Annotated in this window: 49 protein-coding genes; 16 read left to right on the top strand and 33 right to left on the bottom strand. The window is 67.5% G+C overall.

Annotation, left to right across the window (positions count from 1 at the left end):
• Positions 1–486, bottom strand: a 486-nt coding sequence (locus OXF11_11200; protein ID MCY4487664.1) for a UbiD family decarboxylase, incomplete at its 3' end; no start/stop codon positions are given.
• 179 nt (positions 487–665) lie between these two features.
• Here OXF11_11200 and OXF11_11195 point away from each other — a divergent pair.
• Positions 666–947 carry a hypothetical protein gene (locus tag OXF11_11195; protein ID MCY4487663.1) on the top strand — a complete coding sequence of 94 codons (282 nt, stop codon included), beginning with the start codon at positions 666–668 and terminating at the stop codon, positions 945–947.
• 21 nt (positions 948–968) lie between these two features.
• Positions 969–1,241 carry an OsmC family protein gene (locus OXF11_11190; protein MCY4487662.1) on the top strand — a complete coding sequence of 91 codons (273 nt, stop codon included), beginning with the start codon at positions 969–971 and terminating at the stop codon, positions 1,239–1,241.
• An 89-nt stretch (positions 1,242–1,330) separates the two neighbouring features.
• Here OXF11_11190 and OXF11_11185 read toward each other — a convergent pair whose 3' ends face one another.
• The 9 genes from OXF11_11185 to OXF11_11145 form a co-directional block, all read right to left on the bottom strand.
• Complete coding sequence (locus OXF11_11185) at positions 1,331–2,152, bottom strand: polysaccharide deacetylase family protein (GenBank protein MCY4487661.1); 822 nt, start codon at positions 2,150–2,152, stop codon at positions 1,331–1,333.
• Positions 2,149–2,868, bottom strand: coding sequence for a DUF72 domain-containing protein (locus OXF11_11180; GenBank protein ID MCY4487660.1), 720 nt, complete (start codon positions 2,866–2,868; stop codon positions 2,149–2,151). Before OXF11_11180 ends, OXF11_11185 begins: the two co-directional genes overlap by 4 nt.
• Entirely contained in the window at positions 2,865–4,037 is a 1,173-nt protein-coding gene (locus OXF11_11175) for a threonine synthase (GenBank protein MCY4487659.1), read from the bottom strand. The genes OXF11_11180 and OXF11_11175 overlap by 4 nt, the downstream gene beginning before the upstream one ends.
• Positions 4,038–4,053: 16 nt before the next feature.
• Entirely contained in the window at positions 4,054–5,151 is a 1,098-nt protein-coding gene (locus tag OXF11_11170) for a 4-oxalomesaconate tautomerase (GenBank protein MCY4487658.1), read from the bottom strand.
• 2 nt (positions 5,152–5,153) lie between these two features.
• Entirely contained in the window at positions 5,154–5,504 is a 351-nt protein-coding gene (locus OXF11_11165; GenBank protein MCY4487657.1) for a lipocalin-like domain-containing protein, read from the bottom strand.
• 113 nt (positions 5,505–5,617) lie between these two features.
• Positions 5,618–8,746, bottom strand: a complete 3,129-nt coding sequence (locus OXF11_11160) for an efflux RND transporter permease subunit (GenBank protein MCY4487656.1) — start codon at positions 8,744–8,746, stop codon at positions 5,618–5,620.
• Positions 8,747–8,753: 7 nt separating this feature from the next.
• A complete protein-coding gene (locus tag OXF11_11155; protein ID MCY4487655.1) occupies positions 8,754–10,109 on the bottom strand; it encodes an efflux RND transporter periplasmic adaptor subunit in 1,356 nt (451 codons plus the stop codon).
• Positions 10,110–10,117: 8 nt separating this feature from the next.
• Positions 10,118–12,106: a tripartite tricarboxylate transporter permease gene (locus OXF11_11150; GenBank protein ID MCY4487654.1), complete on the bottom strand. Its 1,989-nt coding sequence runs from the start codon at positions 12,104–12,106 to the stop codon at positions 10,118–10,120.
• 185 nt (positions 12,107–12,291) lie between these two features.
• The gene (locus OXF11_11145; protein ID MCY4487653.1) at positions 12,292–13,374 is read right to left on the bottom strand and encodes a tricarboxylate transporter; all 1,083 of its coding nucleotides are present in this window, start codon (positions 13,372–13,374) and stop codon (positions 12,292–12,294) included.
• A 188-nt stretch (positions 13,375–13,562) separates the two neighbouring features.
• Here OXF11_11145 and OXF11_11140 point away from each other — a divergent pair, with 188 nt between their 5' ends.
• The 3 genes from OXF11_11140 to OXF11_11130 all read left to right on the top strand — a co-directional run bounded on the left by OXF11_11140 (position 13,563) and on the right by OXF11_11130 (position 16,902).
• Entirely contained in the window at positions 13,563–14,624 is a 1,062-nt protein-coding gene (locus OXF11_11140; protein MCY4487652.1) for an ornithine cyclodeaminase family protein, read from the top strand.
• Between the two features lie 117 nt (positions 14,625–14,741).
• Positions 14,742–15,623 carry a DMT family transporter gene (locus OXF11_11135; protein MCY4487651.1) on the top strand — a complete coding sequence of 294 codons (882 nt, stop codon included), beginning with the start codon at positions 14,742–14,744 and terminating at the stop codon, positions 15,621–15,623.
• A 10-nt stretch (positions 15,624–15,633) separates the two neighbouring features.
• Positions 15,634–16,902 carry an MFS transporter gene (locus OXF11_11130; protein MCY4487650.1) on the top strand — a complete coding sequence of 423 codons (1,269 nt, stop codon included), beginning with the start codon at positions 15,634–15,636 and terminating at the stop codon, positions 16,900–16,902.
• Between the two features lie 4 nt (positions 16,903–16,906).
• Here the strand turns inward: OXF11_11130 and OXF11_11125 are convergent, their stop codons facing one another.
• From OXF11_11125 to OXF11_11105, 5 genes are all read right to left on the bottom strand, one after another.
• On the bottom strand, positions 16,907–17,668 hold the full coding sequence (locus OXF11_11125) for a 3'-5' exonuclease (protein ID MCY4487649.1): 762 nt from the start codon (positions 17,666–17,668) through the stop codon (positions 16,907–16,909).
• A 46-nt stretch (positions 17,669–17,714) separates the two neighbouring features.
• Positions 17,715–18,761: a hypothetical protein gene (locus OXF11_11120; protein ID MCY4487648.1), complete on the bottom strand. Its 1,047-nt coding sequence runs from the start codon at positions 18,759–18,761 to the stop codon at positions 17,715–17,717.
• A gap of 64 nt (positions 18,762–18,825) precedes the next feature.
• The gene (locus OXF11_11115) at positions 18,826–19,293 is read right to left on the bottom strand and encodes a (2Fe-2S)-binding protein (protein ID MCY4487647.1); all 468 of its coding nucleotides are present in this window, start codon (positions 19,291–19,293) and stop codon (positions 18,826–18,828) included.
• A gap of 20 nt (positions 19,294–19,313) precedes the next feature.
• Positions 19,314–21,647: a xanthine dehydrogenase family protein molybdopterin-binding subunit gene (locus OXF11_11110; GenBank protein MCY4487646.1), complete on the bottom strand. Its 2,334-nt coding sequence runs from the start codon at positions 21,645–21,647 to the stop codon at positions 19,314–19,316.
• Positions 21,644–22,486 (bottom strand): xanthine dehydrogenase family protein subunit M, encoded by an 843-nt coding sequence (locus OXF11_11105; GenBank protein MCY4487645.1) that lies wholly within the window; start codon positions 22,484–22,486, stop codon positions 21,644–21,646. Before OXF11_11105 ends, OXF11_11110 begins: the two co-directional genes overlap by 4 nt.
• Positions 22,487–22,651: 165 nt before the next feature.
• Between OXF11_11105 and OXF11_11100 the strand changes: the two genes are divergently transcribed.
• Together OXF11_11100 and OXF11_11095 are read left to right on the top strand one after the other, a co-directional pair.
• Positions 22,652–22,915, top strand: coding sequence for an antitoxin (locus OXF11_11100; protein ID MCY4487644.1), 264 nt, complete (start codon positions 22,652–22,654; stop codon positions 22,913–22,915).
• 2 nt (positions 22,916–22,917) lie between these two features.
• Positions 22,918–23,229 (top strand): type II toxin-antitoxin system RelE/ParE family toxin, encoded by a 312-nt coding sequence (locus OXF11_11095; GenBank protein ID MCY4487643.1) that lies wholly within the window; start codon positions 22,918–22,920, stop codon positions 23,227–23,229.
• 50 nt (positions 23,230–23,279) lie between these two features.
• Here OXF11_11095 and OXF11_11090 read toward each other — a convergent pair whose 3' ends face one another.
• From OXF11_11090 to OXF11_11055, 8 genes are all read right to left on the bottom strand, one after another.
• On the bottom strand, positions 23,280–24,443 hold the full coding sequence (locus OXF11_11090) for an MFS transporter (GenBank protein ID MCY4487642.1): 1,164 nt from the start codon (positions 24,441–24,443) through the stop codon (positions 23,280–23,282).
• A gap of 33 nt (positions 24,444–24,476) precedes the next feature.
• Positions 24,477–25,853 carry an MFS transporter gene (locus OXF11_11085; protein MCY4487641.1) on the bottom strand — a complete coding sequence of 459 codons (1,377 nt, stop codon included), beginning with the start codon at positions 25,851–25,853 and terminating at the stop codon, positions 24,477–24,479.
• Positions 25,854–25,872: 19 nt separating this feature from the next.
• Entirely contained in the window at positions 25,873–26,778 is a 906-nt protein-coding gene (locus tag OXF11_11080; protein MCY4487640.1) for an NYN domain-containing protein, read from the bottom strand.
• 30 nt (positions 26,779–26,808) lie between these two features.
• Positions 26,809–27,759, bottom strand: a complete 951-nt coding sequence (locus tag OXF11_11075; protein MCY4487639.1) for a D-2-hydroxyacid dehydrogenase family protein — start codon at positions 27,757–27,759, stop codon at positions 26,809–26,811.
• 133 nt (positions 27,760–27,892) lie between these two features.
• Positions 27,893–28,516 (bottom strand): cyclase family protein, encoded by a 624-nt coding sequence (locus OXF11_11070; GenBank protein MCY4487638.1) that lies wholly within the window; start codon positions 28,514–28,516, stop codon positions 27,893–27,895.
• A 19-nt stretch (positions 28,517–28,535) separates the two neighbouring features.
• Positions 28,536–29,390, bottom strand: a complete 855-nt coding sequence (locus OXF11_11065) for a hypothetical protein (protein ID MCY4487637.1) — start codon at positions 29,388–29,390, stop codon at positions 28,536–28,538.
• A 36-nt stretch (positions 29,391–29,426) separates the two neighbouring features.
• On the bottom strand, positions 29,427–30,173 hold the full coding sequence (locus OXF11_11060; protein MCY4487636.1) for an iron-containing redox enzyme family protein: 747 nt from the start codon (positions 30,171–30,173) through the stop codon (positions 29,427–29,429).
• 23 nt (positions 30,174–30,196) lie between these two features.
• Positions 30,197–31,870, bottom strand: a complete 1,674-nt coding sequence (locus tag OXF11_11055; protein MCY4487635.1) for an amidohydrolase family protein — start codon at positions 31,868–31,870, stop codon at positions 30,197–30,199.
• Between the two features lie 178 nt (positions 31,871–32,048).
• On the opposite strand from OXF11_11055, the gene OXF11_11050 reads away from it, so the two are divergent.
• The 5 genes from OXF11_11050 to OXF11_11030 all read left to right on the top strand — a co-directional run bounded on the left by OXF11_11050 (position 32,049) and on the right by OXF11_11030 (position 36,272).
• Positions 32,049–33,707, top strand: coding sequence for an FAD-binding protein (locus OXF11_11050; protein ID MCY4487634.1), 1,659 nt, complete (start codon positions 32,049–32,051; stop codon positions 33,705–33,707).
• An 82-nt stretch (positions 33,708–33,789) separates the two neighbouring features.
• Complete coding sequence (locus OXF11_11045; GenBank protein MCY4487633.1) at positions 33,790–34,143, top strand: 2Fe-2S iron-sulfur cluster-binding protein; 354 nt, start codon at positions 33,790–33,792, stop codon at positions 34,141–34,143.
• Between the two features lie 41 nt (positions 34,144–34,184).
• Positions 34,185–35,579, top strand: a complete 1,395-nt coding sequence (gene sthA, locus OXF11_11040; protein MCY4487632.1) for a Si-specific NAD(P)(+) transhydrogenase — start codon at positions 34,185–34,187, stop codon at positions 35,577–35,579.
• A gap of 140 nt (positions 35,580–35,719) precedes the next feature.
• A complete protein-coding gene (locus OXF11_11035; protein MCY4487631.1) occupies positions 35,720–36,022 on the top strand; it encodes a BrnT family toxin in 303 nt (100 codons plus the stop codon).
• The gene (locus OXF11_11030; GenBank protein MCY4487630.1) at positions 36,006–36,272 is read left to right on the top strand and encodes a BrnA antitoxin family protein; all 267 of its coding nucleotides are present in this window, start codon (positions 36,006–36,008) and stop codon (positions 36,270–36,272) included. The genes OXF11_11035 and OXF11_11030 overlap by 17 nt, the downstream gene beginning before the upstream one ends.
• 219 nt (positions 36,273–36,491) lie before the next feature.
• Here the strand turns inward: OXF11_11030 and OXF11_11025 are convergent, their stop codons facing one another.
• Positions 36,492–37,412: an LLM class flavin-dependent oxidoreductase gene (locus tag OXF11_11025; GenBank protein ID MCY4487629.1), complete on the bottom strand. Its 921-nt coding sequence runs from the start codon at positions 37,410–37,412 to the stop codon at positions 36,492–36,494.
• A 198-nt stretch (positions 37,413–37,610) separates the two neighbouring features.
• Between OXF11_11025 and OXF11_11020 the strand changes: the two genes are divergently transcribed.
• Entirely contained in the window at positions 37,611–38,552 is a 942-nt protein-coding gene (locus OXF11_11020) for a calcium/sodium antiporter (GenBank protein MCY4487628.1), read from the top strand.
• 20 nt (positions 38,553–38,572) lie between these two features.
• On the opposite strand, the gene mnhG is transcribed toward OXF11_11020, so the two are convergent.
• The 9 genes from mnhG to OXF11_10975 form a co-directional block, all read right to left on the bottom strand.
• Positions 38,573–38,920: a monovalent cation/H(+) antiporter subunit G gene (gene mnhG / locus OXF11_11015; GenBank protein MCY4487627.1), complete on the bottom strand. Its 348-nt coding sequence runs from the start codon at positions 38,918–38,920 to the stop codon at positions 38,573–38,575.
• Entirely contained in the window at positions 38,910–39,179 is a 270-nt protein-coding gene (locus OXF11_11010; GenBank protein ID MCY4487626.1) for a cation:proton antiporter, read from the bottom strand. The genes mnhG and OXF11_11010 overlap by 11 nt, the downstream gene beginning before the upstream one ends.
• On the bottom strand, positions 39,176–39,649 hold the full coding sequence (locus OXF11_11005) for a Na+/H+ antiporter subunit E (protein ID MCY4487625.1): 474 nt from the start codon (positions 39,647–39,649) through the stop codon (positions 39,176–39,178). Before OXF11_11005 ends, OXF11_11010 begins: the two co-directional genes overlap by 4 nt.
• Complete coding sequence (locus OXF11_11000; GenBank protein ID MCY4487624.1) at positions 39,646–41,145, bottom strand: Na+/H+ antiporter subunit D; 1,500 nt, start codon at positions 41,143–41,145, stop codon at positions 39,646–39,648. The genes OXF11_11005 and OXF11_11000 overlap by 4 nt, the downstream gene beginning before the upstream one ends.
• On the bottom strand, positions 41,142–41,489 hold the full coding sequence (locus OXF11_10995) for a Na+/H+ antiporter subunit C (protein ID MCY4487623.1): 348 nt from the start codon (positions 41,487–41,489) through the stop codon (positions 41,142–41,144). The genes OXF11_11000 and OXF11_10995 overlap by 4 nt, the downstream gene beginning before the upstream one ends.
• On the bottom strand, positions 41,489–41,914 hold the full coding sequence (locus OXF11_10990) for a Na+/H+ antiporter subunit B (GenBank protein ID MCY4487622.1): 426 nt from the start codon (positions 41,912–41,914) through the stop codon (positions 41,489–41,491). Before OXF11_10990 ends, OXF11_10995 begins: the two co-directional genes overlap by 1 nt.
• Positions 41,911–44,205, bottom strand: a complete 2,295-nt coding sequence (locus OXF11_10985) for a putative monovalent cation/H+ antiporter subunit A (GenBank protein ID MCY4487621.1) — start codon at positions 44,203–44,205, stop codon at positions 41,911–41,913. Before OXF11_10985 ends, OXF11_10990 begins: the two co-directional genes overlap by 4 nt.
• 30 nt (positions 44,206–44,235) lie before the next feature.
• Entirely contained in the window at positions 44,236–44,991 is a 756-nt protein-coding gene (locus OXF11_10980; protein ID MCY4487620.1) for a CoA-transferase, read from the bottom strand.
• Between the two features lie 161 nt (positions 44,992–45,152).
• A complete protein-coding gene (locus OXF11_10975) occupies positions 45,153–46,064 on the bottom strand; it encodes a CoA transferase subunit A (protein ID MCY4487619.1) in 912 nt (303 codons plus the stop codon).
• 309 nt (positions 46,065–46,373) lie between these two features.
• On the opposite strand from OXF11_10975, the gene nrfD reads away from it, so the two are divergent.
• From nrfD to OXF11_10960, 3 genes are all read left to right on the top strand, one after another.
• The gene (gene nrfD / locus OXF11_10970) at positions 46,374–47,909 is read left to right on the top strand and encodes a polysulfide reductase NrfD (GenBank protein ID MCY4487618.1); all 1,536 of its coding nucleotides are present in this window, start codon (positions 46,374–46,376) and stop codon (positions 47,907–47,909) included.
• 67 nt (positions 47,910–47,976) lie between these two features.
• A complete protein-coding gene (locus tag OXF11_10965; protein MCY4487617.1) occupies positions 47,977–50,802 on the top strand; it encodes a molybdopterin-dependent oxidoreductase in 2,826 nt (941 codons plus the stop codon).
• A gap of 164 nt (positions 50,803–50,966) precedes the next feature.
• On the top strand, positions 50,967–51,761 hold a 795-nt coding region (locus tag OXF11_10960; GenBank protein MCY4487616.1), incomplete at its 3' end, for a tripartite tricarboxylate transporter permease.

Raw genomic sequence — 51,761 nt, 5'->3', positions numbered from 1 at the left:
CCGGTCCTTCCCCATGATCATCAGGCGGTTGTAGGCGCAGTTCCAGGTGCCGTCCTCCGGATCCTTCGCGAACGAGATAGCCGCGGTGATGTAGGGCCCGGCGTCCGCGCCATGGTGGACGATCTGCGGCAGCGCCAGCAGGTCGACGTCGGCACCCGTATGCACCACCTCCTTGACCGGCCCGCCGTCCACCACCACCGGCGCCAGCGGGCGCTCCATGGCATTGAGGAACGCCCGCTGGACCTCCCGCGGCTCGGTGTTCATGGCCAATGCCATACGCCGCCGGCTCGCATGGAGGTTGGTCACCACCGGAAGCGCGCTGCCCTTGACGTTCTCCAGCAGGAGCACCGGACGGCGCCGCCGTTCGCGTGCCAGCTTCGCCACAAGCGCGCTCACCTCGTAGCGCGGGTCCACGGGATCGGCGATTCTGACCAACTCGTCCTTCGATTCCACCAACTCCAGATAGCTTCCAAGGTCCTGCGGCATAGGTCACCTGTTACTCGGGAATTTCGGACGGCGCGCGTTCCGTCCCTCGCGCCACATTCAAGTCTAATCAAAATCCCGTCTGTTGTTTAGGAGACTCGGGCCCGGCCCCTTCCCCTGCTTGACACGCGCATGCTTTCGGGCGAAGAAACGGAGGCCGACACAACGGAAACGGAGGATACATGGCCATCGACGAAGAACGCGAACTCGACGATCCCGGCTGCTGCTCTATCGACTACAGCCACCACAAGGCCCTCTTCGAGCGCCGCCAGAAACTCTACCGGGAGGATCCGGCCAAGGCGGTCACGGTGCACGAGGCGCGCATCCGCCTGGTCAACGACCACCTGAAGGAAGCCAGGACATCGGAAGGTTACACCATCCTGTGCGACGAGCCGGAATCGCGCGGCGGCACCGGCAAGGGTGCGGCCCCGCTCCAGTACTTTATCGCGTCCATCGGGTTCTGAATGCTCAGCCAGGTGACGCAGTTGGCGTCATTCATGGACATCCGCATCGAGCGCGCCGAGATGTCGGTGCGCGGCGAGTTCGACCAGAAGGGCAAGTTCGGGCTGTCGGACGTGCCGTCGGCGTGCACCCGGCTCGTGTACCGTCTCGATCTGCAAAGCCCGGACAGCCAGGAGCGTATCGTCGAGTTCACCGAGGCGCTGGAACGTTCCTGCTACGCCACCAACACCCTGCGGCGCCCGGTGGAGGTGGTGCCGGAGCTGACCCTCAACGGCGTGGACATACCGCTGGGGTAGCCCCACGCCTCCTGGCTTCCCGTCCCCGATCGAGGTCGAGGACAAGCTTTCGCGGGAATGACCCTTCGCGGGCGTCGGCGATAGACTCCCTACCCCTGCTCCAACACCCAGCGCGCCACCTCGTCGTGGCGCGCGAACCAGACCCGGGAGAAACCCTTCATGTAGCGGAGGATCTCGGTCAGCACGGCGGCGATCATGGGCCGGCCGCCGAAGTGCGCGTGAACCGTGAGGTTGATCATCTCCGGGGCGTCGGACCGGTACAGGAAGTCGAAGGTGTCCTTGTAGACGTTGAGGAAGTCGCGCGGACTGCCCCGCAGCACCCGGTTGTCCGCGAAGTCGCTGTGAGGGATGGCCACGATGTCCCCCGAGCCGGTGGCCATGCGGTAGGGCACGTCGGTGTCGTTGTAATCGCCGTGCCAGACGCACCCGGCCTCCGCCAGAAACCCAGCGGTGTGCTCCGTGGGCGTCGCCCGCGGACTCAGCCAACCCACCGGCCGCACGCCCGCCACACCTTGGATGAGATCGAAGCAGCGCCCGATCACCGCCTGCTCCTCCTCCGCCGAAAGATCGGTGAGGAAGGTGTCCTGGGTGTACGAATGGCCCGCCAGTTCGTGCCCGTTGTCGTGCAACGCCTTGACCGCCTCCGGGAACATCTCCGCCGAGCGCCCGCTCACGCACACCGTGGCCGGCACATCGAACTCCCGGAAGATCTTCATGAAGCGCCAGACTCCGGTGCGCCCGCCGTATTCGGACCAGGAGACTCCGAGCCGGTCCACCACGCCGGGCTTGAGCGGCGAGGACATGGGCGAATAGGACGGCGCCTTGCCCACGGACCAGGTCTCGAACATCGGCGTCACCAGGACCGCCACTTTCGCGTCGTCAGGCCATTTCTCGATGGTTGTCAATGTCATGTTCCCCTTCCCTGTCGCTCTCCCATCATCTCGATGAACCGCCGCGCCAGCCGCGGACCCGTGGCCTCGTCCTCATGCTTGAAGAACACGTACGCCCGCGCCCATTCCTGCCCGCGCACCCGCTCCGCCCACGCGCCGATGGCCGCGTCGGTGTATTCCACGGCCCGCAGACGAAGATAGCCCCAACTCGCCGTGGACACGAACGGAGCCTCTTCCTTCAGTTCGCCGTCGGCCACGCACAGGGCCACGTCGCGCTCCCGCAGGGTCTCGAAGACCGTCTCGTCGAACCACGAGATGTGGCGGAACTCCATGGCCACCGGGCGCCCCTGGGGCAGCACGGCGAGGAAGGCCTGAAGGCGCGGCAGGTCCAGCCGCATGTTGGGCGGCAACTGGAACAGCACCGGCCCAAGCCTGGAGCCCAGGGTCTCCAGCCGCTGGAACAGGAACGCCACCGCGTCCGCGGCCTCCTTGAGGCGCGCGTGGTGGGTGATGGCGCGGGACGCCTTCACGGAAAAGGAGAAGTCCTCCGGCACCTGCTCGCACCAGCGCGCCAGCACCGGGTCCGCGGGCATGCGATAGAAGGTATGGTTGATCTCCACCGTGCCGAAACGCTCGGCGTAGAACGGCAGCATCTCCTTGTCCGGCAGTCGCGCCGGATAGAACTTGCCCTTCCACGGCTTGTAGGCGTAGCCGCTGGTGCCCACGAGGGTCTTCAAGAAGGCTCGCTCCAAAGGTGCGGGTACTTGAGCCCGGAGCCGGTGATCATCAGCACCACCCGCTCGTCCCGGCCCACCGTGCCCTGTTCCAGCAATCGGCGCAGGGCCGCCAGACAGGCGGCGCTTTCCGGCGCCACGAAGATGCCCTCGGTGGCGCCGATCTCGCGCACGTCCTCCAGGATTTCGGCGTCGGACACGCTCACGGCGCAACCGCCGCTCTCCCGCACGATGCGCAGGATCATGAAGTCGCCGATGGCCACGGGCACGCGCAGGCCCGCGGCCACGGTGGCCGGCTGGGTCACCGCCTCCGCCGCGTCCGCGCCGGCCTCGAACGCCTCGACGATGGGCGCGCACCCCTCGGCCTGGATCGAGACCATGCGCGGGCGCCGCGAGTCGATCCAGCCCAGCTCTTCCATTTCGTCGAAGGCCTTCCACATGCCGATGAGGCCGGTGCCGCCGCCCGTAGGGTACAGCAGCACGTCCGGCAGCGTCCAGTCCATCTGCTCTGCCAGCTCGTAGCCCATTGTCGTCTTGCCCTCGATCCGGTAGGGCTCCTTCAGGGTCGACACGTCGAACCAGCCCTCGCGCTCCTTCTTCTCCCCGATGATGCGCCCGCAGTCGTTGATGAAGCCGTCCACCAGGACCACGTCGGCGCCGTACTGCCGGCACTCCACGATGTTCACGGGCGGCGCGTCCCGCGGCATATAGATGTGCGCCGCCAAGCCCGCCTTGGCTGCGTACGCCGCCAGCGCCCCGGCGGCATTCCCCGCCGACGGCACCGCCAGGCGCTCCGCCCCCAGTTCCAGGGCCATGGACACCGCCGCGGTCATGCCGCGCGCCTTGAAGGATCCGGTGGGGTTCGAGGACTCGTCCTTGAGATGGAGCCGGCTCATGCCCAGCCGCTCACCGAGCCGGCGGGCATGGGCCAGCGGCGTCCACCCCTCCCCCAGCGTGGTGACCGCCGCGTCGTCCATGACCGGCAGCACCTCGCGGTAGCGCCACAGACTCGCCACCCGCTTCCGCAGGCTCTCGCGCGTCAGGGTCCCGCCCGCCCGCGCCAGGTCGTAACGCACCAGCAGCGGCTTGGCGCATTCGCGGCAGAGGTTGTGAAGCTGCCGGCGTTCATGCCGCGTTCCGCAACGCGAGCATTCGAGAAAGGTCACGTACATGAAGCACCCCGCCTGCCTACAGGCGCGGGCTCCACACCCGCCCGGGCACGTAGATCTGTCCCTGGAAGAGCTTGCGGGTGGTGCGCACCACGCCCGCCTTGGTCAGCGCGAAGTCGTCGCCGACGCCGCTCAGCTCGAACGCCACGGTGATGGACCCGCTGGGATGCTCGATCTCCACCATCTCGGAGAAGCCGCCCTTGGTCTCCGCGATGCCGTCGGCGACGGTGCCGGGCACCAGGGCGCAGCTCCCGACGCAGATGGCGCCGGACACCGCGTGGGCCGCGTGGCAGTCCGTGGGCACGAAGTAGCGCGACGTGAGCGTGCCGCCATGACGCGGCCGGGAGAGGATGCCGAACTTGGGAATGACCTTGCCGCGCACGTCGCCCAGCCCCATCTTCTCGCCGGCCACGACCCGGACGGCTTCCAGCTTCTCCAGCAACTCCCGGTTGGCGTCCAGCTCGGCCTTGCCCTCGTCGCCGCGGATGCCCATGCTCGCGGCCGTGGTCAGCACCATGGGCATGGCCACGTCCACGCAACTCACCTCCACGCCTTCGATGACTTCCCTGCGCTGCCCGGTTGGGAAGAGCGCCCCGGTCTTGGAGCCGATGACGTCCATGAAGTTCAGCAGGATGGGCGCCGCCGTGCCCGGGACCCCGTCGATGGCGGTGGCGCCGTCGTACTCGACGTACCCTTCGGGAGTCTCCACCACCGCCTCGATGAGCGAGTCCGTGTTCACGTTGCGGATGTTCACGACGGTCCGGGGATCGTCCGAGGGCACGATTCCGTGCTCGATGGCGAAGGGGCCGATGCCCGCCAGCATGTTGCCGCAGGTGGGGCTGTAGTCGACCAGCGCCTTGTCCACCGACACCTGTGCGAAGAGGTAGTCCACGTCCGCCCAGGAGTGGTCCGACGGCGACACGATGGCGACCTTGCTGGTGAGGGTCGTGGCGCCGCCCACGCCGTCGATCTGGCGCTGGTCGGGGGAGCCCATGGCCGCCAACAGCACCTCGTCGCGCGTGGCCTCGTCGGCCGGCAGGTCGCCGGCCAGGAAGTACGGCCCGCGCGAGGTGCCGCCGCGCATCATCGTACAGGGAATCGCGGTCTGTCTTGCCATGGTCAGGATATCCTTTCCCAGATGAGCGAGGCCCGGCTGCCCGGTCCGCCCATGACCGGGGGCGCCGCGGTCAATACCAGCCGCTCCCCCTCGAAAGACACCTCCCGCCGGGTAGTGGTGCCGTCGAGCCGGGGATCGTGGCCGAACTCGATGTGGTGCAGCACCACGTCGCCCTGGAGCTCGAACTCCCCGAAGTAGCTGAAATAGGTGCCGTCGGGCCGCCGGGTGGCGGTGGCCATGTGGCCGTCGGCGGTGTACTCCATGCGGCCCACCACGGGCGCGTCTTCACCCGATCCGGTGTTGCCGTCGGCGTCGGTGAAGCGGAACTCGTGCAGACGCCACGTTCCTGTCATGCGCTCTCGATATGTCATGACCTCAGGATATAGTGCGCAGTGCCGGGACTTCAACTCCAGGAAGTCCCGATCCATCATACCGGCGGCAACCGCTCCGCGGCCGGAACCGCGGGCTACGGCGCCGGTGTCACGGCCTCCGGCTCCACGGCGGCCTCGACCGCCACCGTGCCGCCGTAGTCGTCCACGATGCAATAAAGCGCGGGCACGAGAAACAACACCTGGAACGTGGACGCGCCAAGGCCGAAGGCGAGGCTGGTCACCAGCGGGATCAGCACCTGGGCCTGGAGGCTCGTCTCCATCAGCAAGGGCAGCACCCCCGCCACCGTGGTCAGCGAAGTCAGCAGCACGGCGCGGAAACGTTGCCGGGCGGCGCCGCGCGCGGCGGCCTCCGCGGACTCGCCACCGGCGCGGCGGATCTTGATGAAGGTCACCAGCACGATGGCGTTGTTGACCACCACGCCGGCAAGGGAGACGAAGCCCACGAGGCTGGGCATGGATAGATCGAGACCCAAGGCGAGGTGGCCGACGACCACCCCCACGAGACCCACGGGAATGGACGCCATGATCACCAAGGGCTCGACGTAGCCGCGGAACTGGAAGCTCAGAAGGAGGAAGATGGCCGCGAGCCCCACCATGAAGTTCCGCCCGAGCGACGAACCGGTCTCGGCCGACTCGCCCGCCTGCCCCTCCAGCTCAATGCGCACGCCCGGATAGCGCGCCAGCAGACCGGGTGCGAAACGCGCCTGGGTGTCGGCGATGATCTCCGCGGCGTTGGCCCGCTCCGGATCGATGTCGCCCTGGATGGTTACCGCCCGGCGGCCGTCCACGCGGTGGATGCGGCTGTAACCGCGCTCCGAGCGCAGCGACGCCACGGCATGCAACGGCACCTGCTCGCCGGCGGGCAGGGTGACGGTGAAGCGGGCGAGGTCCGCAAGACTGTCCCGGTCCCGTTGGTACAGCCGGACGTCGATTTCGTAGTCCTCGGTCCCGACCTGGAACTCGCCCGCGCGGCGCCCCTGGAACGCCGCGCGAAGCTGGCGCGCCACCTCGGCCGCCGTCACCCCCAAAGCCAGCGCGCCTTCGCGCAGGCGCACGCGCAGCTCCGGCTTGCCCAGACGCAGATCGTCGGTCAGGTCGAAAACGCCGCCGTACCCGCGCAGCCACTCCCGCAGCTCCGTGGCCGCCGCCTTCAACGAGGCCACGTCCTCCCCCACCAGGCGAATGTCGATGGCTCTTCCCCCCGGCCCCACTTGCGGTTCGCCAAAGGTCAACGCGATGACGTCCGGCGGCATGCCCACCCGCGCGCGCCACCGGTCCATGATCTCGTCCAGCGACGCGTAGCGGGCGTCGGGCCCCACCAGGTCCACGGTGACGGTGGCCAGATGTTCACCCGACTCGCCGGCCTCGCGGTTGCGACTGAACTGCACCCCCACGTTCCGCACCATCCTGTTGCCGCCCGGCCGCCCGCTCGCGTAGGCCTCGTCCACGGACCGGACGGCGGCCACCACCTGTTCCACCACGGCCTCGGTGCGAGCCAGCGGCGTCCCCTGGGAAAGCAGCAAGCGCACCTCGATGACATTGCCCTCGATGTCGGGAAAGAGCCTGAACTTCAGCACACCGCCGACCATGACGGACACGGACACGAGAAACAGGCCGGCGATGACGCCCACGGTGAGGTAGCGCCAGGACACCGCCGCGTCCACCAGACGCCCGACGAACCCTTCCGTGAAGCGCGCCAGGCCGGCGTCGAACAGGACCCGTATCCTGGGAGGCGGTGCATCCCCCGTGGCGCGCAACGTCCCCAGAAGGTGATGCGGCAGGATCAGGAATGCCTCCACCAGGCTGAAGGACAACGTGAGGATCAGCACCACCGGCAACACCCCCATCACGGCGCCGATGTTGCCGCGCAGGAACGCCAGGGCGCCGAACACGCCGATGGTCGTGAGGAACGACGCCAAAACCCCCGGGGCCACCTCCCGGGTACCTTCCACCGCCGCCTCCATGACGGAGCGTCCCGCGGCGCGGTGGCGCGCGATGTTCTCGGCGATGACGATGGCGTCGTCCATCATCAGGCCGACGGCGATGAGCAGGGCCACCATCGTGACCATGTCGAACGAGTAGCCGATGGCCGCCATCCCCGCGATGGTGCCCATGAACGCCACCGGGAGGCCCGCGGCCACCCAGAAGGAGTAGCGCAGCCCGAAGAACAGCCACATGACCAGGAACACCAGCACGAGGCCCTGGGCGCCGTTCCGCAACAGCATGGTGAGACGGTCGCGCACGATGGACGACACGTCGCGGGTGATCTCGAAGACCATGCCCGGCGGCGCCAGCGCCCTTTGCTCATCGAGATAGGCCCTGACCGCACCGATGACTTCCAGGGTGTCGTCGGCGCGCCCCTTTTCCACCATGAGAAAGGCCGCCCGCCGGCCGTTGAAGATGTTCTTTTCCTCGGCGCGCTCGAACCGGTCGGTGATGTTGGCGACATCTCCCAGCCGGATCACCGCGCCGCTTGCCGAGGCCACCACCACCAGTTCTTCGAACGTGCGCGGCATGCGCCGTTCGTCATCGAAACGGATGAGCACCGTCGAGTCCCGCGCCTGCACCGACCCCGCCGGCAGCATCACGCTCTGGCGTTCCACCGCATCGGCCAGATCGCGCACGCTGAGACCGAACTGGCGCATGGTGGACGCCGGCACCTCGATGCGGATCTGCCGCTGGGAGAAGCCCTGGAGTTGCACCCGCGCCACGCCCGGAATGGCCAGCAGGTCGTCCTTCATGCGTTCCGCGTAGGCCTTGAGTCCCTCCTGTTGCAACGGCCCGGTCACGGCGATGGACGCCACCAGGTCCACGCGGCCGAGTTGACGCACCACCGGCGCCTCGGCGTCCGCGGGAAAGTCCCGAATACCGTCCACCTCGCTCTTGACGTCCTCCAGGAAGCGTGCGAGATCGGCGCCTTCGCGCATGACCAGCTTGGCCACCGCCACCCCTTCCCGCGCCTCGCAACGGGTCTCCTCGCGCTCGTCCACGCTGTCCGCGGCGGTCTCCAGCTTGAGACAAATGCCCTGCTCCACGTCCGCGGCCGCGGCCCCGGGCCACGGCACCCGCACCTCGACGGTATCGGCCGGGACGTCCGGAAACGTCTCGCGCTTCACGGTTCCCGCGAAGACGAGACCCAAAAGGATGAACCCGAGCATGAGGAGGTTGGCCGCCGTGGGGTGGCCGGCGAAGAAACGGACCATGCGCGTGTCACCGCATCGGCGCGACGCCGGTGGCCTCGGCCACCAGGGCGGCCGCCACCTCCGGGTCCGGCTCCGGCCTCAGCAGCATGCCCTCGGCGGCGAAGGGCAAGTCGGAGACCACCACGAGCTCGCCGGGTTCGAGTCCCGAGCGCAGCACCACGAAATTGGCCTGGGTGAAGCCTGCCTCCACCGCGCGGAACTCCAGCCGGTTCTCCGGCCCCACCACGTGGACCTGACCGGCCCGCAGGGCCGTGCGCGGAATCACCACCGCGCCGGGCCGAGGCGGCCCTCGGAGCTCCACCTCGACGTACATGTTCTTGACCAGTGGCGGGCTTCGGCCCTGCTGGGCTCGCCGGTAGGGTTGGTCCACCGCGACGATGACGCCCACCGTACGGGTACGAGGATCCACGGTGTCGCTCATCCGCGAGAAACGCGCCGGCCACTCGATGGCGACATCGCCCGAGTGCAGGCGCACGATGGCCTGCAACTCCTCGCGCAGCCGCGGCATCGCCGTGCCCAATTCCAGTGCCGGCCCGACGCGCGATTGCAACAGCGCCAGCACCTCGCTCATGGGCACCTGGGCGATGACCTCGGCCACGTCGACGCTGTCGGCTTCCACAAGCACCTGACCCTTGGCGGCAAACTGGGCCAACTCCACGTTCACCGCGGCGATGCGGCAGGTGAACGGCGCCACCACGGTGGTGCGGTCCAGGTTGCGCCGGGCCGTCTCCAACTGGGACTTGAGCCGGTCCCGTTGCGCCTGCTGCGCCGCGCGTTCGGCGGGCAGCAGCCTGACGGCGTTGCGGAGATTCTGCACCGCCTGTTCGCCCGCCAGCACCGAACGCTCCTCGCGGTCGGCGTCGGACTGGGACACCGCGCCGCGGCGCAGCAGCTCCCGCGTACGCTCGAACTGCTTGCGGCCCAACGCCAGGTTCCGTTCCTCGATGGCAAGGGAACGTTTCGTGTTCACCGCGCGCACATCCAACAAGGCGAGCTGGGAGTCGGCGGCGCGTATGTTGGCTTCGATCTCGGCTACCGCGTGACGGTAGTCCGTGGGGTCGATGCGCAGAAGCTCGGTGCCGGCGGCCAGGGTAGCCCCCCGTTGCAGCTCCGGATGCCGGTACACCACCGTGCCGCTGACCTCGCTCACGGCATCCCACACCCTTCCGGGCTTGACGCTGCCGTGCCCCACGGCCCGCGGCACCACGCCCACGGAAACGGCCTCCACCACGCGCACGGCCGTGGTCCGTTCCTCGGGCTCGGTCCGCGTCGGCGCCTCCCGCGAACGGACCGCGTACACCACCGCCAGAACGCCGAGGCCGACGGGTATCCAGAAGAGCAGCTTCTTGAGGAATCTGACCATGGATCACCCTAGATAGGCCCCAGGGGCCAGGGCAGATCGGCGACGGCGTGCTGCAACCACCCCTCCGGGAGATCCAGCGTCATGAGCCACGACAGGAACATCAGCATCAGGTCCGCCATGACCGTCAGCACCACGATGCCGCCCCAACTTACCTTCGCTTCCCGGCGCAGGAACGCCACGAAGAACAGGTTCAGCGAAATGAAGAACCCGGTCACGGCCGTCACCCCCAAGAGCGCCAGCAGCCAGTTCAGGTAATACCAGATTCCCTTCTCGGGAGTGTCGTGTCCTTCGATGCCCGGCCGTTCCGCGTCTTCGTTGTACGGGGTGGGCGCGCCGGCGCTGCGCCAGATGCCGTAGAGCACCAACAGCCCAGCCACCAGCATGACCGCCGCCGCGCTGGCCGGGAACACCGCCCCAAGCAGGGTGTGCCGCAGGGAGTCGGCCAGCGCGACCGCGAAAACGACCACGACGAAGCCGGCGAACAGCAGTTGCGGCGTCATGTCCCTTGCGTGCCGCTGCGCCGTATCGGCGGCCGGCTCGCCGTCGGGCCGGTTGCGCGCGCCGAGCCAGATGGACACGACGATGATGGCGCCGATAATCAGCACGCCGGGACGCGTGGCCATGCCCCATTCGTGGAACTGGATCGCCTGGTAGAGGTAGGTCTCGATCTGGTCGGCGAGCACGAAGCCGATGAGCATGGCTGGCCGCGACCAGCCGAAGCGCTTCATGCCCACTCCCAGCAGGCCGATGGCCACCAGCGCCACGAAGTCCATGATGTCGCGGCTCGCCTGGAACGCGGCGAAGGAGATCACCATGAGCATGAAGGGCGCCAGCAAGTGATAGCGGATGGTGGTGAGGCGCGCGATGGCCGGAGACAGGAACAGGCACAGTCCCGCGCCCACCACGTTGGCCAGCGCGAGGCTCCAGACGATGGTGTAGGTGGTGGACAGCTCGGCCGTGAGCATCCGCGGGCTCGGCTCCAGCCCTATCAGCACAAGCCCGCCGATGAACACCGCCATGCTGCCGCTCCCGGGGATGCCGAACAGCAGCGTCGGGATGAGCCCGCCCCCTTCCTTGGCGTTGTTGGCGGATTCCGGCGCGAGCACGCCGCGGATGTCGCCGCTGCCGAACTGCGACTTGTCCTGGGCGGTCTGCACCACGTGACCGTAGGCGATCCAGTCCACCACCGAGCCGCCGAGCCCGGGAATGGCGCCGATGAGCGTGCCGATGCCGGCGCAGCGCAGGCACAACCAGCGGTTGCGGATCATGTCCCGCAGGCCGTCCAGCCAACCCTTCCCCAGCGCGTGCGCACGGGAGATGGCGCCGGCGCCGCGCAGCAGGTCCACCACCTCCGGCAGCGCGAAGATGCCGAGCCCCACCACCACCAGCGGGATACCGTCCGCCAGGTAGTCCACCCCGAACACGAGGCGCTCCTCGCCGGTGGCCGGAGCGCCGCCGATGGCGCCGACCACCAGTCCGAGGCCGCAGGAGGCCACGCCCTTCCAGATGGAGTTGCCGGACAGCACCCCCACCATGGAAATGCCCAGCACCGCCAGCATGAACAGCTCAGCGGTGGTGAAGAACAGGATCACGGGCCTGGCGATGAGGACGAAGAAGGTGAGGATGACCGCGCCGAACAGCCCGCCGAAGAGCGACGCCGAGAACGCCGCCCCAAGGGCGCGGGCCGCCTCGCCCTTGCGTGCCAGCGGGAACCCGTCCAGCACCGTGGCCTGCGACGCACTGGAGCCCGGGATGCCCATGAGCACGGATGTGAACGTATCCGAGGTGGGGATGACCGCCACCAGGCCCACGAGCATGGCGAGCGCCGACACCGGATCCATGCCGTGAAGGAAGGGGATCAGCAGCGACAGGCCGACGATGCCGCCGAGCCCGGGGAAGATGCCCACCACCAAACCCAGCAGCACGCCCACCACCAGGAAGGCCATGTGCTGGGCCTGCAGCAGGGTCGAAAAGGCTTCGATCAGCGCGTCGAGCATTCCGCCGGGCCTCCTACGCTTCGGCTCGCTGCACGGGGTCGGTCGGCAACGGGAACACCCCGCCTCCTTCCGAGCTCTAAACGAAAGAGGGCGGCCGTACAAGGCCGGCCGCCCTCGCCGTCAGGGTCGGAGACCCGTCCGAGTGCGATCGCGCCCCGCGGGGCGCGACCACTCAAGTCGAGCCGTCAGAACACCACGTTGTACTTGGTCGTCAGCCAGTTCCGCACCCATTTCCTGGCCTCCGCCGGTACCTGTGTCGCCGCCTTGAACTTCAGCGCGGCGGCCGCGCCCGTGACCTGGTCGTAGGTGCCGATCTTCTTGTCCTTGTTGGCGATGTACTCGGGGTCCGCCAGCATCTTGTTGAAGGCGTCCTCATACGCTTTCACGACGTCGCCCGGCGTCCCCTCGGGGACCACCACGAACTTCTGGGCCGGGAAACCGGCGGTGAAGAAAGCCTTCCACGCGTCGAACCAGATGCCGGACGGTTTCTTGCCGTGGACCTCCTCGTAGACCTCGGCGAAGTGCGGCAGGTCCGGGAAGTTGGGGTCGCGGATCAGGTTGCCCTTGTCGTCGAGGGTGCCCCAGGACATGACCGGCAGCGCGCTGCCCTCCTTCACCAGCGGGGTCACCTTGGAGAGGTAGGCCGCGGAGGTCTGGTAATCGATGGTGGTCTCGCCGGTCATGAACGCCTTGCGGCCGGCGGAACGGCCCTTCATGCCGAACACCGCCTTCACGTCGAGGCCGAGCATCTCGAACGCCAGCAGCGGGACGAGGTCCAGCGACGTGGCGCCTTGGGAGCCATACTTGAGCGATGGCTTCTTCGCCACCAGTTCGGCGGCCGTCTTGGCCCCGAGCTTCGGCGTGGTGTAGGCAACACCGCCCGTGGCATAGGCCAGCAACGGACGCCACTTGCCGTAGTCGTACTTCACGCGCTTGTCGCCGAGCAGGAACGGAAACTGGGTGGAGCCCGAAGTGCCCAACAGATCCAGCCCGTTGGGCTTGGCGCGCTTGGCGTACAGGTTGGCGCCCTTGGTGGAACCGCCGCCGGGAACGAACTTCAGGCGGACGTCGGCGCCGCTATGCTTGCGCAGGAACGGCTCCACGAAACGGGCCCAGCGTCCGGACCCGCCGCCCTCGCTGAAGGGAATCGTCCAGGTGACGATCTTGCCCTTGATGTCCGCCGCGGCGACGTCGGATGCCGGCCACGCGAACGTCAGCGAGATGGCCATCACCAACCCGTAGAAGAAATAACGACTGCCTTTGTACATATACGTGTCCTCCGATTCGGATAGCGGTGGCACCGCTCGAGAATGATGCGTTGCAGGTTAACGGAGCCCGTCGGTCGCCGCAACCCGCGGCGGATGACGGCATGCGCCGGATCGGCCCGGGTGGACACCCGCGGCGCAAAGCTGCTAGCAGAAAGGCAGCAGCATCGCCCAACCACTGGAGAACACCCATGCCCCTGATGATCGACAACCGCATCGCCGAGCAGGCGCTCAACATGAACGACGCCGTCGAGGCCATGGAAGACGCGCTCAGGCAGCTTGCCGAGGGCAACGCCGCCTTCCAGCCGCGCACCGACCTGTGGTCCCCCACCGCCACCGTGGGCGACTACTTCCGCTGGGGCTCGCTGCTGGGCGCCATCAAGGACCCGCCCATCCTGGCGTTCCGCTTCAAGCTCGACATCATGACCTGGCAGGAATACAACGGCGCCGTCACCGAGCACTGGTTCAACGTCGAGCCGGGCAAGTACTGCGGCATCATCCTGCTGGTGGACACGCGCACGGGCGAACTGCTGTGCATCATGAACGACGGCTATCTCCAGAGCTACCGGGTGGGCGCCACCGCCGGGGTCGGGGTCAAGCACCTGTCCCGCGCCGACTCCAGGGTCATGGGAGTGCTGGGCTCCGGCGCCATGGCGCGCACCTACGCCATGGCCGCGTGCGCCGTGCGCCCCATCGAGCACATCAAGGTCTTCAGCCCCACCCAGGCCAACCGCGAGGCCTACGCGAAGAAGATGTCCGAGGCGCTGGGAATCAGGGTCACCGCGGTCAACTCCGCGCGGGAGGCCATGAGCGGCGCGGACGTCGGCGCCACCTGCACGGACTCGCGCGTGCCGCTGTTCCAGGCGGACTGGCTGCAGACCGGCATGCACGTCGTGGACGTGCGTCCGGAGGAACTCGAGGACGAGACCTACGAGAAGGCGGACGTGGTGATCGGGACCTCCAACCAAGCGGTCTTCAACTATGCCCTGGGCACCCAGGAGGAACGCGACCGGCGCCCCATCGACAAGAACTACATGCGCCGCTACACCGACCGCAACCACACCACGCTGTCCGAGGTGCTGATGGGCGAGAAGCCGGGGCGGGAGAACGACGGACAGACCACGCTGCACCACAACTTCTCCGCCGGCATCCAGTTCGCCGCGGTGGGCTACCTGGTCTACCGCTACGCGAAGGATAACGGCCTCGGACACGAGCTGCCGCTGGAGTGGTTCCAGCAGGACATCCGGAACTAGTGACCTGTCACGTGCAATCGTGTTTCGTGCGGTCCGAGGGATGAGGATCCGCGGGACCTCGCGGTGCCGTTCCGGCGGCCCTGTCCCGCCGGGGGCGTGGCGTGGGCTCCCTCGTCCATGACGCAATTCCTGCCCCAAACCATCGGCCTCCTCACCGCGTGGACCTACGGCATCAGCATCGTCTCCGCGCGCCGGGGCCTGCAGTACTCCAACGCCACGACCGTCACGCTGCTCTCACTGATCTCGCAGACCGTGGTGCTGTGGACGCTTGTGGCACTGTTCACCGGGGTGCCGGCCGTAGGCGCCGCGTTCCTGTGGCCGGCGGTGATCGTGGGGTTTCTCATGCCCGTGGTGCGCTGGCTCACCTACACCGGCATCGCGCACATCGGCGCCGCCCGGGGCACGGCGCTGCGCTCGACCCACCCGCTCTTCAGCACCCTGCTGGCGCTGACCTTCCTGGGCGAGAACGCTACCCTGCCGGTCCTCGCCGGCATCGTGCTGGTCGTGGCGGGCATCACCCTCATCTCGTGGCGCGACGAAGAACGGCGGGCCGGCGCCCGCTGGTGGCACGGCGTCTATTCCCTGGGCGGCGCCTTCAGCGCCGCGGCCGTGCACAACATCGCGCGCTACTCGTTGCAGGGGGCCGGCTACCCGATCCTGTTCGCGGCCATCGTCGGGGCCGTGTCGCTGACGACGTTCGGCGGCTACCTGGCGTTGCCGGGAACACCCACCCGGCCGGTGTGGAACCGGGAGTCCCTGGGACCGTTCGTGATCGCGGCACTGCTGGAGAACCTGGGGTTCCTGCTGTTCGTCACCGCCCTCAGCGTCGGCCCGGTGGTGCTCGTCACGCCCATGGTGGCCACCCAGCCCATGTGGGTGCTGCTCTATGCCGTGGTCTTCCTGCGTAGCGTCGAGATGGTGACCCGGCGCACCGTGGGCGGCAGCCTCGCGGTGGTGGCCGGGACCCTGGCCATCACCCTGGGAGGCGCGCCGCGATGAGGGACGCCGCATGGGGCGACCACCCCGGCCACTGGAAGGTGCCCTGAAGGTGGCCTGGCTCGCACCGCGCCTGCTGCGCAACTTCGTGCTGCTCTACGGCAGCTCCCTCTTCTCCGGGCTCGCCTGGGGCATGGTGCTGCCCACCATCCCGGTGCTTTCCGGCTCCTTCGACATCTCCATGGGTGCCGCCGCCCAGACGGTCACCGCCTGGGCCACGGGCCGCTTCTGCGGCACGCCCGTGAGCGGCATCATGCTCGACCGCGTCGGCCCGCGCATGATGATGGTGGGCGGCGCCGCCGTCACCGGCGTGGCCGCCATCGCAGCGTTTCTGAGCCCCTCCTTCGCCGGACTGCTCCTGGCGCTGTTCGTCATCGGCGCCGCGGACGCGGTGTGGGCCATGGGGCGGGAGGTGACCGGCATCGACCTCACCGCCCAGAACCAGCGCGGCCGGGTCATGAGCGGTTTCCACGGCGTGCACCACAGCGGCGTGACCCTGGGACCGCTGGTGGGCGGTTTCCTCACCGTGTCCGCGGGTTTCCGTACCGTGTTCATCGCCTCCGCCGTCGTTTCCGCGCTCGCGACCCTTTGCGGCCTGGCGGTGGACAAGCCGGCGGTCCGGAGCGCGGCGCCGCGGGCCCCCGCGCGGGCCGTCTCCAGCAGCCTGAGCCTGCGCCACTGGCCCGGACGCCTGGTCCGCCTCTACCGCGAGGTGGAGCCGTCACTCCGTCCCACGTATTCCGTCCTGGTGGTGGCCACGGCCGCCAGCCTGATGTTCCGGCTGACCCTCCAGAGCATGCTGCCGCTCTACGCCGGCGCGTACCTGGGCTTCACTCCGGTGGAAGTGGGGGCGCTCTTCTCCATCTCCGGGCTGGTGGTCTTCTTCATGATCGTGCCCGCGGGCTTCGTGCTCGACAAGGTGGGGAGAAAATGGGCCACGGTGCCGAGCACCGTGATTCCCGCCGTGGTCTTCGTCGCCATTCCGCTGTGCAGCACCTTCCTGCAATTGGCTGTGCTGCTATCGATCCTCGGCATAGCCAACGGCCTCTCCCTGGGCTGCCTCGCCACCTCCACCTACGATGTGGCGCCGCAGCACGTGCGCGGCCGCCTCCAGGCCATGCGCCGCACCATCGCCGACCTGGCGGGCCTCGGCGCCCCCCTGGCCGGAGGCATGCTCGCCAACGCGTTCTATCCGGGCGTGCCCTTCCTCGCCCTGACCCCGATCCTGTGGGTGGCGACCGTGCTGCTGGCGTTCGTAGCGAAAGAGACGTTGGAGCGGTGACAACTCACGGTCCGGTCGGACCGTCGTCCTCGGAGGAGTCCGCCGCTTCGAGCTGCTCGCGGAAGCGTTCGGTGGCCGCCCAGGCTGCCTCGTACTGGCTTTCGTCGATGCGGCCGCGCATCCGCTCCACCCGGAGCAGCAGGAAGTACGTCTGGATGACGTCCTGGCGGCAGTACTCGTGGATCTCCGCCAGGCGGCCGGCCTCCCACATGTCCTGGACCATGGAGCCGTCGATGTTGCCCTTGCCGCGCAGGCCGATGAGCTTGCACAGGAGGTCGAAGCCGCCGCGGATGCGGTTGACGCCGTGGTTGCCGATGAACTCGTAGAGGTCGTAGTGGCCGTCCTCCGAGTAGCGGTAGCGGTGCCCGAAACGCTGGTTGAAGTAGCGCGGCGCCCGGCAGCCGTACTTGAGGGCGTGGAGCTCCAGGACGGGGAGGTCGAAGTTGCGGCCGTTGAACGACACCAGCGTGCCGTTGAAGCGTTCGACCCGCTCCCAGAAGTCCCGGACGATGGCCTCCTCGCCGTAGTCGTCGGCGCACAGGGTCTCGACGCTGGCGAGCACGCCGTCGTTGTTCACGATGCCGACCGCGATGGAGATGGGTACGTGGAAGGAGAGCGGAAGGAAATCGCTGCCGGTCTCCGCCACGCGCTCGGCGCGCAGGCGCTCGTAGGCGACCCGGTCGGAGACGTCATCGTTGGGAGCGTACACCGACTTGACCAGAGCCTTGTCGATGCGGGTCTCTATGTCGAAGACGGCGTAGGTCATCGCATTGCCTGACGGGATCCGTCGCCGGGACAGCGGCGCCTCGGCCCTACTCCGGCCGCACCAGCAGCACGCGGTCGGCCGGCAACTCCAGCGGCAGGCGCTCCCAGGACTCGCCCTCGTCCTCGGAGACGAGGATGTCGCCCTTGCCCTTCTGGCCGGCGTCGGCGGAACGACCGCGGGAGACGGCTCCGAGGCCGGCGTAGACGCGGACCGGATTCTCGGGATGCTGGGTCAGCGCCCATACCATCTGCAGCATGTGGTCGGGCAGCCCGCGGTCGACGCCCACCCGTTCCCAGCGTTCGGCGAGATCGCGGCTGCGAAACAGCGCGCCCTGCGCCTTCTCGGGACGGTCCCAGTAGCCCGGCGACTTGTCCGCGGTGGCCACCAGCACCACCGGAGGGTCTCCCGGCAGGAAGACGAAGTCATGGAAGTAGTCCCGGGTCATGCCGTATTCCGCGCGCTGCCAACCCGCGCCCGGATCGGCGCTGCGGAAGAAGCCCTGGGCGGTGGCCACGAACATGGGCCCCGTTGCCGCCTGCGTGGTGCTGATGTGGTGGATGTCGAGATAATCGATGCCGCCGCTGACGTCCTCGAAGGAGGCGCCGCGGTCGAAGGTGCGCACGATACCGCCGTGTTCCAGGCACACGTAGAGGGTGCGGGGATCGTCCGGCGCGACGAAGATGTGCCGGACATGCTCGCGGTGCGGCGGGCGCGGATAGGTCCACTTGGCGCGCACCTCGGACGGCATGTCCTGCAACGCGGACAGCTCCTCCCAGGTGTCGCCGCCGTCTTCGCTGCGGAACAGGTGGATGGGTTCGGTGCCGACGTAGACCACGTTCGGATCGGTGGGGTCGACGGTCACGGCGCGCACGTTGCCGGAGAAGACGGTGCGCCAGCGTTGCCCGCCGTCGTCGCTGCGGCACAGCCCCTCTCCCGCCACACTGGCGTAAACGGTCCCGGGCCGTTGCGCCGGGCCGTCAATGGCATCCACCGTGCCGGGAGGGAGCGCCACCTCCAACTCCTCCCAACCGCGACCCCGGTTGCGCCACACTTGAAGGCCTTCCTGCGTTCCCGCCAGTATGCGTTCGGTCATGGCCCTACCTCCGACTCGTATCCTGCTGGGCCAACCCGCGACCCCGCCACCGCCGCCCGAATCGTCATTGCGGTTTCGCGGTCAGGTCTTCGACGGCGGCCATCACTTCGACGTAGGTGCCGCAACGGCAGATGTTGCCGGACAGGTAGTCGCGCACTTCGGCTTCGTCGGGCTTGGGGTTCTCGCTGAGGAGGCCCTTGACGGCCATGATCATGCCCGGTGTGCAGAAGCCGCACTGGAAGGCCTGGCGGTCCAGGAACGCTTGCTGCACGGGATCGAGGTTGCCGTCCCGGCTGAGCCCCTCGATGGTGAGCACGTCGCGTCCCTCGGCGTTGCTGGCGAGCATCAGGCACGAACTGACGGGCTTTCCGTCCACCAGCACGGTACAGGAGCCGCACACGCCCACGCTGCAACCCTCGTGGGTTCCCTTGAGCCGCAGGTCGTCGCGCAACACGTCCAGCAGGGTCTGGTTGGACTTGACCGAAAGCTCGCGTTCGCGTCCGTTGACGGTGGCGGTGATGAGATGTCGCATGGCTCCCTCTCGCTCTCTCCCTACCCTTCTTCCCCGGATGCGCTGGCCTCGCGCTCGGCCAGCGCCGCCACGATGCGCTCCGGGCGGAGCGGCAACTCGGTGATGTTGACGCCGCCCAGCGCGTTGGCCACGGCGTTGCCGATAGCCGGGACCACCGCCGGAATCACCGCCTCGCCCGCTCCCTTGGCGCCGAAAGGGCCGTCCGGGTGCGGGTTCTCCACCAGGAGCGACTGGAAGCGCTCCGGATGGTCCTCCATGGAGGGCAGCATGTACTCCAGCAGGGTGCCGTTCACCGGCTGGCCCTGCTCGAACACCATCTCCTCGAAGAACGCCGCGCCCAGGGCCTCCAGCATGGAGCCCTCGTTCTGGAGCCAGCACTGGAGCGGGTTGATGGCCTTGCCCACGTCCACCGAGGTGGCGATGTCGAGTACCCGCACCTTGCCGGTCTCCACGTCCACCTCCACCTCCGCGGCGCACGCCGAGAAAAACCAGAAGGCCGCGGCCTTGCCTTTGCCGGTCTTGGGATCGAGACCGCCCTTGACCTGGAAGTTGCAGTTCCCGAAGATGCTGCCCACGGAATCGCCGTACTTGACCCGCAGCAGTTGCGGAATCGTGAGACTCCGGTCGGGCACGCCCCGGACGCTCACGCCGCCGGCGCCGAGCTCGAGATCGGCCTTGTCCACCTCCAGCGCCTCCGCGCCGGCCTCCAGAAGCTGCTCGCGCACATCCTCGGCCGCCCGCAGCGCGGCGTTGCCCATGTGGAAGGTGGTGCGGCTGGAGCTGGTGGACTTGTCGTAGGGCGTCACGTCGGTATCGGGCGCGGACACGGTGACCCGCTCCACCGGAAAGCCCAGGCGGTCGGCGACGATCTGCGCCAGGCAGGTGCGCACCCCCTGGCCGATCTCGGTGCTGCTGGTGAGCAGCATCACCGAGCCGTCGCCGTTCAAGCGCACGCTGGCCGCCGACGCCGTCGGCGTCGTGGTGCTCTTCATGATCACCGCGAGGCCCTTGCCGCGCCGCAGCGTGCCCTGGCCGGCCTCGTCGGCCTGTTCCTCTCGGCCGCGCCAGCCGATACCCGCCGCGGCCTGCCGGAGACAGTCGGAAACGCCCACCGACACCAGTGACTCGCCGGTGACGAAGATGTCGCCTTCCTGCAGCAGATTCTTGAGCCGCAGCTCCAGCGGGTCCATGCCCAGATGCCTGGCGATGCGGTCCATCTCCGACTCGTAGGCCCACGCCGTGTGCGGCACGCCGACGCCGCGGTAGGGCCCCGCCGGCGGCAGGTTCGTGTACACCGCGTAGGTGGTGAGCCGGCGGTTGGGCACCCGGTACGGTCCGCTGGCCACGTAGGAACCGGTCTTGGCGTTGGCCGGCCCTGACAGGGCGTAGGCGCCCAGATCGTAGAAGACCTCCACCTCCCGCGCCACCAGGCTGCCGTCGTGCTTGAAGCCGGTCTTCATGCGCACGAAACCGCCGTAGCGCCGTCCCGTGAGGAACACCTCCTCGCGGGTGAGCACCCACTGCACCGGCCGGCCCGCCTTGCGCGCCAGCAGCGCCGTCACCGGCTCCAGACGGGCGTGGGTCTTGCCGCCGTAGCCGCCGCCCACGAACGGCACGACGACGCGGACGCCGCTCTCGGGCAGGTCGAAGATGCGCGCCAACTGTTCCTGGAGCCCCACCGCGTTCTGGCACGGCGTGTGCACCACGAGCCGGTTGGGGGATTCCCACAGCGCCGTGGCCACGTGCGGCTCGATGTGCCCATGCTGCACCGGCGGCATGCTGTAGGTGTTCTCGAAGATCTCGTCGGCCTCGGCGAAGCCCGCGTCGACGTCGCCGTCCCCGGCCCGGAACACGCTGCACACGTTGCCGCCGGCGTTAAGGTTGAGCTGCTCCCGAAAGACCGCCGCCTGGGTCTCGAAGCGCTCCTCGTGGATGATGGGCGCGGCCGGCCCGGCCGCCGCCACCACGTCGAAGACCGCCGGCAGAGGCTCGTATTCCACCTCGATGAGCTCCACCGCCTCCTCCGCGATCTCGCGCTCCTCCGCCGCCACCGCCGCCACGATGTCGCCGACGCAGCGCACCCGGTCGATGGCCAGCACGGGCTGGTCCTCCACCACCGCGCCGTAGTAGGGGTTGAGACCATCGAGGTCGTCGCGGGTCACGACGGCGATGACGCCGGGCAAGGCCGCGGCACGGCTCACGTCGACGCTGACGAGTTTCGCGTGCGGGTGGGGGCTCCGCAGGGCCTTGGCATGGAGCATGCCCGGAAGCTCGATGTCGGCGGTGTACTGGGCGGACCCGGCGACCTTGGCGTTACCGTCCACCCGCGGGACGTCGGTCCCGACGGCGCTCACGGGCACGCCTCCTGCCACGCCGCGGCCAGGGCGCGGCGCCCCAGCACCCGCACCAAGTGGCGCTTGTACGCCGCCGACCCGCGCAGATCGGGGATCGGGTCGATCTCCTCCGCGGCACGTTCGGCCATCCGTTGCAGCACCCCTTCGGTGGGATCCGTCTCGCGCAGAAGCAGCGGCCGGGCCGCCACCGCCCCCACCGCGAGCCGCGCCTCCACCGGACGGTCCCCCTCCAGCCGCACCAATGCGGTGATGCCCGCGCACGGCCGCTCCTCCGACGAGCCCGTAGTGAACTTGAGGTAGTCGCCCACCAACCGCCCGCGCACCGGCGGCACCGTCACCGCGGTCACCATCTCCCCCGGCTCCAGCGCCGTCTCGTAGGTGCCCAGGAGGAAGTCCGCGAGTTTCATGGCGCGCGTGCCACGGGTGCCGGTCAGCTCCACCTCGGCGTCGAGGGCAACCAACACCCCCGGCGGATCCGACTGGTGGTCGCCATGCGCCAAGTTGCCGCCGATGGTGGCCAGATGGCGGATACGGATGTTCGCCACCTGGTGGCAGGCCGCGGCCACAACCGGCAAGTGCTCCCGCACCACCGCCGAGGTCTCCACCTCGTGGATCGTGGCCATGGCCTCGATGCGCACCGCCCCGGCGCCGTCACGCGTGATGGCGTTAACGCCTTCCAGTTTCTTGAGATTGACGAGGGTTTCGGGGCGGAGGAGGCCCTGCTTGACGAGGATGAGGAGCGCCGTACCGCCGCTCACCGGCCGGACGTCTTCGCCGACATCCAGCATTTTGCAGGCTTCGGTGACGGTCTTGGGTTCAATGAGGTCGAAGTTGCGCATGGTCCTTGTTCACCTGCTCACACACGCACGCGTACCAGTGTTGACTCGATCTGGCAACCCGCCGTAAGGGCTCCCGTCAAGATGATCGCCTGTCAACAAGAACACATCTGTACATTTATCGGGTTTTGTGTGAAATGTGAGGTAACCACGTGGAAGGATGTAACCATGAGCCGCTTGTCCATTGAGTTGACCTCCGAACAGCATCAGCAACTGAAAGCCATCGCCGCCCTGCACGGCCAGACCCTCAAGGACTACATCCTTGAACGGACGCTGCCTCATTTGCCGCAGACCGAGTCCTTGTCCGAAGAGGATACCCTGCGCCGGCTGGAAGCGTTTCTAGAGCCTCGGATAGCCCAGGCGGAGCGCGGCGAAGTGGTCGAGGACTCTGTGGAGCAGATATTTGCCTCCGTCCGGCGTGACTACCGGTAGGCATGTTGCCCTATGAATTGACCTCCGCCGCGGCTTCCGACCTGCGCGACATTGCCCGTCACACCCTTTCCCGGTGGGGTCGGCGCCAGCAACAACGCTACGCGCGCCAACTGGCAACCTGTTGCCAGGCCATCGGCGACGGGAGCACCGTATCCCGGACATTTTCGGAACACCATCCATCAGTGTACGTCATGCGGTGCCAACACCACTACGTCTTCTTCCTGACCCCGACCGGTGGAAAACCCGTCATCATCGCCTTCCTGCACGAACGCATGGACCTGACGGCGCGCCTCCAAAGGCGCCTGACCCCCTAAGGTGGAGTCCATCATTGCGGCGTAGGGTTTTAGGCCATTTGATACGGCGATCAGTTCCGCTGCCGCCGGAACAGCCCCGCCACTCCTCCGCCAATCGCGAACGAGATCACCCCCAGCGCCACGAACCCCCAGTGAAAGCCCAGGTCGGCCACGAGGATGCCGGCGAGGAGGGGGCCGATCATGCGGCCGACGGAGGTGCCGCCGCGGATGAGCCCCAGGGCGACGCCCTTGCCGGAGTCGTCGGCGACCTGGAGGGCCAGGGTGGTGGAGCCCACGTTGGAGAGGCCGAAGCCGGCGGTCATCAGACACAGGGGCACGACCAGCGCGATGTAGCTCTGCCCGAAGACCTGCAGGACGAAGGCGGGGACGGTGACGAAGACGCCCAGGAGGATCACCGTGCGGGTGCCAACGCGGTCGCACAGCCATCCTCCGGTAAGCCTTCCGGCGGTGTCGGCCAGACGCGAGATGCTGACCATGGTGCCGATGATGTCGAGGGTGAGGCCGCGGCGCACCGCCAGGAACGGGAAGGCGATGCGGGTGACGCCGATGAGGCAAAGGAACGACTGGAAGATGGCGAGGCAGGCGCCGAGAAACGCCGGCTGGGCCAGGAGCCCCTTGCCCACGCGCCACAGGGGCATCGATCCGCGCTCCACCGGCTTCTCGGTGCGGTGTCCACGCGCCAGCAGAAGGAGGACGAATCCGATGCTCTGAGGCACCGCCACCACCAGAAAGAGCTTGTCGAGGCCCCACCACTCGCCCACGAACCCGCCCATGGTGGGTCCCAGGGCGAAACCCAGGCCCAGGGCGGCGGCCACCTGCCCCTGCGCCTTGCCCTGCTGCTCGGGCGTGGACTGCATGAACACGATGCGCCGTATGGCGAGGCTGAACATGGCCTCGGTGAGCCCGATGATGCCGAAGGCCACCAGGAACACCGCCAGATTGTCCCGGAAGGCGTAGCCCAACAGGCCCGTGACCACGGCCACGAGCACCGAGCCCAGCAAGAGAAAGCTTGAGCGGAAATAGGACGCCAGCGTGCCCGACAACACGTCCGAGCACAGCGCGCCGACTCCGTTGACCACCAGCGGCATGCCCACCACGGACACGGGGAATCCCTTGGCGTGCATGTAGAACGGCGCCAGCATGGCGCTGCCGATGGCGCCGGAGGCCATGCAGATGGACGCCAGGGAGTACAGCAGGTTGGAAGAGATTCCCATCGGAACGCGCCTCATTCCTCATCGCCCGTGGCGTCAGTCGGCGCCGTCGCCCCTTCCCCATCCGCGCAGGCGCCCGACGAGGACAAGGCCGAGCGCGAAGAAAGGCAGCGGCAGCAACCACAGCATGGCGGCCCGCTGCGCGGCCACGAACCCCGGCACACCCGCGCCTTCCATCAGCGCCACGGCCAGCCCGATGCCCAGGGCACCCGCCCCCGGGCCGCACGCCGAGAGCAGCCCGCCGACGAGACCGTAGTGTTCGCGGGGCGCCAGCCCGAACACCGTCTTCTGATGCGCCGGCAGGAAGACGCCCACGCCGGTCCCCACCAGTGCAAGGGCCAGCAACACCATGGCCGGACTCGATCCGTCTTGCAAGCCGGCGTAGGCGACGATCCCGGCCGCGCCCGCCACCAGTCCCCCCGCCACCAGCATCCAGGGCTCCACGCGATCCGACAAACGTCCGCTCACGGGCGAGCAGACCGCGGCCACCACCGGCAACGTCGTCAGAATGAGCCCGAGGTGGAGCGGCGTCACGTCCAGCACGTTGCGCATGTACAGAGGCGACAGCAGGAAGATGGGGAAATAGGCCGCCGAGAACAGCACCATGGCGAGGAACGCCAACACCAGAGGGACGTTCGTCATCACCTGCAACGGGATCAGCGGCCGCCGCGCCCGGAACTGGCGCAGCAGGAAGGCCGCCATGCCGGCGCCGCCCAGAAGGAACCACCCGGCGATGAAGGGCGAACGCCAACCGCTGTTGGCGCCGACGCTCAGCCCCACCAGGACCGACGGAAAACCCAGGATCAGGGCCGCTGCCCCCGGGTAGTCGAAGGGCTCGCGGCTGCGCTGCTCCCGGTCTCGCAGCATGAGCCAGACGGCTACGCTGACCGCCATCCCGATGGCGGCGTTGGCCAGGAACACCGAGCGCCAGCCCGCCACATGGATGAAGAAACCGCCCAGGGCCGGTCCGGTGGCGCGTCCGATCCCCGCCGCCGACAACAGGACACCCAGGCTCCAGCCGGTCCGTTCCGGCCGTGCGACCGTGGCCGTGATGGCCGTCGACATGGGGTTGGCCATGGCCAGACCCACGGTCATGACCAATCGGCAAGCGATCAATTGCGCGAATGTCTGCGAGGCGGCGACCAGCGCCGCGCCCGCGCCGTAGAGGGACACCCCCACCCTGTAGAGCCGGTTGCGGCCGAGGATGTCCCCTGCCCTGCCCAGACACAGGGCCACGCTTGAGGACAGCACCAAGCCCATGGTGGCGATCCACTGCACCGCCGACAGGCTGCTGCCGAACTCGGCCTGGATCATGGGGACGGCGACGTTAATACTGCCGTAGCTGTTGAAGAACAGGAAGGTGCCGGCGGAAAGGACGCTCAACACCCGGATTTCACGAGCCTCGGCCCGCATGTTTCCAGCCGTGCATGCGTCAGTCGTCCTGGACGACTCCCTTGACCACGTAGTCGCCGGACTTCTCGTCCGCCTCGAGGTTCAGCAGGTTCAGGGACTGGGCCTCTTCCAGCAGCTTCCCGAAGGATCGGAAGCCGTGGTAGCGCTCGTTGAAACCGGGCTTGCGGCGCTTGAGCGTCTGCTTGACCATGGAGCCCCAGATGGTGTCCTTGGCGCCGCGCTCGTCGAACAGGTGGGCGACGGTTTCCACCACCAGGTCGAGGGCCTCCTGGGCCTCCTTCAGCTCCCTTTCCTCGGCCGGGGCCTTCTCCTCCGGCGGCGCCTTTTCTTCCGGTGGAACCTTCTCCTCGGCCGGGGCCTTCCCCTCCGGCGGCACCTTTCCCTCCGCCGGCGCGGCGGCGGTCTTGCGCGGCGCGCGCCCCGTGCGCTCGCGCTTGGCGCCGCCCCGGCGCTTCGACTCGCGCACGAGGTCGTCGTAGTAGATGAACTCGTCGCAGTTGGCGATGAGCAGATCCGAGGTGGAGTTCTTCACGCCGACGCCGATGACCACCTTGTTGTTCTCGCGCAGCTTGCTCACCAGCGCGGAGAAGTCGGAGTCGCCGCTGATGATCACGAAGGTGTCCACGTGCGACTTCGTGTAGCACAGGTCCAGGGCGTCCACGACCATGCGGATGTCCGCGGAGTTCTTGCCCGACTGGCGCACGTGGGGGATCTCGATCATCTCGAAGGAGGCCTCGTGCATGGCCGCCTTGTACTCGCGATAGCGCTCCCAGTCGCAGTACGCCTTCTTCACCACGATCTTGCCCTTGACCAGTAGCCGGTCGAGGACCTTGCGCATGTCGAAGTTGGCGTAGCGCGCATCGCGCACCCCGATGGCGATGTTCTCGAAGTCGCAGTAGAGCGCCAGGTTTTCGGTCTGTGTCATGTTGTCGTGTTGGTTCTTTTCAGCCACCGCTCACCTCTTCACCACGTTCACCGGAGAGTCCTCCATGTAGCCCTTGATGGCGGCGAGGTAGCCGTCGAAGTAGGCGCCGTAGTTCGCCTCCTCCACGTAGCCCAGGTGCGGCGTGATGATCGTGTTGTCGCAATTCCGAAGCGGATGATCCAGCGGCAGGGGCTCCGTGTCGAAGACGTCCAGGCCGGCTCCACCGATGACTCCGCGTTGCAAGGCGTCCACCAGGGCAGCCTCGTCGATGATGGGGCCGCGGGAGGTATTGACCACTAGGGCCGTGGGCTTCATTCGCGCCAGGTCGGTGCCCCGGAACAGGGCGCGGGTGCGGTCGCTCAGAACCAGGTGGATGGTGAGGACGTCGGAGCGCGCCAGCAGCTCCTCCTTGCTCACCAGGGTCACGCCCACCTCACTGCAACGCTCCTCGGTCAGGTTCTGGCTCCATGCGACGACGTCCATGTCGAAGGCGAGGCCCACGCGGGCCACGCGGGCGCCGAGCTTGCCCAGGCCGGCCACGCCCAGGGTCTTGCCGGGAAGGCCGGTGCCCACGGTCTCCTGCCAGCCACCCGCGCGCGTGGCCCGGTCTTCCCGCGGGATGTGGCGCAACAGTCCGAGGATCAGGCCCCAGGTGAGTTCGGCGGTGGGCGCGCCCACGCTGGGCGTGCCGCACACGGTCACGCCTCTTTCGCGCGCGCCGTCCAGGTCAATGGACGCGTTGCGCATGCCGCTCGTGACCAGCAGCCGCAGGTTGGGCAGGCGCTCCAGGAGCGTGCGCCGGAAGGGCGTGCGCTCGCGCATGACGCAGACCGCGTCGAACGGCCGCAGCCGTTCAGCCAGGTCGTCCTCGTCGCTCAAATGATCGTGGAAGACCGTCACCTCCAAGCCTTCCGGGAGCTCCCGCGCGTCCAGGAGCGACTGGGCGACGCTTTGATAATCATCCAGGAAGGCGGCGTGCAACTTGCTCATGTGTACCTTTCACGTGTTTCGCGCACAGGCGCACGGCCTGCTCCCGCGTTCGTCGCTCCAAGTGCGGAGGGCGCGACCGGGCAGGCCAATGATACGCGACAGGCCAGGAAGTCCCACAAGTTCTTCAGGACTCGAGATCGCGGAGAACGGCGCGGCAGGGAGCTCCGTCCGCGCCGGCGATACAGACGGGAAAGCAGATCAGTTCGTACGCTCCCGGGCGGATATCCGTCAGGTCGACGCCCTCCAGCAGCGCGAGTCCGTGGTCCAGGAAGGCCCGGTGCACCGGCACCTGCTCGTCCGCGTGGGCGACCGAGAGGTAGTCGAGTCCCACGAGCCGGTAGCCCTTGGCCACCAGGGCATCGGCCGCTTCCACCGAGAAGGCCACGAAGTCGGGGTCATACGCGGCGCGCCGGAGCAGCTCCGAGTTGCTCGTCTTGAACAGGACACGCTCGCCCGGCGGGAGCTGTGCGACATGCTCGGCGGTGATGTAGCGGTGCGCATCCACCTCGTGCACCAGCGCCGGCCCGATGAAAAGCTCCAGCGGCAACTCGTCGATGGAGGCGCCCTCGGGAACGAAATGGAACGGCGCATCCATGTGCGTGCCGCTGTGGACGCTCATGTTCACGCTGGACGAGTTGTTGTGGTCGCCGCGCTGCATGCGCCTGCGGTCCAGCAACTCGAAAGGCGCCGCGGTCACCCAGCGCGCGCTGGCGGGGCTGAGCTTGAGCGAAATGTCGTAGTACTGCATCCTCGTTTCCGGACTGTCGCTACAGGTCCTTGCACATGGCCGATTGGGGTACTTCCGCACAGAATTCGGCCAGCCGCTCCTGGTCCACACGGTCGGCCGGCGCCGCCTCCTCCGGCTCTTCCTGCACGGGCTCGGCCGCATTGACGGGCTTCGGTACGCCGTCGCTTTGCGCCTTCAGGAGCGCCGCAACCTCGGCGTAACGCCGTTGGGTAGCCTTCATGCTCTCCTCCAGGGCCAGGGCAAGCTCCTCCCAACGCTTGTCGTCACGTTCGTTGCGCCGGGCGAGGGCCTGCCCCTGAGTCGCCACCGTTTCCGCCACACCCACCAGCCGTTCTTCCAGATTCGCCAGGGTCTGGTCCTGGCGCGCGGTGGCGCCCGGGGGCTTGGCGAGACTCGTTCCCAAGTCCTTCAGTTGCTGGGTCAGGCTCCCCCGGTTCTTTTCAACGAGCGCCGACAACTGCTGGTTCCCTTGCGCCACGCGACCCACCTCCCGCTCGAGACTCTCGCGCACGGCGGCGAGACTCTTGTCCCGTTGATCACGGAGCTGTCGCGCCCACTTCTTCAACTCCTGCTGCAGCACCTCCCTTTGCGCGGCCGATAGCGCGGCCGCAAGCTTGCCCTCCAACGCCGTCTTCTCCGGGCCCTCGGACAAGCCGGCGGCTCCGAGCAGCTCCACCGCCTCGCGCACCCGCGCGAGCTGCCCTTCGGCATGGGCAAGCGAGATCATCATCTCGGTCATGTTGGTTTCATTGCCCTGGGCCGTCCGGGCGAGAGAGGCCTTCAGCTCGCGGATCTCCCACGCGGTGTACCCCAGCGTCACCGTGGCCACCACGAGTACCAGGAACGTGATCGTCTTGCCGAACAACGAGCTCATCGGCGTGGTCGTTGGCGGCCGGTAGCGGCCGCCGGGTCAGTTGGCCGCGGCCTCCAGCCGGCCGGCGGCTTCGGGGCTGAGTTGAGGGCGCACGAAGGCCTGATAGATGGACTCGTTCTGCAGCCACATGATGTCCACCCGGGTTCTCACGGCCGCGCGCATCTCCTCCTGAAGCCCCGCGTCCATGATATGGTCCTTGATCACATCCACGATGAAGTTTCCGTGTCCTTCGTCATGGTACTCGTGTGCCCGGAAGAACGCCAGAGCCTCCGAAGGGATCCAGGGGTAATTCGTCTCAAGCGCCTGCCGTTCTTCGCCCATGCGCTTGGGGCCCTCCCCCTCGAAGACCAGTCCGGTGCCGATGGCCACGGCCCAGTGGCTCTGCTGCACCAGTTGCACGTACATCTCCAGGGCTGCCTTGATTCCCGGCAGGGGTTCGTAGCCTTGCATTTCCTCGCGCGGGATGCCCATGCCCTCGCCGAAACGGGTCCAAAGCTCCGCGTGGCTGGGGTATTCGCCGCCGAACAGATCCTCGCCTTCCTCCTCCACCATGTTCTCCAGCAGCATGCGCCGCAACGCCTGGATGGGGCACTTCTGGTAGCGGATGCCGAAGAACCGGTGAATGTGGCGGAACTCGTGGAACTGGTTCTTGGCCCAGCCCTGCAACTGCTCGCGGGTGAGGTCTCCGCCCAGGAGCAGTCGCCGCACCGGATGCACCGGATACCGGCCCCGCAAAACCACACGGAGGTCGTCGACCAGCGCTTCCGGCGCGAGCACTTCCATCTCTCTCTCCAGACTCCGCCCGGCTACTGGCCGGGAACGAAGAGCTGCTGGCGCCGCACCTGGCCAGGGAAGACGTCCTTGCACTCGCCGTCCTCGAGCACGACCTCACCGTTGACCACCACCGCGCCAATGCCCGGCGGATGGCGGAAGATCTCGTTCTCGTCGAGCTTCTTGGGCATACGCTTGCTGGCGAGATCGTCGACCTTGTCCGGATCGAACACGGTGACGTCGGCCGGCAGGCCGGTCTTGAGGATGCCCCGGTTCATTCGCAGCTTGGCCGCGGGATGACCAGTTACCTTGTGCACCGCCTCCTCGAGGTTGAAGAGTTTCTTGTCGCGGCGCCAGTAGCCCAGCACCCGGGTGGGGGCGCCGTGCCAGAAGAAACGGTCCAGGTGCGCGCCGGCGTCGGTGCCGATGAGCCCCTCGGTGGTCTTGATCATGTCGGCGAGCAGGTCCATGTGCCCGTTGGCGAAACCCTGGTAGTACAGCTTGGATGCCAAGCCGTCTTCGAGCCAAGTGTCGAAGAAGGCATCCGGTTCGGACTTGCCGCCGGCCGCGGCGATCTCGGCGACGTTCTGTCCCTCGCGGGCCTTGAGGTCGGCGCGCTCCATCATGTCGAAGTACACCCCTTGCCATCCGAGCCACTCGATGTAGGCGGGCTCGCCCGCGTTCTCGCGCCGCTGCTCGTCCAGCTTCCTGCGCACGTCGGGATCCTGGAGCTTGCGCGCCAGCTCGCCGCGGTTCTGCTTGATCTCCTCCCACAAGGGCAGGCCGTCGAAGATGAAGCAGTCGTCCACGTCGAAGCGCCGGATGTGCGAATACGGGATCACCACCCCGTAGATGTCCTTGCCCTGTCCCCGCGCTTCCTTCATGTAGTCGATGGCGCGTTCTCCGTCCGCCCTTTCGCCGGGCCGCACGCGGAACTCATTGCCGATCATCGGCACGTTGATCTTCTCCACCAGTTCGGGAAAGCCGCTCTCGGGCTTCAGGAGGTTGCCGAAACCGTTGAACTGGAAGCAGCCGCCGTACTCGCCGGCCACGTTGGCGAGGGCCGCCATCTCTTCCTGGGTGGCCAGCGTGCTGGGAGTGCCGGCGTGGATGGCGGGGCCGCCGCGCGGGCTGGACGAGAAGCCGATGCCGCCGGCCTCCATCCCTTCGCGCACCATCTGCTTCATTTTCTCCAGCTCGTCCGGCGTGGCTTCGCGCTGGTAGGCCGCCTCGCCCATGACCACCAGCCGCACCGGGGAGTGAGGCACCAGGGCGGCCACGTTCACGCCCACCCGGCCCTCGAGGTAATCCAGATACTCGGGAAACGTCGTCCAGTTCCAGTCATCGTCGTTGACGTAGTCGTCGAGCACCCGGCGCAGGTACTTGATCAGCACGTCGCGCGGCTCGCCCTTGGCCGGCACCGGCGCGATGGAGGCGCCGCAGTCGCCGATGACGATGGACGTGACGCCGTAGTTGACCACGGGATTGCCGTGGGGATACTGCACGATGAAAAGGTCCATGTGGGTGTGGGAGTCGATGAATCCCGGCGCCACCACCTGGCCGCGCGCGTCGATCTCGGTCGTGCCTGGGCCGACGTTCTTGCCGATGTCCGCGATGGTTCCTCCATCGATCGCAACGTCCGCCTCGAAGCCGGGGCTTCCGGTACCGTCGACCACCAGCCCGTTCTTTACGACCAGATCATGCGCCATGGTTCTTCCCCCTTCTGCTGGGTGTGGAATTTACTTCTCCGACTCCCCCAAATTAGACCGAAAGTCTCCATCGCGTCAAGGAACGGCCCTTTCGCAAACCGGCACGGCAACGCGCAAAGACGCGCCTGCGTGCGTCCACCGGCTGGACGGTGTTCCCGCTTTTGACTAGACTTCCCGCGTGACTCATTTGTCGGCAGACGTGCTGGTGGTGGGAGCGGGCGGCGCGGGCATGTACGCGGCCATCGCCGCGGCCAAACAGGATGCGTCCGTGCTGTTGCTGGACAAGTCGCTCGTGGGGCGCGGCGGCGCCACCATCATGGCGCAGATGACCGTGGCCGCCGCCATCGGCCACGAAGAGCGCGACCACTGGGCCGACCACCTCGACGACACGCTCGCCGCCGGCCGCGAGTTGTGCGACGAGAAGCTCGCGCGCCTCTTGTGCGAGAACGGTCCCGCCCGGATTTTCGAGATGGACCGATGGGGCGCCCACTGGGCGCGCGGCGGCGGCGGACGCATCCGCCAGGTCCAGGCACCCGGACACGGCCGCGCGCGCTGCTGCTACGTGGACTTCCTCAACACCGGGCCGGGGGTGGCCGGGACACTGCGGCGCCAGGTGAGCACGATGAGCGGAGTGCGCCGGGTCAGCAACGTGACCGTCACCGATGTAGTGGTCCACGACGGCCGCGCGGTGGGAGCCGTGGGCATGGACGTGGTCTCCGGCGACATCGTCACCTTCGCGGCCAAGGCCGTCATCCTGGCGGCGGGCGGGCTCACCAAAATCTTCCGGCGCAACAGCGCCTCCACCAACATGGGCGGCGAGGCCTACGCGCTGGCCTTGCGGGCCGGCGCCGACCTCATCGACATGGAGTTCGTGCAGTTCTTTCCCATCGCCCACCTGGCGCCCCGGCTCGTGGGCATGGACCCCATCATGTGGGACCCCTTTCGCTACAAGCTCGGCGGCCGGCTGCTGAACGGAGACTTCGAGGAGTTCATGCACCGCTACGGCGGCCAGGACAGCGGCAAGTACACCACCGTGCGCGACCAGGCCTCCTACGCCATCCTGAAGGAGGTGGAGGCCGGCCGGGGCTCCCCCCACGGCGGCGTCTACCTGGACTTCCGGCACGTTCCCGACGCGACCCTGCGGGACGCCTTCGGGCCGGTCATCGACCGGCTGGCGACGAACGGCATCGACCTCACGAAGACGCCGGTGGAGGTGGCGCCGACGGCACACTACCACATGGGCGGCATCCGCGTGGACGAGCGCATGGAGACCCGCGTGCCGGGCCTCTACGCCGCCGGCGAGGCCGTGGGCGGGGCCAACGGCGCCAACCGCCTGTCCGGCAACGCCATCACCGAGGCGCTGGTGTTCGGCGAATGCGCGGGGCGCGCGGCCGGCAACGCCGCGGCCGGCACCCCCTCGGGTTGGAGCGACGCGGTGGGCGAGGACGCGGCGGTGCGCCTCCGCCGCGCCGCGGACACGAAGCCGGACGACGGCGTTCCCGCGAACGTCCTGCAACTCCGGCTTCAGGACCTCATGTGGGAGGACGTCGGATCGTTCCGAACGGGCGGCCAACTGCGCCGCGCGCTCGACGGCATCCGCGAAATCCGGGAGACGCCCGCCGCGGTGCACGCCGCCGACGGCTACAACCTCGACCTGCAGGACCGGCTGGAGCTGGACGCCATGCTCACCACGGCCGAGGCGGTGGCACGGGCCGCGCTGGGGCGCGCCGAGAGCCGCGGCGCCCACCAGCGCCTGGACTTCCCCGAGAGCGACCCGGCGCTCGTCCGCAACCAGGCGGTCGAAATGAAGGGCGAAGAAGTGGCGGCGCGCTGGTAGGATGGGGAGCAAGACGCCCGACGCTGTGAATCGTCATTCCCGCGGAAGCGGGAATCCAGGGGTGGGGAGAGTCGAGTTCAAGATGAACGGCACGACACCGCGGACCAACCATACGACCACCGAGTTGCGCGTGCGGCGCGGCGGCAGCGGCGACCCTGAACGGCACGACGTGTACCGGGTGCCCTACGAAGAGGGCATGTCCGTCCTCGACGCGCTGGTGTGGGTGCGCGCCCACGTGGACTCGAGCCTGGCGTTCCACTACGGCTGCGTCAACGCCAACGCGTGCAAGACCTGCATGGCCCTGGTGGACGGACAGGTGGCCTACCTGTGCACCGCGCGCCTCGCACCCGAGGGAGCCCGGGTGGAACCGTTGCCCAAGCGGCCGTTGATCCGCGACCTCGTGACCGACACCGTGCCCGACGACGAGAAGCTGTAAGCACCCGACCCGTTTCCACACCGCGACAGGACGACGGAACCATGGAGCCAAAATCCTACGACTTGGTGGTCATCGGCAGCGGCCCGGCCGGCCAGAAAGGCGCCATCGCGGCCGCCAAGATGGGCAAGCGCGTGGCGCTCGTCGACCGCTACGACATGCTCGGCGGCGTGTGCCTGCACGCCGGCACCATCCCCAGCAAGACCCTGCGGCTGGCGGTGCTCTACCTCACGGGCTTCCAGCAGAAATCGTTCTACGGGCAAGCCTACTCGCCCAAGGCGCACCTCACGGTGGACGACCTCATGTTCCGCGTGCGCACCGTCGTCGAACGGGAACAGGCCCAGGTGACGGACCAGCTCCAGCGCAATGACGTGACCCTGGTGAACGGGTGGGCGCGTTTCGTCGACGCCCATACGCTGCAGGTGGAGGACGGGCAACTCGTCCGCGGCGACCACATCCTCATCGCCTGCGGCACGCGCTCGGCCCGGGACCCGGAGATCCCCTACGACGGCCACAAGGTCATGTTGGCGGAAGATCTCGGCAGCGCCGGCCACGGCGAGATCCCCCGGCGCGTGATCGTGGTGGGCGCCGGCGTGATCGGCCTGGAATACGCCTCCATGTTCTCCGCGTTGGGCGTGCGCGTGACGCTCATCGAAAGCCGCGACACCATGCTGGACTTCGTGGACCGGGAGATCATCGAGGCGCTGCGCTACCACATGCGCCGGCGCGACGCCATCTTCCGCCTGGGGGAACACGTGACCGGCGTGCGCATTCTGGACAACGGCCTGGTGCGCGCCGAACTGGAGAGCGGCAAGCGGGTCACCGGCGACGCCCTCCTGTACACCGTGGGCCGGCAGTCCAACGCCGACCAGCTCGGACTCGACCGCATCGGCATCGGCACCGACACGCGCGGGCGCGTCGCCGTCAACGACAAATTCCAGACCGAGCGCCCTCACATCTACGCCGTGGGCGACTGCATCGGCTTCCCCGCGCTGGCCTCCACCTCCATGGAGCAGGGTCGTCTCGCCAGCACCCACATGTTCGACGGCCCGTCATTCAAGTCCGCGCCCTTCTTCCCTTACGGCATCTACACCATCCCGGAGATTTCCATGGTCGGCCGCACCGAGCAGGAGCTCACCGCCGAGCGCGTCCCCTACGAAGTGGGCAAGGCCCTCTACGAGGACGTCTCCAAGGCCCAGATGGTGGGCGACCGCGCCGGCATGCTGAAGCTGATCTTCGACCCCGACACCCTCAAGCTCCTCAGCGTCCACGCCATCGGCGAGGAATCCACCGAGATCATCCACATCGGCCACGCCGTCATCGCCCTCGGCGGCACCATCGAATACTTCCGCGACAACGTCTTCAACTACCCCACCTTCGCCGAAGCCTACAAGGTGGCCGCGTACGACGGGTTCAACAAGATCGCAGAGGTGCGGTAGGCGTTCCACCAAGATCACCCATCACACAGCTGTGTTCCTGTGCCGCCGAGCATAACCGTCACCGCCGCAAACGCTACCCGACTTGATCCGCGTATTCAATTGACACGCGGTACGGATCGTATATTCTGAACATATACGTGATGCTTGACTTGAATCGAATCGTCGGCTTCCAATGGGACGACGGGAACGCTCGAAAGAACACCGACAAACACGGGGTTGAGCAAGCGGAAGCGGAACAGGTCTTTTTCAACGAACCGTGGCTGGTCGTTACGGATGTTGGCCACAGCGCGACCGAAATCCGATTTCACGCGCTGGGAAAGGCAAACGCGGGGCGACGGCTCCATGTGACCTTCACCCTACGGGACAATGACACAAGGATACGGGTCATTTCGGCCCGAGATATGAGCCGCAGGGAGCGAGCCCGCTATGAGCAAGAAGCGTAAAACGGTGCCTACTTTCGAAAGCGAGGCGACGGAGCGTGCTTTCTGGGAGAGCCACGACTCCACCGACTACGTGGACTGGAGCCAAGCGGAGCGCGTCCGTCTTCCCAATCTGAAACCCTCGAGTAAGGCTATTTCGCTGAGGTTGCCGGTAGACCTGCTCGAGCGGATCAAGACTGCGGCGAACAAACGGGACGTTCCCTATCAGTCCCTGATCAAGATATGGTTGTCCGAAAAGGTGGACGCCGGGTAGGCCACCTTTCCGTCTCCTCTGGCACCCCCCTTCCCCACCCCTGGATTCCCGCTTCCGCGGGAATGACGTAACCCGTACGTCGTTGCCAGACGAGTGTTGACACAGCCTGTCTCGCGGGAATGACGGATTTGAAAGCTCTCCGCCCACACCGGATCCTACCGTGTTCTTGTGGAACCCTCCGCTCTGCGCCGATGGTGCAACCGTGGCGTTGTGGGTCCTCTACGCGAACCGCGGGATGATCTCCGTGCCGAGGCGGCGGAGCTGGTCGTGGATGGCGGCGGGAGGGCAGGCGGGGCGGGCGACGAACTTGGAGGCGCCGGCGTCGATGAAGCGCTGGATGGCGGCGGTGATGTCGTCGGCGGTTCCCAGGGCGGAAGTTTCGGTGAACTCCACGTCGGTGCGATTGCGCAGGGCGTAGGGGCGGGCGATTCGGGCGGCTTCCTCCGAGTCCTTGGCGAAGCAGTAGTTGAAGAGCACGCCGAAATGGTCGTCGTCGATGCGGCGGCCGTAGTCGGCGGCGTGTTTGCGGATGCGCGCGACGGCGCTCTCCACCTCCGCGGGCACCATCTGGGAGGCCAGCCAGCCGTCGGCCAGGCGGGCGGTGCGGCGGAAGGCGGGGCCGCTCCGTCCGCCGACCCAGATGGGCGGCTCCGCCTGGGCGGGCTTGGGTTGTATGGAGACGTCCTCGAGGCGATAGTACTCCCCCTCGAAGCTGACGTTGTTCCCGGCCCACAGCGCGCGCAGGAGGTGCACCATTTCCTCGGTGCGGCCGGCGCGCTCGGAGCGGTGAATGCCGCAGGCCTGAAGCTCGGTGTCGTCGTCGCGGCCGAGGCCCACGGCCAGCAACAGGCGTCCGCCCGACAGGAAGTCCAGGGTGGCGAGTTCCTTGGCCAGCACGGTGGGGTTCCTCAGCGGGAGGGCCATGACGCTGGTGCCGAACTTCATCTTGCGGGTGCGCGCGGCCACCCACGAGAGCGCCACAACGGGCTCGAGGCTCAGGGTTTCCGACACCACGCGATCGCTCAGCCACAGCGAGTCGATCGCCAGGGTTTCCGCCAGGTCCACGGTGCTCCAGAACGCCTCGGGGTTGGGCTCTCCGAAGGGCCATCCGGTGAAACCAATGCCGATACCGATTCCCATGTCCTTCCGTCTCCTCGTCTGGTACTGACACTACCAGATGGCACGGTGCATCTTCCAGCGCCCCTTCCCTCTCCTGGTGGATTCCCGGATTTGACTCACGCTGGTTATCGGACTATTGAAGATCAACCTCGGACGGTCCCGGTCTCACGAACTCAACCTCGAACCACCCGATCCTACGAAACAGACCCAAAGACCCTCATGATTTATCTCGAACTGGCCGGTGGCTTCGTCCTGCTCATGGGCGGGGCGGAGTTCGTGTTGCGGGGCGCGGTGCAGCTTGCGCGGCGCCTGGGCGTCTCGCCCCTGGTCATCGGGCTCACCGTGGTGGCCTATTGCACCACCATGCCGGAGCTGCTGGTGAGCCTGGAAGCGGCCGTTCGCGGGGCGCCCGGCATCGCCATCGGGAACATCGTCGGCAGCAATATCTGCAACCTGCTGCTGATCCTCGGTGCGGCGGCCTGCGTCTGTCCGATGGCGGTCAACCCGCGCGAGGTGCGCTTCGAGGGGGCCGTCGTCGTGGGAGTGGCGGCGCTCTTCATCACGCTCGGGATGACCGGCAGTCTGAGCCGGGTGGACGGCGTGCTGCTGCTGGCCTGCCTCGTCGCCTTCACCGTGATTTCGGTCCGCCGGGCCCGGCGCAATCCCCCCGAGGCGGAGACAGAAATGGATGCCACGGACCGGCCGGTCTGGATGACTGTCGGCACGCTTGCCATCGGTCTCGGCTTTGTCGTCGTCGGATCGCACCTGCTGGTGGAAGGCGCCATCGGGCTCGCGCGCCTGCTGGGTGTGTCGGAGGCGGTCATCGGCGTGACGGTGGTGGCCGTCGGCACCTCGCTGCCGGAGCTCGCCACGGCGGTGGTTTCCGCCTACCGCGGCCATTCGGAGGTAGCCGTCGGCAACGTGTTGGGCGCCAACATCTTCAACCTCCTTGCCATCGGCGGCTTGGTGGCGACCGTCCATCCGCTGGACGTTCCGCCGCATCTGCTCCACCTCGCCATCTGGACGATGTTGGGCGCGACCGTCGCGCTGATCTCATGGCTGGCGTTTCGCGGGCGGCTTGGACGTTTGGCGGGCGTGCTCTGCCTCGCCGTCTACACCGTGTATGTCGCCATGGAATACGGTCCGCTCGCCAACGTCTGATCCGGCAAGCGCATCCCCCATCACGAGTCGATGGACGTGCCGCGGTACTTGTCCTTGAGCTCGTCCATGACCGTCCCCTTCCAGAACTTGACCCCCACTTGGTAGCCGGCCCGTCCGATCATGTGCGCGGACACGGGCGCGGTGAGGAAGACGAACAGCGTGATGGCCAGGACCCGGATGGTGACGCCGATTTCCGGGAAATAGAACGTCGCCGACACCATCAGGCAGAACACGCCCAGGGTCGGGGGCTTGGTGGCGGTCTGCATGCGGGTGAGCAGGTCCGGCATGCGCAGGATGCCCAGGCACCCCAGGAACATGAAGGCGGTGCCGATGATCATGAACGCGGCGCAGATGATGTCAGTCACCATGGTGTGCCCATTTCTCGATGTAGCGGGAGAAGGTCACGGTCCCCAGGAACGCCACCAGCGCCAGCACGATGGCCACGTCCAGGTACACCGGCTCGTCGTAGGCGATGGCATAGAGGGCGGCGATGCCGACGCCCACGGTGCTGAGCAGGTCCAACGCCACCAGCCGGTCCGGGATGTTGGGACCGCGCAGGAGGCGGATGAACGCCAGCACGATGCCGAGGCTCAGCACGCCCAGCAGAACGAAGGCCAGGGTCGTCATCGCAGCAACTCCATGACGCGCTTCTCGAAACCGTCCTTGATGGACCGGCGCAGCTCCTCGGCGTCGTCCACGTACATGGCGTGAATGTACAGGACGCGCCGGTCGTCCGACACGTCCAGGCTCAGGGTGCCGGGGGTCAGGGTGATGAGGTTCGCCAACAGGGTGATCTCCGCGTCGGTCTCCACGTCCAGCGGGATCGCCACCACGCCGGGCTTCATGTTGTGGGACGGGGTCACCACCTCGTAGGCGATGCGCAGGTTGGCCAGCAGCAACTCCCAGGCGAACAGCGAGCCGAGCCGCAGTCCCTGCCACAGCTTCTCGAAGTACCGCGACGGCCGCAGCAGCCGGCGCACCGCGTACAGGATGAGAAAACCGAGGACGAAACCAATGGCGAGGTTCAGCGCCGATACCTCTTCGGTCAACGCCGCCCAGCTCAGCGCCAGCATGATGTTCCACAGGAGGACGGTCATGACCCTCCCCTCACCCGGAGCACCGCCTCGATGTACGGCGCCGGGTTGGTCAACTGCTCGCCCGCCTGTTGCGCCAGCGCGAAGAACGGCCCCGCGGCCACGCCCATCACCACCGCCAGCACGGCCAGGGTGACGATGCCGCCCAGCATGAGCCCCATGCCCGCCCCCGGCGCATGCGTCCCGGTCCCTTCCGGCAGCGGCTTCCAGAACGCCTCGGCCCAGATCTTGGTCATGGAGAACAGCGTCAGCAGGCTCACCCCCAGGGCCGCGGCCACCACCACGAACTGCTCGATGTCGAGCCCGGCCTTGATCAGCACAAGCTTGCCGAAGAACCCGGACAGGGGCGGCACCCCGGCCAGCGACAACGCCGACAGCAGGAACAGCATGCCCACCCACGGGTGGGCGCGGTAGAGGCCGCCCAGCTTCTTGAGGTCGTAGGTGCCGTGAATGCGCTGCGAAATGCCGCTCACCAGGAACAGGTTGGTCTTGACGAAGATGTTGTGGACGATGAAGAACACCGTGCCCGCCAGCGCCAGCGGCGTAAAGAAGCCGAGGCCCATGACCATGTAGCCGATCTGGCTCACGATGTGGAAGGACAGCAGCCGGCGGAACTCGTACTGGGCCACGGCGCCGAGCACGCCCGTCACCATGGTGATGGCGCCGACCCAGAGGATGATCGTATGCGTGTAGTCGACGTTGTTGAGGAACAGCAGCGTGAACACCCGGATCAGGGCGTACACGCCCACCTTGGTGAGCAGGCCGCCGAAGATGGCCGAGACCGCAACCGGCGGCGTGTGGTAGGACGCCGGCAGCCAGAAGAACAACGGGAAGATCGCACCCTTGATGCCGAAGGCCACCAGGAACAGGACCGCGAGGGTCGTCACCAGGCCCGGATCGGCGGCGCTGCCGAGCCGCAGCGACAGGTCCGCCATATTGAGGGAGCCCGCCATGGCGTAGAGAATTCCCACCGCCGCCAGGAAGAACGCGGACGCCACCAGGTTCAGGGTGACGTACTTGATGGCGCCCTCGAGCTGCGCGCGCTCGCCGCCCAGGGCCAGCAGCACGAAGGACGAGATCAGCAGTACCTCGAACCACACGAACAGGTTGAAGATGTCGCCGGTCAGGAAGGCGCCGGACACGCCCATGATGAGGATGTTGAACAGCGGGTAATAGCCCCAGGATTCCCGCTGCCGGTCCATGCTGCCCAGCGAGTAGACCACGATGACCAGCGTCACCACGCCGGTGGTGGCCACCATGACGGCGCTGAACATGTCCGCCACGAGGGTGATGCCGAACGGCGCGACCCAGTCGCCCTTCTGCACCGCCTGGATGCCCTCGCTGGCCACGCGTTCGAGCAGGACGATCGACACCGCGAGGTAGACGATGCTGCCCGCCAGGGTGAGGATGCGCTGCGCGGCCACGTAGCGCCACGCCACCACGCATGCCGCGCCCACCAGCAGCGGGAGCAATATGGGCAGGACGATCAGCGAGTTCACGTGTCCGTTGCCTTCATGTCGTCGAGATCGTCCGTGCCCACGGTCTGGTACGCACGGTAGGCGAGCACCATGGCGAACGCCTGCACGCCGAAGCTGATGACGATGGCCGTGAGGATCAGCGCCTGGGGCAGCGGGTCCGCCACGACACCCGTGATGGCCTTTTCGCCGTAGGGGATCACCGGCGGCACCGCGCGCGTGAGCCCGGCGGCGGTGAACACCAGCAGGCTCGCGCCGTGGGCGAGCAGGGCCAGCCCGATAATCAGCTTCACGATGCTCCGGCGCATGAGCATGTACACGCCGGACGCGTAGAGTACGCCGATGACGATGGCGAGCAGGGCTTCCATCAGTCGTCCTCCTCCACTTCCTCCGCCAGGCTGATGATGACGATGAGCACCACGCCCACCACGGTCAGGTAGACGCCGATGTCGAACAGCAACGGCGTGCCCAGGTGGAGGTCCAGGCCGAAGATGTAGACATGGGTCCATTGACCGGTCATGAACGGCTGCCCCTTGAACAAGGAAAAAACGCCGCTCAGGGCCGCGACGAGAAGCCCCCAGGCGATGATGGTCTGGGCCCGGCACGGCAGGAAGCGGCGCATGGTGCGCACGTCGTAGGCGATGGCGTAAAGCGTCAGCGCCGCCGCCAGCACCAGTCCGCCGACAAAGCCGCCGCCGGGATCGTTGTGTCCCCGCAGCAGCAGGAAGATGGAGAACTGGAACAGCAGGATCAGCAGGAACCGGCTGGCCGTCCTGAGAATCAGCGAGTTCACGACCCCCTCCCCTTGCCGAGCCGCAACCGGATGAGCGAGTACACGCCGATGCCGGCCACCGCCAGCACGGTGATCTCACCCAGCGTGTCGAAGCCCCGGAAGTCCACCAGGATCACGTTGACGATGTTGCGGCCCTGCCCCATCAGGTACGAGTTCTCCGAGAAGTAGGTGGAGATCGTGGGGTTCCACTGCACCGACGTCGCCACCAGCACCAGCAGCGTGAAGAACGCCCCCACGGCGGTGCCGATGGCGACGTGCCGGAGGATCACCACGCGCGATGAGAACCGCTTGAACGGGGGCATGTAGTAGAACACGAACACGAACAGGATCAGGGAGAGGGTCTCTATCAGGAACTGGGTCATGGCCAGGTCGGGAGCGCCGTAAAGCACGAAGATCAGCGCCACGCTGTAGCCCACCACCCCCAACGACATGACCGCGCGCAGGAACGTCTGCGCCCGCACCGTAGCGATGGCGCCCACCAGCGCCACCAGCCCTATCACCCACTCGTGCACGCCGATGTCGCCCCAGTCCATCCGCACCACGGCGACGTCTCCGTACCTGAGGAACGTGTACCAGGCCAGCACCGCGGTGACGGTCATGATGGTGGCGAGGTAGAGCCGCAGGTAGCCGTTCTGCAGCACCCGGGTCTGGCCCACCGCCGACCAGTTGAGAAAGCGCAGCCACAGAGCGTACCAGTGGGACGGTCCGCGACGCACCGTGGGGAGAGCGAACTCGGTGACCCGCTTGATGTTCTCGATCTGCCAGTAGACCAGCACGCCCAGGGCGAAGGTCACCAGGCTCAACGCCAGCAGCACGTTGAAACCGTGCCACAGGGCCAGGTGCATGTGCACCTCCTCGGCCAGCACGGAACTCGCGGCGGCGGACAGCAACTTCTCGGGAAGCGCCGGCATGAGCCCGAACAGCACGCTCAGGCAGCCCAGGAACACCGGCCCCAGCCACATGGTCCAGGGCGGATCGTGGGGATGCTTCGGCGTGTGGGTCTCCGCCCCCGAGAACGGACGGATGCCAGCCAGCCACGCCACCGCGAACAGCAGCATGCTGGTGAGCACGGCGACCACGGTCACCAGCGTGTTGCCGTGGGTGACCGCCTCGTAGAGCGTCTCCTTGCCGACGAAGCCGAAGAACGGCGGCAGCCCGGCCATGGACAGAGCGCCCACCGCCGCGCCGGCGCAGATGATGGGCATGGTCTTGCGCAGGCCGCCCAGTTGCCGGACGTCGCGGGTGCCGGTCTCGTGATCGATGGAGCCGGCCACCAGGAAGAGCGCGGCCTTGTAGAGCACGTGGGCCATGAGGAACACCATGGCCGCCTTGATGGCCAGCTTGTCGCCCAGGCCGATGAGCATGGTGAGAGTGCCCAGCACGCTCACCGTGGAGTAGGCCAGGATCTTCTTGAGGTCGGTCTGGTAGAGCGCCTGGTACGCGCTCGCCAGCATGGTGGCGGCGCCGAAGCCCGTCACCACGTAGAGCCAGATGTCGCTGCCGCCCAGCACCGGGCTGAGGCGCGCCAGCAGGTAGACCCCCGCCTTCACCATGGTGGCCGAGTGCAGGTAGGCGCTCACCGGCGTGGGCGCCTCCATGGCCGACGGCAGCCAGAAGTGGAACGGCACCTGCGCCGACTTGGTGAACGCGCCCGCCAACACCAGCGCCAGCACCAGCGGGTAGAGCCGGTGGCCCTGCAGCGCGGCGTTGTCCGCGGCCAGGGCCGATATCTCGAAGCTGCCGCCGATCTGCCCCATGAGCAGCACGCCCGCCATGAGGGCGAGGCCGCCGCTGCCGGTCACCAGCAGCGCCTGCAGCGCCGCGGCCCGCGCGGTGTCCTTGTCGTGCTCGAAGCCGATGAGGAAGTAGGAGGTGACGCTGGTCAGCTCCCAGAAGATGAACAGCGCGATGAGGTTGTCGGACAGCACGACGCCCAGCATGGACGCCATGAACATGAGGATGAACAGGTAGAAGCGCGGCAGCGACGGGTGGCCGTGGAGGTAGCTGCCGGCGTAGGTGATGATCAGCGTCCCCACCACGGTGATGGCCAGGGCGAACAGGAGGCCGAGGCCGTCCAGGTTGAACGACAGCTCCAGCCCCATGGCCGGCACCCAGGGATAGGTGACGCGGTACGCCGCCCCGCCCACCACGGCTTCCATGTGGCTCAGGAAATAGAGCGCCAGGATCGCGGGAAAGAGCGAGAAGACAAGACCCGACCAACGCGCGCTCAGCCGATACAGGGTCGGCGCCAGCAGGGCCAGGACGAAACCGGAGAGGACGACGAAGATCATCGTGTTTCGATCAGGGGTCCGGAACGCGCGTCAGGACGTCCAGACGCCGTCGGGGTCATACTTTCTCACGGCCAGAATCTCTTCCCGGGACGGCTCCGGAGTCTCTCTGACGTCCGGCGCCGCCTTCAGCGGCCAGTCCGTTTCGTCCCGGAGCTCCCGCACGGTGACGCCGGGATGAAACGACTCGATCTGCATCTCCCGCGTCGCTGGGTCGAAGGAGAAGATGCCGAGGCTGGTGATGGTGCGGCTCGGGCCGCCGCCCGACAGGCCGCGGCGCTCGCGCCAGCCGGCGCCGTCGCCGTAACCCGGGGAGGTGATGTACCGCACCCGGGGCACGAAACGGCGCCGCTCGTGGTTCATGATGATGACGCACCGTCCGGCCAGGGTGGCGATGTCCGCGGCGCCGCCGCTTCCCGGGAGGCGCAGCCGCCGCCCGTCGTCTCCCACCCAATGGGTGTTGAGGTTGCCGTGGCGATCGACCTCGGCGCCACCGATGAACCCCATCTCCACGCGGCCGCTCTGGAGGAGGCTCATGACCTCGATCAGGCCGCAGCAGTAGAGCGCCCCCGCCACGTTGGGCGGATCGCTCATGGTGAAGATGGGTTTCAGCGCCGGCCAGTCCCGCAGCACGCCGCTCTCGAAGATGCCGACGGCGCCCGGGGCGTGCAGTTCCTTGGCCACCGCGAAGCCCAGCAACGGCAGGCGCATGCCCACGAAGACGCGTTCGCCGTCGCGAATCTCGCGCGCCGCTGCAATGACCATGAGCTCTCGCCGCGTGTAGTCCATGGGTCGTCACTCCGGACTTGAATCCGGGATTGTCACGGGAGGGTCGCGATGCCTCCGCCTCCGCCGCTCCAGACCCGGTAGCATTCCCCGCGCCGCGATTCAATGGGCGCGGCCACCGCGTTCGGCAAACGATTCGAGGTTCGCCGGCCTGGTGCGAATCGTCAGAACGCGTAGCTCACCGGCGCGGCCATGTGGCGGTCGCGCGGCTCGAGCCCGGCGACCCGCTCGCTCCCGAGCCGCTGGATGTAGCCGTCGTGGTCCTTCACCCCCAGGACCCAGTGATTCAACCACTCCTCGAACCCGGCCCGGTCCCGGGAGCGCGCATGATAGTCGAAGTAGAAGTCGTCGTCGCGCCGGCTGTACCCCTGGGTCGGCGACGGATGGGAGCCCAGCGGGACGCAGGCCACGGCCGCCACCAGGAAACCCGGGATCAACGTGCGGTTGGGGTCGCTCAGGATCACTTCGTGGGGCACGATCTCCTCGCAGGTGAGCACCACCTTGCCCGCCGCCATGGCCGCGTCCTGGGTGACCCCCAGGTTGCCCCACACGTGGGCGTTGCCCTCTTCGTCGGCCCGCTGCACGTGCAGGATGGCGACGTCGGGCCTCACCGCCCGCACCGCGAGCAGGCGCTCCCCGGTAAACGGACAGCGCACGCCGGCGAACGACGCCTCCTCGCCGAAGTCGCTGCCCATGAGCGTCCGGGTGGGCAGGTACGGCACCCCCATGGCCGCGGCCTTGAGGCCCAGGGCCATGGAGAAGTTGGAATGGTTCTCCACCGCCAGCGGCCCCGGCTCGCCGCGCTCCACCGCGCGCCGGTAGTTGTGCCCGAGGCCCGCCGCCACGTTCCCGACCCAGGCACCGCACACCTTGTCCGCGCAGCCCGCGCCGATAAGCTGGTCGAACTGCATGTCCGAGATGGTGGTCATCAGCGTCAGGCCGCGCTTGCGCTGACGCATGATCTCGTAACCGGCGGCGAAGGGGATCAGGGACTCCAGAGCGGCTCCCATGAAGACGGACATGCCGTCCTCGACCTCCCGGGCGATGGCGTCTCGAAGGCTGTGGAGCTTCGACATGGCAGAGGGTTCTAGCGGGTTCGCTTCGGTCGAGCAAGGGTCGGGGCGGTGGTGGGGCACTACAGCGGCGTTTCCCCGCCTCCCACCCCTGGATTCCCGCTTCCGCGGGAATGACTCTTCGGGGGCTGTGCCTCGCGGGTTTTGACACAGCCTGTTCCGCGGGAATGACGATTCGGGGGTTTGGTGCCAATTCTTGTCCGGTCGACGTTTGACACAGCCTGTTCCGCGGCAATCGCGGTGTTCCGCGGCACGCACGCGGTTTGACTGCCGCGAGTCCCGGCGGATATATACCCGCTTTGGAGGGACTTCATGCGTTACGGATTCGTCATCGACCAGGACCGCTGCATCGGCTGCCACGCATGCACCGTGGCGTGCAAGGACGAGCACGACGTGCCCTTGGGGGTGAACCGCACCTGGGTCAAGTACATCGAGAAAGGCGCGTTCCCGGCCACCAGCCGCCACTTCGCGGTGCTCCGGTGCAACCACTGCGACGACGCGCCGTGCGTCGAGATCTGTCCCACGGTGGCGCTCTACCGCAGCCCCAACGGCATCGTCGACTTCGACAACGAGCGCTGCATCGGCTGCAAGTCGTGCATGCAGGCGTGTCCCTACGACGCGCTGTACATCGACCCCGACCACAACACCGCGGCCAAGTGCAACTTCTGCGCGCACCGCGTGGAGTTGGGGCTGCAACCCGCGTGCGAGGTCGTGTGCCCCACCCAGGCGATCATGTCGGGCGATCTCGACGACCCCGACAGCCGCATCTCCCGCACCGTGGCCACGCGCAAGGTGTCGTTGCGCAAGCCCCACAAGGGCACTAACCCCAAGCTCTTCTACGTCGGCGTCGAGGAGGACGCGCTGCAGCCCACCATGACCGAGACCGCCGACACCCATTTCTGGGCCGACAAGTATCCGGGCGAAGACCTCTACGCCCTCTCCGCTTCCAGGCACGGAAGCCCGGTCCCCGGCGGCGCGCGGGAGGTCTACGACGTGCCGCATCCGCGGCCCTGGGGCTCCAAGATCGCGGCCTATCTCTGGACCAAGTCCATCGGCGCCGGCGTGCTGCTGGTGGCGGCGCTGCTGATGGTCCTGGGACGGCTCCAGGACGGCCCGCTGCTGAACATCGCCGGCCCGGTGCTGGCACTGATCTTCACCGGCCTCACCACCGGCTTTCTCGTGTTCGACCTCAAGCGCCCCGACCGCTTCTACTACCTGATCACCAAACCCAACCCGCGTTCATGGCTGGTGCTGGGCGGCTACATCCTGATGGCCTACTCGCTGGTGAGCCTCGTGTGGCTCGCCTACGGCATCGGCGGCGCGCCCGTGCCGGGATGGGTGGTGGCGGCCTGCGTCGTCTTCGGCATCGGCGCCGCGGGCTACACCGCGTTCCTGTTCGCGCAGGCCAAGGGACGGGACCTGTGGCAGAGCCCGCTCTTCTTCTGGCATCTCATGGTCCAGGCGGTCACCGCCGGCGCCGCCACGCTGATCCTGGTGGGCCTCGCCGGCGGGCTCGACAGCGCCGCGATGACGACCCTGACCACCGTGCTCATGGTGTCGCTGATCATCACCGGCGGGCTGGTGCTGGGAGAGATCGGACTCACGCCCATCAGCGAGGACGTGCGGCGCGCCACCGAGTTGCTCACCTGCGGCGCGCTCAAGGAGAAGTTCTGGGGCCTGTTCATGGCCGTCGGCATCCTCCTGCCGGTGATCTTCCTGCTGTGGGCCGGGGCGCAGGCCGAGGCCTCATGGTTGCTGCATCCCTTGTCCGCGCTGTTGGCCCTGGTCGGACTGTGGGCGTTCGAGAGCCTGTGGGTCGAAGCCGGGCAAGCCGTACCCCTCAGCTAGCAGACCGCCTTGAAGCGCTGGCTTCCGTGACCATCGAGCTTCGAAGACCGTTAGGAAAACCACCGTCATGAAAAACGAACCGCAACCCCTGAGCCCCGACGCCGCCAACCTGGAACCGCCCGAGGGCGGCCTGCGCAACTTCCCGCCGCGCGAGCGCTGGCTGGACTGGACCGAGTACGACGCGGCCGCGTGGCCCAGGCGCGTGGAGCGCCGCTACGACCTGATCCCCACCATCTGCTTCAACTGCGAGGCGGCATGCGGGCTGCTGGCCTACGTGGACAAGGACACCCTCAAGATCCGCAAGTTCGAGGGCAATCCGGAGCATCCGGGAAGCCGCGGGCGGAACTGCGCCAAGGGGCCGGCCACCATCAACCAGGTGTACGACGCCGAGCGCATCCTCTACCCCATGAAGCGCGCGGGACACCGGGGCGGCGGCCAGTGGGAGCGGGTCACCTGGGACGAGGTGCTGGACGACATGGCGGCGCGCATCCGCAAGGCCCTGGAGGAGGACCGGCGCAACGAGATCATGTACCACGTGGGGCGGCCCGGCCATGAATTGCTCTACCACCAGCGCATCATGCACGCCTGGGGCATCGACGCGCACAACAGCCACACCAACGTGTGCTCCGCGGGCGCGCGCACGGGCTATGCCTTCTGGTGCGGCATCGACCGCCCCTCCCCCGACCATGCCAACGCGCGCTTCATGCTGCTGCTGAGCTCGCACCTGGAGGCCGGCCACTACTTCAACCCCCACGCCCAGCGCATCATGGAGGCCAAGGAGCGCGGCGCCAAGGTGTGCGTCATCGACACCCGGCTGTCCAACACCGCCTCCAAGGCCGACTACTGGATGCCCACTTGGCCGGGTACCGAGGCCGCCGTCCTGCTGGCCATCTGCAACGTGCTGCTCCAGGAGGGAACCTACGACCGCGAGTTCGTGCGCAAGTGGGTCAACTGGGAACAGTTCCTGCGCGAGGAACACCCCGACGAACCCCGGACCTTCGAGCGTTTCGAGGAGATCCTCAAGACCCTCTACGCGCAGTACACGCCGGCGTTCGCCGCGGAGGAGTCCGGCGTGGACGCCGCCATGATCGTGGACGTGGCCCACGAGGTGGCGCGCGCCGGCTCGGCCCTGGCTACCCACGTGTGGCGCAACGCCGCGGCCGGCAACCTGGGCGGCTGGGAGGTGGCGCGGGCGCTGGAGTTCATGGTGGTGCTGATGGGCGCCGTGGGCACTCCGGGCGGCACCACGCCCAATGCCTGGAACAAGTTCGTGCCGGCCCCGCCCATGATGCCGCCGCCCGCCAAGGAGTGGAACCCGCTCATGTACCCGCCGGAGTTCCCGCTGGCCTTCTTCGAGATGAGCTTCCTGCTGCCGCATCTCGTGAAGGAAGGCCGCGGCAAGCTGGCCATGTACTTCACCCGGGTCTACAACCCGGTGTGGACCAACCCGGACGGCATGAGCTGGATCGAGATGCTGAGCGACGAGTCCAAGGTGGAACGGCACGCGTGCCTGACGCCCACCTGGAGCGAGACCGCGTGGTTCGCGGACTACGTGCTGCCCATGGGGCTGGCGTCCGAGCGCCACGATCTCATGAGCCAGGAGACCCACTCGGCGCGCTGGATCGTCTTCCGCCAGCCGGTGATGCGGGTGGCGCTGGAGCGGCAGGGCAAGACCTTCAACACGACCTGGGAGGCGCACGCGGAGGCCGGGCTCGGCGAGGTGTGGGAGGAGGACGAGTTCTGGATCGAGCTGTCCTGGCGTATCGACCCCGACGGCTCCCTGGGTATCCGCAAGTACTTCGAGTCGCCCTACCGGCCGGGCGAGAAGCTCACGGTGTCCGAGTACTACCAGTGGATGTTCGAAAACAGCGTGCCCGGGCTGCCGGAGGCCGCGGCCAGGGAAGGCATCTCGCCGCTGGAATACATGCGCCGCTACGGCGCCTTCCTGGTGGCCGAGAACATCTACAGCAGCCACGCCAACGAGATCAAGGAAGCCGACATGGCCGAGGCCGCGGTGGACCCGGTCACCAAGGTCGTGTCCAAGGGCGGCGCGGTCATCGGGGTAGAGGTGGACGGCAAGGGCTACGCGGGCTTCCCCACGCCGTCGCGCAAGATGGAGTTCTATTCGGAGACGTTGAAGGAGTGGAAATATCCGGAGCACCGCTACCCCGGCTACATCAAGAGCCACGTGCACCGCTCCAACATCGACGCCGCCAAGGGCGAGATGCTGCTGCTCCCCACCTTCCGGCTGCCCACGCTGATCCACAGCCGCTCGGCCAACGCCAAGTGGCTCTACGAGATCTCGCACAAGAATCCGGTGTGGCTGCATACGAGCGACGCCGAACGCCTCGGAGTCGACACCGGCGACCTCGTCAAGGTGCACACCGAGATCGGCTACTTCGTGGACCGGGTATGGGTCACCGAGGGCATCCGCCCGGGCGTGGTGGCGTGCTCGCACCACCTGGGCCGCTGGCGCCTCGAGGAGGAGACCGGCGGCGGCCGCTTCGCCACCGCCCTGGTGAACCTGGAGCAGTTGGCGCCGGGCCAGTGGATGATGCGGCAGGTTCACGGCGTCCGGCCCTTCGAGAGCGCCGACAAGGACTCCGGCCGGGTGTGGTGGCAGGAGGCCGGGGTGCACCAGAACCTCACCTTCCCGGTGCAGCCCGACAACATCAGCGGACAGCACTGCTGGCACCAGAAGGTGCGGGTGGAGAAACCCACGGGCGACGACCGCTACGGCGACATCTTCGTGGACACCAACAAGTCCCACGAAGTGTACAAGCGCTGGCTCAAGCTGACCCGGCCGGCCCCAGGCCCGAATAACCTGCGCCGCCCGCTATGGCTGCCGCGGGCGTACAAGCCGGCGCCGGAAGCCTATGAATACAAGCCGTGACCGCGGCGGAAACCGTGACCGTCGCCGGTGTTTTCCCTAGAGATATCATGCTCTTCGTTTGACAGAGCCCAGGTTTAACCGTTATGTAACGCGGCTGATATCCGCGAGCGCGGGTATCAGCAGGTCCTTCCATGGGGCATTCCAAGCGAGGCTAGGAGCACAACGTGTTTGAAGCAATGGCCGATGGCCTGACCGCGCTGTTGAGCGTGGAACGGATGCTATTCATGACTTTCGGCGTCCTGGTGGGTATGGCGCTGGGTGCCATACCCGGACTGGGGGGCGTCGTCGGCTTGGCCCTGCTGTTGCCGTTCACCTTTGACATGGACCCCACGGCCGCCATCGCCATGCTGGTGGCCCTTTCATCGGTCCCTGTCACCACCGATACCATCCCCTCGGTGTTGTTCGCGGTGCCGGGAACCGTCGGCTCCCAGGCCACCATCCTGGATGGCCATCCCATGGCCCGAAAGGGAGAGGCCGGACGTGCCTTCGGCGCGGCTTATTTCTCTTCCCTGCTGGGGGGCGTCGTCGGCGCCGTCATCCTCGGAATGCTCATTCCCGTGCTGAAACCGCTGGTGCTGCTGTTCGCCGCCCCGGAGCTCTTTTCCCTGGGCATCATGGGCATCTCCATGGTGGCCATCCTGAGCGGCCGGGTGCCCCTCAAGGGCATCGTCGCCGGCGGCATGGGACTGCTGCTGTCGATGATCGGCATCGACAAGCAGGAAGGGCTGCTGCGGTGGACCTTCGATTCGCTCTACCTGTTCGACGGGCTCAACATCATCGTGGTGAGCCTGGGGATCTTCGCGCTGCCCGAGCTGGCCGACATGGTGATCGAGGGCAAGCAGATCAGCAGCGTGCCGAAGCAGGCCATGAAGGGGGTGGGACACGGCATCCGGGACGTGTTCGCCAACTGGTGGCTGATGCTCCGTTGCGCCTTCCTGGGCACCTGGGTCGGCATCATT

The sequence above is a fragment of the Deltaproteobacteria bacterium genome, from assembly GCA_026712905.1.
Taxonomy (GTDB): domain Bacteria; phylum Desulfobacterota; class Binatia; order UBA9968; family JAJDTQ01; genus JAJDTQ01.
This window is presented reverse-complemented; position numbering and strand designations above follow the sequence as displayed.

Coding starts and splice junctions, on each gene's coding strand:
- OXF11_11195 (MCY4487663.1), top strand. CDS start 666: ATGGCCATCGACGAAGAACGCGAACTCGACGATCCCGGCTGCTGCTCT.
- OXF11_11185 (MCY4487661.1), bottom strand. CDS start 2,152: ATGACATTGACAACCATCGAGAAATGGCCTGACGACGCGAAAGTGGCG.
- OXF11_11175 (MCY4487659.1), bottom strand. CDS start 4,037: ATGTACGTGACCTTTCTCGAATGCTCGCGTTGCGGAACGCGGCATGAA.
- OXF11_11170 (MCY4487658.1), bottom strand. CDS start 5,151: ATGGCAAGACAGACCGCGATTCCCTGTACGATGATGCGCGGCGGCACC.
- OXF11_11165 (MCY4487657.1), bottom strand. CDS start 5,504: ATGACAGGAACGTGGCGTCTGCACGAGTTCCGCTTCACCGACGCCGAC.
- OXF11_11160 (MCY4487656.1), bottom strand. CDS start 8,746: ATGGTCCGTTTCTTCGCCGGCCACCCCACGGCGGCCAACCTCCTCATG.
- OXF11_11155 (MCY4487655.1), bottom strand. CDS start 10,109: ATGGTCAGATTCCTCAAGAAGCTGCTCTTCTGGATACCCGTCGGCCTC.
- OXF11_11150 (MCY4487654.1), bottom strand. CDS start 12,106: ATGCTCGACGCGCTGATCGAAGCCTTTTCGACCCTGCTGCAGGCCCAG.
- OXF11_11145 (MCY4487653.1), bottom strand. CDS start 13,374: ATGTACAAAGGCAGTCGTTATTTCTTCTACGGGTTGGTGATGGCCATC.
- OXF11_11140 (MCY4487652.1), top strand. CDS start 13,563: ATGCCCCTGATGATCGACAACCGCATCGCCGAGCAGGCGCTCAACATG.
- OXF11_11135 (MCY4487651.1), top strand. CDS start 14,742: ATGACGCAATTCCTGCCCCAAACCATCGGCCTCCTCACCGCGTGGACC.
- OXF11_11130 (MCY4487650.1), top strand. CDS start 15,634: ATGGGGCGACCACCCCGGCCACTGGAAGGTGCCCTGAAGGTGGCCTGG.
- OXF11_11125 (MCY4487649.1), bottom strand. CDS start 17,668: ATGACCTACGCCGTCTTCGACATAGAGACCCGCATCGACAAGGCTCTG.
- OXF11_11120 (MCY4487648.1), bottom strand. CDS start 18,761: ATGACCGAACGCATACTGGCGGGAACGCAGGAAGGCCTTCAAGTGTGG.
- OXF11_11115 (MCY4487647.1), bottom strand. CDS start 19,293: ATGCGACATCTCATCACCGCCACCGTCAACGGACGCGAACGCGAGCTT.
- OXF11_11105 (MCY4487645.1), bottom strand. CDS start 22,486: ATGCGCAACTTCGACCTCATTGAACCCAAGACCGTCACCGAAGCCTGC.
- OXF11_11100 (MCY4487644.1), top strand. CDS start 22,652: ATGAGCCGCTTGTCCATTGAGTTGACCTCCGAACAGCATCAGCAACTG.
- OXF11_11095 (MCY4487643.1), top strand. CDS start 22,918: ATGTTGCCCTATGAATTGACCTCCGCCGCGGCTTCCGACCTGCGCGAC.
- OXF11_11090 (MCY4487642.1), bottom strand. CDS start 24,443: ATGGGAATCTCTTCCAACCTGCTGTACTCCCTGGCGTCCATCTGCATG.
- OXF11_11085 (MCY4487641.1), bottom strand. CDS start 25,853: ATGCGGGCCGAGGCTCGTGAAATCCGGGTGTTGAGCGTCCTTTCCGCC.
- OXF11_11080 (MCY4487640.1), bottom strand. CDS start 26,778: ATGACACAGACCGAAAACCTGGCGCTCTACTGCGACTTCGAGAACATC.
- OXF11_11070 (MCY4487638.1), bottom strand. CDS start 28,516: ATGCAGTACTACGACATTTCGCTCAAGCTCAGCCCCGCCAGCGCGCGC.
- OXF11_11065 (MCY4487637.1), bottom strand. CDS start 29,390: ATGAGCTCGTTGTTCGGCAAGACGATCACGTTCCTGGTACTCGTGGTG.
- OXF11_11060 (MCY4487636.1), bottom strand. CDS start 30,173: ATGGAAGTGCTCGCGCCGGAAGCGCTGGTCGACGACCTCCGTGTGGTT.
- OXF11_11055 (MCY4487635.1), bottom strand. CDS start 31,870: ATGGCGCATGATCTGGTCGTAAAGAACGGGCTGGTGGTCGACGGTACC.
- OXF11_11045 (MCY4487633.1), top strand. CDS start 33,790: ATGAACGGCACGACACCGCGGACCAACCATACGACCACCGAGTTGCGC.
- sthA (MCY4487632.1), top strand. CDS start 34,185: ATGGAGCCAAAATCCTACGACTTGGTGGTCATCGGCAGCGGCCCGGCC.
- OXF11_11035 (MCY4487631.1), top strand. CDS start 35,720: ATGCTTGACTTGAATCGAATCGTCGGCTTCCAATGGGACGACGGGAAC.
- OXF11_11030 (MCY4487630.1), top strand. CDS start 36,006: ATGAGCAAGAAGCGTAAAACGGTGCCTACTTTCGAAAGCGAGGCGACG.
- OXF11_11025 (MCY4487629.1), bottom strand. CDS start 37,412: ATGGGAATCGGTATCGGCATTGGTTTCACCGGATGGCCCTTCGGAGAG.
- OXF11_11020 (MCY4487628.1), top strand. CDS start 37,611: ATGATTTATCTCGAACTGGCCGGTGGCTTCGTCCTGCTCATGGGCGGG.
- mnhG (MCY4487627.1), bottom strand. CDS start 38,920: ATGGTGACTGACATCATCTGCGCCGCGTTCATGATCATCGGCACCGCC.
- OXF11_11010 (MCY4487626.1), bottom strand. CDS start 39,179: ATGACGACCCTGGCCTTCGTTCTGCTGGGCGTGCTGAGCCTCGGCATC.
- OXF11_11005 (MCY4487625.1), bottom strand. CDS start 39,649: ATGACCGTCCTCCTGTGGAACATCATGCTGGCGCTGAGCTGGGCGGCG.
- OXF11_10995 (MCY4487623.1), bottom strand. CDS start 41,489: ATGGAAGCCCTGCTCGCCATCGTCATCGGCGTACTCTACGCGTCCGGC.
- OXF11_10985 (MCY4487621.1), bottom strand. CDS start 44,205: ATGATCTTCGTCGTCCTCTCCGGTTTCGTCCTGGCCCTGCTGGCGCCG.
- OXF11_10980 (MCY4487620.1), bottom strand. CDS start 44,991: ATGGACTACACGCGGCGAGAGCTCATGGTCATTGCAGCGGCGCGCGAG.
- OXF11_10975 (MCY4487619.1), bottom strand. CDS start 46,064: ATGTCGAAGCTCCACAGCCTTCGAGACGCCATCGCCCGGGAGGTCGAG.
- nrfD (MCY4487618.1), top strand. CDS start 46,374: ATGCGTTACGGATTCGTCATCGACCAGGACCGCTGCATCGGCTGCCAC.
- OXF11_10965 (MCY4487617.1), top strand. CDS start 47,977: ATGAAAAACGAACCGCAACCCCTGAGCCCCGACGCCGCCAACCTGGAA.